This is a genomic window from Actinokineospora inagensis DSM 44258 (assembly GCF_000482865.1).
GTDB lineage: Bacteria > Actinomycetota > Actinomycetes > Mycobacteriales > Pseudonocardiaceae > Actinokineospora > Actinokineospora inagensis.
Window position 1 is genome coordinate 122,219 of sequence record NZ_KI519517.1, and the last position, 57,671, is coordinate 179,889.

Genomic DNA, 57,671 nt, shown 5'->3' on the forward strand with positions numbered 1-57,671 from the left:
TACTGGCCGACCTCTCCGCCCAGGCTGTCGAACTCACCACACTGATCGAAGAACTAGTCGACCTGTCGACGGGGGAGCGCTCACCCGAGGCAGAAGAGTTGGTCGACCTGAGCGATGTCGTCGGCCCAGCGGTGGAACGCGCCCGCGCCCGAGCCCCCCAGGTCAGCTACGCGACAGACTTCACCCCAGCACGAGTACACGCGCGCGTAGCGGCCTTGGAGCGGGCAGTCCTCAACCTGCTCGACAACGCCGCCAAATGGAGCCCCCCCGGCTCCACAGTGACAGCACGAATCACAGCGTCATCTGACGGCGCACGAATAGACGTAGACGACGAAGGCCCCGGAATCGCAGACGCCGACGTGCCACATGTATTCCAACGCTTCTACCGCTCCGACGAGGCCCGAGCCCTCCCCGGCTCGGGATTGGGCTTGGCAATCGTAGAACAAATCGCCACCCAACACGGCGGCACAGTATGGGCAGGCCGAGCAGAAACAGGCGGCGCCAGAGTAAGCATCCTCCTCCCCATCGCCCCCGCGCCCGACCCAAGCTGAGTACGGGACCCCACCACACCGCCCACATGGCGAAGCGCCGCAACACACACCGCCACCCGCGACGCGACTTGATAAGTGGGCGGGCGAGCGAGCTCGATGTGCTGGTGGGTACCGGGCATTGGGCGGTGGATTTCTTGTTGGCGGAGAAGTCGCGCTCGGCCCAGATCGACAACGCGCCACCCCGGCACCGCGCGCCCAAAAACCCACCCCTGATCGACGAAGCTCCACACTGGCACCGCGCGCCTCGGGACCCGCCGATACCAACCGCCCGTTGTGGTGAAGTTGTTTTGTTTGGGGGGAGCGGTGGCCTAAGCCGGCTGGCGGGTAAGGCCACGCTTTCCAGTGGCCCCGCCTTTTAGCCTTACCTGAGGCTGCCGCTAGGGGCCCCAAACAAAACAACTTCACCACAACGGGCACCCCAGCTTTCATCTGGCGCCCGGGGCCGGCGTCGCCGCCAGGCGACCAGGCCGAACCCCGAGGCGCAGCCGAGGCCCAGAGCTCCCTCACACCAAGATCAACCGAGAACAAAGCCCCCAAATACACAGCCTAAACGACCCCACCGACAAGAACACCCAGCCGACCAAGACCCATGATCAACCCGACGAAAGCCCCCGAATACACAGCCTAGCGACGACCACCGACAGCCCACGCGATCACGTCCGCGATCCATGATCAACCCGATGCGAAGCCCCAAATACACAGCCTAGACCGACCCACCGACACCCCCCACCAACCACCACGCACCCACCCCGCACCGGAACTCTCACGCTAGCCGAGCGGATCTCTCATCGAACCTTCATCCGCGTTCGGCACCGTAGGCAACGTGACAACGGACCTTGCCGAAACGATCCTGATCGGGATCGCCTGTGCGGTGGTCGCGAGTGCGTTCTTCGCGACGGGAGTGCTGCTGCAGCACCGGGTAGTGAGCGCGATGACCCCCGCGGGTGAGCTGGGTCGGTCCGCCCTGCGCAAAATGGTCCGGTCGCCGGGTTGGCTGGCCGGCGTAGGGTCCGGCGTCCTCGGCGGATGCCTGCATGTCGTCGCGCTGTCGTTCGCACCGGTGGCCATCGTCGAGCCGGTCGGCGTACTGGGACTCGTCTCGATCGTCGTAGTGGGTGCCCGCCTGCGCCGTGAGCACGTCGACGTGGGGACTCGCCGCGCCGTGTTGGCCGTGTGCGCCGGTGTAGGCGGTTTCGTCGTAGTCGCCGCCGGGGCGATCAGTTCGCAGCCGGTGGCGCAGACCGGTCAGGTGCAGTTCGTAGTGGCTTGTGCCGCCGTCGTCGGCTTCGTCGGATGGCAGCAGCGAAGCTGCCTGGCCACCAGCGCCGCCGCGGCCGTCGTGTCCGGCTTCGGCTCAACGGTCGTCCGCGCGGCGTCGCAGCACTGGCAGGAAGGCGGCGCGGTCGCGGTCGACCTGGGGTTGAGCGTCGAAGCCGCGGCCCTGCTGCTCACCGGCGGCTGGCTCATGCAACGGGCGTACGCGCGCGGCACGGCGGCCCTCGTCGTCGGCACGACAACCGTCCTCGGCCCCATCACGTCCGTCCTCGTCGGCCTGACCCTCTACGGCGAGGCAACCGGCCTGACCGGCGAGGACATCGCGGGCATGACGCTGCTGGCCCTGCTGGCCATCGCCGGTGTGCGGGTCCTCGCCCAGTCAATGCACCCCACCGAACCGGTGGTCGCGGTCGTACCCCCAGTTGAGCAGCACGCGCACGCCGCGTGACCAAAGAAAGGCACGAGATGACAACACCACCTGAGCCGGAGCAGTACCACCCGGCCAACCCCCTTGGCTCCGACGCGGGTGACCAGCAGGCCGAGCAGCCCCACGCCGGATACGACGGTTCGACCGAGCGCTTCGCGGAACAACCTCAAGCTGACCACGAGGCCCCGGCAGGCGAGTCCGATCAGCCCCAGGTCAGCCCCCAGGTCCAGGACAACCGGCCGTCCCGGCTGCGCCGCGTGGGCTCGGCCGCCGGTCGGGTCGCCCGGCATCGGGTGACGCTTCCGGTGGTTGCCCTGGTCGTCGGCGGTGCCATCGGCGCGGGTGTAACCGCGGTGGCTATGCATGAGGGGGACCACGCCGCTCCCGCCGTGAGCCAGACCGACCACCGGGGTGCGCCGAATGGTGAGCACGACCGGGGTGGGGGCGAGCGAGGTGGCAGGCCTGGGCACCGCTGAGTGACGCGGGTGCCCGCCGGACCCCCGGAACGTTACCCCGACGTTCCGGGGGTCTCCCGCAGGTGAGCGGTGACCGTCAGTCGTTCTCCACGGTGAAGTCCCAGATGGCCAGCACGTGCCCGGCCTGGCGCCAGTTGATCTGGGCGTGCCCCGTCTGGAACCGGCCGGTCAGCTTGAGGGTGGCCGGATGCCCCGGTGACGCCGTCACGTCGCCTGCGCCGGACGGGGTCAGCGCGACCGTGGCGCCGGTCTCGTCCTGGCAGAGCAGGTCGGCCATGGCCAGGTGCACGGTCCCGGCGGTCGGGGCGGCGGTCACCGTGATCTCACCGGTGATCGCCTCGTCCGGCCGTCCGGTGTGCGTGGTGGCGGTGTCGGCCGGGCCGGTCGTGGTGAGCAGCGCCTTGGCGTCACCAGCCAGTTCGACCTGGACCGGCGCGCCCATCGCCACCAACTGCGGGTGACCGGGGGAGGCGGTGACCGGCGCGGGAACGCCGGGCGCCGCACTGGCCACCGGGAACGCGCCGAGGCTGGCGACGACGTCGTCCGCCGACGGCTCGGGCGGGGTGGAGCAGCCCGTGAGGAGAACCGCGGTGAGCGCCAGGACGGCGCCCACCGCGGATCGGGAAGCAGACGGCATGGGGTTACTTCACCGTCTCGTACTTCGGCTGGACCGCCTCGTCCAACCCACCGGCGACCGCCGGGTACACCGCCCGCTGGTCACCGGCGACGACCGCCCGGTGCGCGCGGCCAGAGGCGTTGTTGTAGACGTCCTGGCCGAACGGGCGCAGACCGTCCGCTGCCGCGTAACCGAGGTGGCCCTTGCCGTCCGTGCCGCCCCGGCTGATCCCGAACAGGTCCTCCGTGCTGCGCAGCCACGAGTAGTGGTTGTACGGCTGGTCGGAGATCGACCCCGGCTGGATGAACCGGGAGATGAACACCGCGCCGGTGATGCCGCCACCGGGGGTGGTGTCCTGGCCGAACGCCTGGAAACCGGGCTGGGTGGTGTTCGGGCCGGGCAGCTCGTTGCAGCAGGCCACAATGGACTGCGCGGTGTCCGTCGCCGTGTTCAGCGTCGGGTCGGTGTTGCCCTGGTAGTCCGCGATGGAGTTCCCGTACATCTTGTACGGCGGGAAACCCTCGTCGAACAGGATCTGGATCTCACCGTCCTTTTGGAACGCGGGAGACGCCATGATCTCCGGGATGTACTTCTTGAGGAACAGGTCCGCGGCGAACAGCCCGCCCTGGTGGTTGTTCGGGTCACCGGAGAGGTTGTCGCCCTTGCAGGTCGCGTCGTGCGCGTCGCTGCAGTTGTTCGGGCTGATCCAGGAGAACTGCGGCGTGGTGGCCACGCTCTTGAGGTCCTCCTCCAGACCGGACAGCTTCGGGTGCCCCTGGCTCGCCGGGTAACCGGTCAGCGGGACGACCTTGCCGCAGTCGGCCGGGTTGTCGATCACCGAGTGGAACCACGCGACCGGGCTGTGCTTGGCCACGTACTGGTCCTGCGCGGTCGCGCCACCCGGGTCCGGGACGCCGCTGCCGCCCGGGTCGCCGGGAATGCCGCAGCGGTAGACGTCCTCGCGGCCGGGGGTGTTGCCCTCGTCCTGCAGGTACGTCTTCCACGACACGTGCGCCTGGTCGAGCTGGTTGAACAGCGTCGGCACCGACTGCGGGTACACGCACCCGGTCGACGCGTAGGTCTGCCCGTCCGCCGCCGGGAAGCCCGGCTGCACGTTCTTGTACTGCGGGCAGTCCGCCTGGTTGTCCGGCGCCGGGCTCTGGCCGGACACCAGCGAGATGTAGTTGCCCAGGCTGAAATGGCTCGTCCCGTAGTACTGCCGGAGGAGCAGTCCGTAACTGGGCAGCGTCTTCCACAGGTAGTCGTTCTGGTTCAACCCGGTGAACGTCGCCTCGTACGACTTGTTCTCCAGGATGAACGTCCACACGTGCCCGACCTTCGGCGGCTGGAACCCGCCCCGCGCACGCTCCGCCCCGGCCGACGCGGCACTCGCCGTGCCCACCGCCACCGCACCACACACCACCGCCACGAACAACCGGCGCCACCGCCGCGGTCTCACCACGCCAGACCTCCCTTTTCGCTCTACTCGCCAATCTGGCCGCCTGAATCTACGACCGGGATCGGGGTCCGCATTCCGAACTTCGGATGAACAAGCCTGCTGAACCGTGCGAACCGCTGATCGGGTGATTGTTTTCCACTCGACCGATCGACAATTCATGGGGTTTTGTTTGCCTTGGGCGCCGTAGATTTGGGTGTTGGTAAAGGGACCTTCTGCTATCGCCCGTTTCCGCGGAGCCGGTTGAGCAGGTCGTAGGTCTTCCCGACCATCGTGTCGAAGCGCCCGGGGGCGACGTTGACATAGCGCTCGCAGTCCGGCTGCCGGGTGAAGGAGAACAGGTAGCGGCCCCGCTCGGTGTCGTAGAACGTGCAGCAGTCGTCGCCGGTCGTGCGGTGGCCACCGAGACCGTCGCGCACGCCCGCGCAGATCTGGCCCGCACCCCGACGGGGCAGCCCGGCCACGTCCAGCACCCGCCGGACATCGCGGTGGGCGGGAGCGCCGTTGATGGCCGCCCGCAGGTCGGATTCCGGCACCGACAGGCTGGGGCCGGGGGCAGGCGGCGCGTCCGGGATCTCGGCGAGGAGGCCCTCGGCCAGGGCGTCCGGCCGGAGTGGGCGGAGCACGACCTGTCCGGAGGCGGGCACGTGGCATGCCAGCACCGCGTCCGGTCCGCCGGCCGCGACGTGCAGGTGGTAGCGACCGACCGCGGGTGACTCCACAGTGGACGTGAGCTCCAGCGCGCCTCGACCGAGCACGGTCATCGTGCGCAGGAACTCCTCGGTTGGTTTTCCCGCCCGCCACAGCCCGTGCTCCGCGAGCCGTAGGCGCACATCGTCGTTGTGGGCCTGGGTTTCCTCGGGGTTGCGCCAGATCGGGTCCGGGGACAGCCAGGCGGGTAACGCGACACCGGCCTCTTGCGCACCGACGAGCAAGCAGTCGGCGGCGAGCACAACCTCACGGTCCATCACCAGCACCGCGACTCCTCTCCGGGGCGCCGATGACCGGCGGCATCAACTTCGGCAACGGGCCGACCAGCGCGTTGTCCGGATCGGCTTCCTGCAGGTATTCCGGGGTCTCGTGCTCGGTGTCCTCGGCTCCGTCGCCCCGGCCGCCGTGGCCTGCGGCACCGACACCGCCCATGCCCGATCCACCCGGATGTCCGCTGCCACCCATCGGACCACTGGTGAGGCGGCCGCCCGCGCCGAGGCCACCCGGCGTGCCCGCGCCGACCCGGTTGCCGGTACCGGCGCCAATCTCTGGTCCCGTGCCGCTTCCCCTGCCCACGCCGGAGCCAGTTCCGGCTCCCGTGCGTGCCCCGTCCGGTCCGAATCCGCTGCCGGGCAGGGCACCGCCTTCGGGGTTGCCGCCCGGTCCACCGAGACCGGGGTTCGACCCACCGGGGCCGTATCCGCCGGGGCTGCTGTTGTAGTCGCCGCCTGATGGTGTGGACGGCAGATAACCCGCCGTCGTCGTGTAGTCCGGTGGCGTTGTGTTGCCGGGCGCTGTGGTGTTGCCGGGCAGAGTCGCGTTGTTCGGCAGAGTCGTGTTGTTGGGCGACGGTGGCCCGGAATTGTGCGCCGGCGTATTCGCCACCAGATGTCCCGCTCCGCCGGAAGGGGGCGCAACGGTGCCGGGTCTGTGGCCACCGCCTTGGCTCGAACCCCTGTATCCGGAATCGGCAGCCGAGTGGCCGGGAACTCGGCCACCGCCGGACGGGCTGTATGACCCTGGCCCGGTGCTGAGTCCCGGGGGTTGTCCGCCATCGGCGGGGACGGGGGGCTTGATGTCGCCCCCGGCGGGCGGAAGCGCCAACTCGCCGTACAGCGATGGCGTCGCCCAGCGTCCGGAATTGTCCGTGGATTGGCCGTGGTAGAGGGTGTAGGCGTCGATGACCTGCCGGGACTTCTGATTCCAGGCGTTGATCTCGGTGGACCGGTTGGACATGAAGGAGAGCGGTGTGCCGCTGACCCAGTCGTCCGCCGGTTTGTTTCCCAGGTGCCCCACCGCCGCGACCTTGTTCTGCAGGTCCTTGAACGAACTTCCCTGACCCGTGTACAGCCCTTGTGCCTGCGTCAGGTGATCACCACTGACTCGCGAGGCCTGGACCAGTGGGCTGGCGCCCGCGTACGCCTGTCCGGCCGCGTCGCCCTGCCAATGCTCGCCCATGGCGCCCTGTAATTGCAGCATTTCGTCGGCGATTTCGTGGTGCAGGGTGGAGGGCTCCGCCGACTTGTCGCCGCCCGCGTACATGCCGCTCGGGCCGGTGCCGCTGTTGATCAGTTGAATGATCTGCGGCGCGCTGTAAGCCATCACGCGCCGCCCTTCAACGTCGACACCGCGGCCTCCGCCGCCTTCGTCGAGATGGCGCACGGGTCCTGGTAGGACGGCGAAGATTTCTGGAGGTCGATGTTGACCGTGAAGACCTCGTCGTCGTGGACGCCGACGGCGATCTGGCACCCGCCGCTGTTGCGGAAGTCGGCGCTGCCAAAGAATGCCGCAGGATATCCACCGACGTTCGGGGATACCTCGAAGTAGCCGGACTTGTTGTCCTGGCCCTTGTACACCGTCGCCAAACCGCCGTTCGCGGGCACGAAACCGATGGCGACACTGTTGCTGTCGGCGTCGGTCCAGATGCACATCGGGGCGACGTTGCCGTTGATCTGGCGATTGGCGGTGAGATTGGCGACTTGAGCGGCCTGGGCTTGGCTCAGCACAGCGCACGGGTTCTGCTCGAACTTGGCCGTGTCCAACGGGTTCGGCACCGGCGGCGCGGTCAACGACATCTCCGCCGAGGTCGAAGGGCTCGGTGCGGGCACCGGCGTCAGTTGGCTGGTCGGCGTCGAACACGCCGACACCGCACTCAGCGCGGTCACCGCGCTGACGGCCGCAGCGAGACGCCTCATGGTCTCCGCCCGTGCTTGAGCAGCTTCGCGGCGGTCGTCTGTTCCTGTCTTTCGTACGTGTCGATTGCCGTCTTGAGCATTTTGGCGTATCCCAGGGCGTAGTCGTGCTGTTCTTTGGCGCTTGTGAGGTAAGCCTCGGCGTGCGCGTCCGCGGCCTGCTTCTGCCGGGTGCTGGCCTCGTCGTCGGCCGGCTTCTTCACGGCGCCCAGTTGAGCGCCGAGATTCAGGGCGTTCGACAACTTGTCGGCGATCGCTTGCCACCGGGGGAGGAACCTGCGCATGGTCTCGATGTCCATGACATACCCGCCACTGGCGGCGGCGGCATTGACCTCGGCGTCTTCCTGCTGACGTCGCTGGTACACCTTGACGCCGACGGAGTTCATACCCAGGTCGTACTGTTCGTCCTGGGCTCGCCGCTTCGCCTGCTCCTCGGGCGGGAGATACCCGCCCCGGCCCGCCACCGGCGTTGGCTCCGCTGGTTGCGCCATTCCTCAACCTCTCACCGTGTGACGCGTAATCACCCAATCGGATGACGCGCGTGGTCGCTGACGGGAATCACCCGAACCAAGGCAAAACCTCGGCTGACTGTAGTCGGTCAGTCACCCTGCGGCGTCCACTTTGGCGGAACTCCGACATTCCAACCCGGTATAGGCACGTGGCGGACAAGACATTGCCGGTTCGCCGTCGGCGGTTGCCGGCTATTTCGCCCATGCGTGGCGGAATCCCGCGTGGTTGGTCGATTTGACGTTGTCGCGGGCCTGCTCAGACCGGTTGGAGGTCGGTCTGCTGTTCGAGCATGAGCTTGCGGGCGATGCGGCGGACGGCGGAGCGGACCTGGTCGTCGACGGTGGCGGGGTCGCGGCCCGCGGACCAGTCGGTGAGTTGGTCGAGCAGCCAGGACGTCCAGGCGTCGAGGAGGGTGGCGGCTTCGGCGAGGCCGCGGGCGGTGAGTTCGAGGCGGTCGTCGGCGGTGCGGGCGAGGTGGCCCGCGGCGACGAGGTCGTCGTAGAAGGAGGTGAGGACGCCGTGCGGGATGCCCAGTTGGTCCTCGATGTCGTCCTGCCGGGTGGGGATGCCGAGGAGGTCGTCGCGCAGGTGCACGCCCATGATCCCCCACGCGGCGGGGACGTCGATGGGCAGGCCGGAGCGGGCGAGGACCTCGGCGGCGGCGTCCGGTTGGTGTCGCACCGACCGGCCGATCATGCTCTCCAGGTGGGCGTCGGGGTGCGGGTCGGCGGGCATGGCGAAGCCCTCGCCGGAACCGCGGGCGGCTTCCCGCGCGGTGCCGCGGATGGCGACCTGCGGCAGGGCGAGCGCGACCAGGAACCCGACGACGGCGACCGGCGCGGCGGCGAAGAAGACGGTGTGCAGCGCTTCGGCGTAGGCGTGCACGATCGGCGCTTTCGCGGCGGCAGGCAGGGCGTGCACGTCGGCGGGGTTGGCGATGGCCGAAGGCGAGACTTGTGCTTGGATCAGCGCTTGGGGCAGCAGGTTGCCGAGCTTGTTCGCGTACACGGTGCCCATGATCGACGCGCCGAACGAGCCGCCGAGTGTGCGGAAGAACGTGACGCCGGATGTCGCCGCGCCGAGATCCCGGTAGGCGGCGGTGTTCTGCACGATGATCGTCAAGACCTGCATGACCAGCCCGATGCCCGCGCCGAGCACAAACATGTAGACCGACTGCAGGAACACGGAAGTGCTCTCGTCCATTGTGGACAAAAGGTACAAACCCAGTGCGGTGACGGCGGTTCCGGCGATGGGGAACGGCCGGTACAGCCCGGTCGCGCTGACGACCTGACCGGAGGCCAGCGCGGTGACCAGCAGGCCGAGGACCATCGGCAGCGTGCGGATACCGGACATGGTCGCCGACGCGCCGCTGGTGTACTGCAGGTACGACGGCAGGAACGTGATCGCCCCGAGCATGGCGAACCCGACGATGAAGCTGAGCAGCGACGCGATGGCGAACACCCGGCCGCGGAACAGGCGCATCGGCAGGATCGGCTCCTCGGCGCGCAGTTCGACCAGCACGAAGATCGCGAGCGCCACGGCCGACCCGGCGAACAGCCCGATGATCGTCGGCGAGCCCCACGCGTACTCGGTGCCGCCCCAGGTGGTGGCCAGGGTCAGCCCGCTGGCGCCGAGCGCGACGAACAGCACGCCCAGGTAGTCGATCTTCGGCGCGGTCCGGTCGCCGCGCCCCGGGATCGCCCGCGCCGCCAGCACGATGACGATGAGCGCGATCGGGACGTTGACGTAGAACGCCCACCGCCAGGACAGGTGGTCGGTGAACAGACCGCCCAGCAACGGCCCGATCACCGTCGTCACACCGAACACCGCGCCCAACGCACCCTGGTACTTCCCGCGCTCGCGCAACGGGATCACGTCGGCGATCAGCGCGGTGGCCGTCACCGCGATGCCACCACCCCCGATGCCCTGCACGGCGCGCATCGCGATGAGCAACCCCATGTCATCGGCGAAACCGCAGAAGAACGACCCCGCGATGAACACGATGACGCTGAGCTGGAACATGGCCTTGCGGCCGAACAAATCGCCGAACTTGCCCGCCAGCACGGTGGCGATCGTCTCGGCGAGGATGTACGAGGTGACGACCCAGCTCATGTGCCCGGCCCCGCCCAGATCACCCACAATGGTGGGCAACGCGGTTGACACAATCGTCTGGTCCAGCGCGGACAGCAACATGCCGAGCAGGATGGTGCCGAAGACGACGTTCATCCGAGCCCGCGTCAACGCCGCGGGCGCCCTGTCCAACGTGGCATCGAGGACCGTGCTCATCGCACCCGCCAACCACTAGTAGGCATAGTCCCCCGACGATAGGTGCGCTCCCGCCCGACCGCACCCGCTGTCGCACCGTCGGGTCTGATGAGGACAGTGCTCCCGCCTTGTTGCAACCAAAGGCCGAAATCGTGCATACCTACCGAGCAGCCCCCATTTCCAGCCTACTGCTCACCCCCGACCCAACAACCCGCCCGCGCCCCCACCGGTGGACACCAACCCACGATGTGGACGAGCCATCCACATCTCCCCCCACTCAGGTCGCCAACACCCTGTAGACCAGCCATCCACAGGTCGCTGGTACCGCGCGCTGACACCATGTGGGCAAGATACGCACACCCGCCACCGAGCAGAGGTGGATGAGGTGTCCACACCCGCCCGCCGGCACGTGGTGACGCTTCATGGTGATGGGGTGTCCACACTTCCTGCTCGCGCGGGTGGCCGGGGCGTGTGGGTGAGGCGTCCACATGGTGCTGGCGCGTGGTGGCGCGACCTGTGGATTGGCAGTTCGCGACTTCCGCCGGCGCGGATGGTTGGGGGCGTGTGGGTGGGGTGTCCACATCTCTGCCGACATGTGATGACCCGGCCTGTGGATTGGGCTTTCCTGACTCTCGCTCTTGCGGGCCGGCCGGGAGTGGGTGGGGGAGGTGTCCACACTTCCTGTCAGTACGTGGTAGCGCGGCATGTGGATTGGGTGTTCGCGACTCGTGCTTGCGCGGGGTGGAGTGGGGTGTGTGGATGGGGTGTCCACACTTTCTGCCTGTGTGTGATTGGGCGGCTTGTGGATCGGGTGTGCACATGTACCGGCTGTTCGGCGGCTGGGGGGTTGTGCGTGGGGTGTCCACATCGCCTGGTTGCGTGTAGGGGTGGGGGTGAGGTGTCCACATCGGGGGAGGGGGTGGGCTGGGGAGGGGTGGGGGTGAGGTGTTCACATGCTGTGGGGGTATCCCCAGGTTGATTGCGGGGGTCTGGGGTGGGGTGGTGTGGGCGATAGGGTGGAAATGGGGGCTGCTCAGGGCGGTTTGATCTTGGCGACGGCTACCGGGAGGCGTTGGCCAGGTCGGGGGTGGGGGACGGGAGGTCGGTGCCCTCGACGTCCAGGGTGGGGAGCCAGTGCAGCCAGCGGGGGAGCCACCAGGCGCGGGCGCCGATCAGGGTGAGGGCGGCGGGGACCAAGACCATGCGGACCAGGAAGGCGTCGGCGGCGATGCCGATGGCGAGGGCGAAGGCGATCGACTTGATGGTGGCCTCGCCGCCGGGGACGAAGGCGGCGAACACGGTGAACATGATCAGGGCGGCGGCGACCACCACCGGTGCTGCCTGGCGGAAGCCGGTGGTGATGGCCGCCGCCGGGTCGGCGCCGCGGTGGTGGGCCTCGTGCATGCGGGACACCAGGAACACCTGGTAGTCCATGGCGAGGCCGAACAGGATGCCGATGACGATGATCGGGGTGAGGCTGATCAGCGGGCCGGTGGTCCGCAGGTTGACCGCCGTGCCCAGCCAGCCCCACTGGAACACGGCCACCGTGGCGCCGAGGGACGCGCCGATGGTCAGCAGGAAGCCGAGCACGCCGACCAGTGGGACCAGCAGCGACCGGAACACCAGGACCAGCAGCACCAGCGCCAGCCCGACCACCAGCACCAGGTACACCGGCAGCGCGGCGTCCAGCGTCACCGCCACGTCCACGCTCACCGCGGTCGTCCCGGTGACGTACGCGCCTTGGCCGCGCAGTTGGGCGCGCAGGTCGGTGACCAGGTGCTCGGTGTCCTCGCTGGTCGGGCCGGACTTGGGGATGACCGTCAGCAGGGCGGCGGTGCCGTGCTGGTTGGGGACGGGCTTGCTGACGTGGGCGATGTCCGGGCCCGCGATCGCCGCCCGCCCGGCCGTCTCGACGGCGTTCTGGCCCTCGAACAGGATCGTCAGCGGGCCGTTGAAGCCCTCACCGAACCCGTCCGCGAGCAGCCGTTGCGCTTTGTCGGCGGTGCTCCCGGCGGCCGGTGCCTGTACCAGCGTGGTCCGCATCGACGCGACCGGGATGGCGACCAGGCCGAGGCCGACGACGGTCAGCAGCAGCGCGACGACCCGGTGCCGGGTGACGCCGGTGATCCACCCGCGGTAGAAGCCGCGGTCACGGGGCTCCCCAGCGGCGGTCCGCTGCTTGCGCGGCAGGGCACGGCGTCCGATGAGGCTCAGCACCGCGGGCACCAACGTCAACGCGATCAGTACGGCCACGACGATGGTCGCGGCGGCGGCGATACCCATCTGGGTGAGGAACGGGATTCCGGCGACCGCTAGGCCCGCCAGGGCGATGACCACGGTGATGCCCGCGGTGAGCACGGCCGATCCGGCGGTGCCCACGGCGGTCGCGATGGCCGTGCCGGGGTCCGCGCCACGCCGCAGTTCCTGTCGGTACCGGTTGATGATGAACAGCGCGTAGTCGATGCCCACGGCCAGCCCGAGCATCGTGGCCAGGATCGGGGTGGTCGAGCTCAGCGACACGAAACCGGTGGTGATGGTGATGCCGAGGACCCCGATCCCGACGCCGACCGCGGCGGTCAGCAGGTTCATCCCGGCGGTGACCAGGGAACCGTAGGTCATGGCCAGGATCACCAGCGCGAGCACGACCCCCAGGGCCTCGACGACGCCGCCGACGTCCGGCGGTTTGTTGGCGATGTCGCCGCCGATCTCGACGGTCAGACCACCGGTCCGCGCCCGGTCGACGGCCGTGGTCAGCGCGTCTTTCTGCTCCGTGGTCACCGAGCCTGCGGGCACCGAGTAGGTGACCGTGCTGTACGCGGTGGTCTGCGTCGGGTTGACGGCCGGGGCCTTGGGGTCCAACGGGTTCGACGCGTTCGCCACGCCCGGCAGCTTGTTCAGTTCGGCCACCAGCGCGCCCACGGCCTGGACGTTCGGCGGGGCGGTCAGTTTCTGCCCCTCCGGCGCCTGCACCACCACGCGGGCGGTCGCGCCACCACCGCTGCCGAAGTCCGCCTTGATCTTGGCCAACGCGGTGGTGGACTCCTGGCCGGGGATGGCGAACTGGTTCGTGGTGTCCCCGGCCAGCGCGCCCGCGCCGATCCCGGTGCCCACCAGGACAACGAGCCAGAGCAGGACCACGACGAGCCTGCGGCGGTGGATGCCCGCGCCGAGCCGGTACAGCAACCGTGCCATGGGTCAGGCCTCCACCTGATCGGGGTGCTCGGGTGACCCGAGCGCGTCCAGGCAGGTGGCCACGATGTGCCGCCGCCACGTCGTCCGGTCGCCCTGGTGCGTGGCGACGAGGCTGAGCACGACCAGCGCGCCCAACATGCCGATCACCCGCGCCAGCCGCGCCGAGTCGCCCTGGTCGGGGGCCACGTCGAACATCTCGAACACGAAGGCCTCGCCGATGCCCGGCCCACCGGTCTTCGCCACGCCGAGGCTGGTGATGGAGCGGGACGCCAGCGCCACCAACCCGGGCCGGTCCAGCGCGAAGTCGGTGAGCAGTTCGACGGCCAGCCGGTCCCGGTCGCGGCCCGGCGGCAGCGGGGTGACCTGGTCGAGCAGGCGGCGGGTGTGTTCGCGGCCCATCGCGGTCGCGGCCTCGTGCAGCGTTTCCTTGCTGGGGAAGTGGTGCAGCAGGCCCGCCTTGGACAGCCCCACGGCGTCGGCGAGGGACTGCACCGACGTGTGCGCGAACCCGTGCTGGGCGAACAGGGCGGCGGCGCGGTCGAGGATCCACTCGTCCTGCCGGAACGCTCGGGTCATGCGGTCGACGCTACCGGGGACCGACCAGTTCGGTAGGTGCGCCAACCGGAACGGTTGGTGTCCTTGATCACGACAACGCGGTGGGTGACCTGGTGATCACCCACCGCGTCAGGGGTTTCGGGTTCGGGTGTGTTCGGGGTGGGGCGTTGAATGCGGTTGTCGTCGAGGCGCCGTTTGTTCCACGAGTAGGGGGCGGGCGAGGTGTCCACCGCGGGCTGGATGGGTTCGGATCGCCCGGCGCCGTTCGCCGCGCGGGGCTGGAGCGCGGTGCTCGCGGATTGCCGCTTGGTGCTCGTGCAGTGCTCGTGAGTTGCTACGCGGTGCTTGCGGGCTGCCGTGCGGTATTCGTGAGTTGCCGCGTGGTGTTCGCGGGTTGGTGTGTGGTGTTCGCGAGTCGGCGAGTGGTCAGGTGGCTGGGTTGGCCCAGGTGATCGGCATGTGTGCGGGGCCGCGGGTGGACAGGCCGGACTTCCACTCGATGCCGTCTTCCGTGCCCGCGAACCGAAGGCCGGGCAGTCGCCGGAACAGGGTGTCCAGGGCGACCTGGAGTTCCATTCGGGCCAGTGGGGCGCCCAGGCAGTGGTGCGGGCCGTGGCCGAAGCCGACGTGGGGGGCGCCCGCGCGGTCGACGTCGAGTCGTTCCGGGTTGGGGAAGATCGAGGCGTCCCGGTTGGCGGACGCCAGCGCGGGCAGGACCGGTTCGCCCGCCTTGACCAGGACGCCGCCGAGTTGGACGTCTTCCAGGGCGTACCGGGCGATGCCGCCGCCGATGCCGAGCGGTACGTACCGCATCAGCTCCTCCACGGCGCGGGGGACGAGTGACAGGTCGGCGCGGACCCGGTCGAGTTGGTCGGGGTGGGTGAGCAGGGTGTAGACGAAGTTCGGGATCTGCGACGCGGTCGTCTCGTGTCCGGCGACCAGCAGGCCCATGGACAGCGACACCAGTTCTTCCTCGGAGAGCCGGTCTTCCTCGTCGCGGGCGATCACCAGGGCGCCGATCAGGTCGTCGGTCGGGTGCTGCCTGCGTTGGGCGATGAGGCCCGCCATGTAGTCGGTGAGGCGGTCTATGTAGACGCGGGCCTGGTCGGGCGTGTACTTCGTGGTCGCCAGGAACGCGTCCGACCACACGCGGAAGTCCACCCGGTCCTCGTAGGGCACCCCGAGCAGTTCGCAGATGACGGTAACCGGCAGCGGTAGCGCGAACTCGTCGACGAGGTCGACAGGCCTACCGTGCTCGATCATCGCGTCGACCAGCCCGTTGGCGATGTCTTGGGCGCGCGGTCGTAGCTGCTCGACCCGCCGCACTGTGAAGGCCTTCATAACGAGGCGGCGCAGCCGGGTGTGGTCGGGCGGGTCCAGGCCCAAGATGCTGCCCGGTGGGGACGGGTGCGGCCGCATCCTCGGCTCGTCGCGGTCCTGGCCCGCGGCCCGGGAGAACCGCGGGTCGCCCAGCACGACCTTGATGTCCTCGTAGCGGCTCGCCACCCACGCCGGTTCGCCGTAGGGCAGGCGGACCCGGATCAGCGGCTGGTCGGTGCGCAGGGTCTCGAACAACGGCTCCGGGTCGAGGTGCCGCGGTTCGCTGAACGGGTACGCCCTGGGTTCGGTGGTCGTCATCACCACGCTCCACAACGCTCGGTAGTCAGACGGTCATCTTAAGTACACCGTAGCAGCGATGTGAGATGCTTGCCTTAGGTCAATCCGGTCATGGACGGGGCACCGCGATGGGCACATCGGTCAAACGGGACCAGGCTGGGACAACCCGCGCGCTGCTGCTGCGCACCGCCGAACGCCTCTTCGCCGAACGCGGCCTCGCGCAGGTCTCCAACCGGCAGATCGTCGAGGCTGCAGGCCAGGCCAACAACTCGGCGCTGACGTACCACGTCGGCACCCGCACCGACCTGATCCACGCCATCGCCCGCGACCACGGCGAGCCCATCGCCCACCGAACCCAGCGGATGGTGGAGGCGGCGCGCGGCTCCACCGACCCGCACACGCACGTCGCCAGCCTGGTCCTGCCCTACACCGAACACCTGGCGGACTTGGGCAACCCGAGTTGGTACGCCCGGTTCACCGCCCACATCGCCGCCGACCCCGCGTTCGCCGGTGGCGTGCTGGCCGACCCGCTGCTGGCGCCGTACTTCCGCGAGGGCCTGGACACATTGCACGCCTACGTGCCCGACCTACCGCACGAGGAAGCCGAACTACGCGGCCAGACAGTGCGGCTGGCGATCATCCACACCTGCGCCGCCCAGGAACGCGCCGCCGCCGAAACCGGCGTCCCCGCCGACTGGGCCCTCGTCGGCCGCTGGCTCACCGACGCCGTGACCGGTCTCCTGCTGGCCGCCAGCCGCTAGTGGTCATTCCTGGTCGGCCAGGGCGGCGAGCAGGGTGATCGCCGAACGTTCGTCGACCGGGTGGAAGAACGCCGTGTCGACGGCCTCGACGGCGGCGATCGCGGTGGGTGCCAAGGCGGTGCCGGTGTCGGTGATGTGGACGTGCTTGGCGCGGCCGTCCGCCGGGTCCGGGACCCGTTCGACCAGGCCCTTGCGTTCCAGGCCCGCGAGGACCTGGGACGCCATCTTGATGTCCACCCCGGCGAACCGGGCCAGGGTCAACTGGTTCGGCGACTCGCCCTGGCCGTTGAGCCACCACGCGCAGGCCAGCAGGACGAACTGGACGTGGGTGAGGTCCAGCGGGGCCAGCGCCGCCGCGACCTCCCGCTGCCAGCGCAGGGTGGCCCGCCAGAGCAGGAAACCGGGGCTGACGGCGGGCAACCGGTGATCAGTCATCGAGCCTCCGCGTGCGCGACCAGGGCCGCCATTGTCTCCGGGAAGTCCCCGGTGATCATCGGGCCCACCTCGGCGGCGCCGTCGCCGGTGATCTCCATCCGGTAGGTGACCTCGGTCTTGCCGTCGGCGGCGGCGAGGCGGTGGACGGTGCGCACGATCATGCCCGGCATGGTCGCCTCGTCCACGAACAGCCGGTCCGGCTCGACCTCGGCCAGCCGCAGGACGACCTCGCCGCCGTCGAGGGTGGTCATGGTGATCGTCGAGCCCGCCGCGAACGGGCCGTCGATCTCGGCCTTGCCGACATCGGTGTTCCAGGCCCGCCAGCCCGTGACGTCGGCCCAGGTGGCGAAGACCGCCGTGGCGGTGGCCGTCGTCGTCACCGTGTACTCGTAGCTCCACATGTCGTGCTCCCGTCGTCCGAACTAGTCTGCACGCAGTCTATCTACGCGCAGACTAATTTGCCAAGCCCCGCGACGTGCGCGCGCGGCACAGTGTCGGTCGCGCAGGGACATTGACCCCGGCGGCGGGCGAACTTACGGTGCTGGCTTCGTGTGCCGGAGGAAGGACGGACATGCCGCCCACAGTTCCGACGTTGGCCGACTGGCTGGCCTGGGACCCGGCCGAGCGGGACGCCCACCTGGCCGAGGCGGCCGCGCGCGCCGAGTGCTCCACGCACGGCGACTGGATCAGCCTCGCTCGCGGGACCGGTCACGGCGACGGCGAACTGGCGGGCATCCCGTTCTCCGTGAAGGACAACGTCGACGTCGCCGGATTCCCCACGACGGCCGGGAGTCCGCTGCTGGGGGAAGCTCCGGTCGAGGTCGACGCCACCGTGGTCGGCGTGTTGCGGGACGCGGGCGCGGTCGTGCTGGGCAAGACCAACCTGCACGAGCTGGCGTTCGGGATCACCAGCAACAACAAGGCGTTCGGGCCGGTGCGCAACCCCGCCGACCCCGGTCGGAGCGCGGGTGGGTCCAGCGGCGGCAGCGCGGCCGGGGTCGCGTTGGGCACCGTGCCGTTCGCGTTGGGGACCGACACGGGCGGGTCCGTGCTCATCCCGGCGGCGTTCTGCGGCGTGGTCGGGTTCCGGCCGTCGACCGGGCGCTACCCGGGGGACGGTGTGGTCAACCTGTCCAGCACCCGTGACACCACCGGCGTCAACGCGCACACCGCGGCGGATGTGCGGACCGTGGACCGGTTGATCACCGGGGAGCGCGGAGGTCCGGAGATCCCGTTGGCGGGGTTGCGGATTGGCCTGCCGCGCAAGCGCTTCGACGACCTGGAACCGGCCGTGGCGGCCGCGATCGCGGTTGCCACGGCCACTGTGGAGGGACTGGGGGTTCGGCTGGTCGACGTCGACCTCGGTGACGACATCGACGTCGCCGCGGGGGCGGGCAACGACCTCACCTGCTATGAAGCACCACGGCTGTTGGGCCGCCGGGTCAAGGCGCCGTTGGCGGACTGGCCGGACCGGATCGCCTCGCCGGACGTCCGCGCGTTGATCGACTCAATGCGGCTCAACCCGGTGTCCGCCGAGGCATACGAGTCGGCGCGGGCGGCCCGGTGGCGGTTGCGGCGCGCGTACCTGGAACTGTTCGATGAGGTCGATGTGGTGCTGTTCCCGACCTCGCCGGTGTCGCCGCCGCTGATCGGGCAGGACGACGTGATCACCCTCAACGGGCGGCTCACGCCGACCTTCCCGACCGTCACCCGCAACGTCAGCCCCGGCACGGTCGTCGGTCTACCGATGTTGTCGATCCCGGCGGGTGTGACCGGCACCGGACTGCCGGTCGGGTTGTGCCTGGAAGCCCCGCCCTTCGCCGATGTCCGGCTCCTCGGGGTGGGCGAGGCGATCCAGTCGGCGTTCGCCTAGAGCGCGCTGTCGAGCATCCCAGGGCCGAAGACCTCGTAGCGGACGCGCTCGTCCGGCACGCCTCGGCGGAGCAGGCCGGAACGCATGTCCCGCATGAACTCCACGGGGCCGCACAGGTAGGCGGTCACGTCGTGGGGGAGTGGGATGGCGTCCACGTCGAGCCTGCCGTCGGTGGCGGAGTAGCGGGTCAGCACCGTCGCGTCGGTCAGGCCGCTGGTGAGGTGCTCGACCTCCGCGCGCAGGGCGTGCCGGTCGGCGGATCGCTCGGCGTGCGCGACGACGACCGGTCGGGTTGGTTGAACGCGGGCGATGTGGTCGAGCATCGATGCGGCCGGGGTGATGCCGATGCCCGCGCTGACCAGCAGGACCGGACCGTCGCCCGCGTCGAGCGTGTTCTCGCCCGCGGGCGGGCCGACCAGGACGGGTGCGTCGGCAGGCAGGTCGTGCAGGAACCCGGACACGACACCGATCCGCCGAACGGTGATCCGCAGCGAACCGCGACCCGGCCCCTGCGACAGCGAGTACTGGCGCGGCCGGCGGCGACCGTCCGGGAGGTCGACGGCGACCGAGACGTATTGGCCGGGAAGGAAATCCGGCACGGAACCGCCGTCGTCGGGCACCAGGGTGAACGACACCGCGGCCACGGCCTCGACCTGGCGTTTGGCCACCCGCCACCGCCGCCACGACTGGGCCGGATCCACCCCGCCGAGCTGGTAGAGCCGGGCCTCGGCGGCGATCAACCGGCACGCCAGCAGCCAGTACACCTCGTCCCATGCCGCCGCGACCGCGGGAGTCACCGCGTCGCCCAGCACCTCGCCGACCGCGGCCATCAGGTGGCGGCCGACCACCGGGTACAGCTCGGCGCGGATTCCGAGCGACACGTGCTTGTGCGCGACCCGTTCGGCCACGGGGGTGAACGGCGCGCGCGGGTCGAGCAGGTGCTCGGCGAAGGCCACCACGGCGCTCGCGAGCGCCGCGCTCTGCCGTCCACCGGCCTGGTTGCTCTGGTTGAACACGTTCAGCAGTTCCGGGTGCGCGGCGAACAGCGCGGCGTAGAAGCGGTCGGTGATCTGGACGGCGTGTGCGCGAACCGCGGGCAACGTTGCGCGCACGACATCGGGGTGGGACAACATTGGGCGTCCTCCTGGTCGATTGCCCGTGGTGCCACCCCGATCAAACCGCCGGGTGGGCCGCCGGGGCTCGCGACAGTGATCAAGACCGCAGCCGTTCCCAGTTTGTCCACAGTGGACACGGTGTCGCGATTGCCCGGATCGGCTTTGTTGACCGCGGCATAACTCGTGGGTCGAGAAAGTGCTATTACCGCGGTGAGCTGCGGATACCGGCCGACTGGTCGGTGTGGCCCTTGCCGTGGCGCGGAACCCGCGGTTTAGCTAGTGGCTCGTCGGGCCACTAGGTGCCCACGCGGGGCGATCACCGCTGGTCCCAGCTCGCCCCGCGGCTGTTCACCCTGCGAACACAAGGAAACCGTGATGCGGAAACTGCTACTGATGGCCTGCTCGGCCGGGCTGGTCGCCGCGGCCGCCCTGGCGGGCGGTACGGCGGAGGCCGCCGCCCCCGCCGTGGCTGTCGCCCATGAGGTCCCCGGGCTGACCGGTGCCGCCGCCAAGGCCGCCGCCGGTCCCAGCGCCGACAAGTTCCTGCAACTGCGCCGCGAACAGGCGGGCAAGGCCGCCGCGCCGCGCATCGCCGCCCAGAAGCACACCTTCTGGGGGCCCGAGCCGCAGCTCAACAGCAACGCCGACGGCATGGTCGTCACCCAGAGCGTCACCCCGTCGCTGCGCATCTCCAACCGCAACGACGTCGTCTACGCGCCAACGATGAAACCGACCGGCCACTCGTGCATCGAGGTCGTCACCGCGTACGGCCTCGGCCAGGCGGCCCAGGTGTGGGCGTGGGACTGGTGCAAGTCGGTCTCGCCCGCCAAGGTCGTCCCGATCGACAGCTCGTTCCTGACCAACTACACCACCACGGTCAACGGCCACCCCGCCTACACCGTGCAAGAAGTCCGCACCAACGCGTCGGCCAACACCTGGACCGCGTCGCTGCGCAACGTCAAAACCGGCGCCTGGGACCCGCTGTTCACCCAGAGCGGCAGCGACCAGAGCACCCTCAACGAGGGCTGGGACATCTTCGAGATCTACGCCACCCACAACCCCTCAACCGGCAACGCCTACTACTGCGCCGACGCCCGCGGCGCCGTCTTCGAGTCCAGCTCCATCCAACTCCGCGTCAGCGGCGCGTGGACCGCAGCCACCCCGACCAACTCCCCGCTGCGCCCCACCGCCACCCCCCGCCCCGCCGACTACGACTGCACAACCCTGAAGTTCCAGGTCGTCACCGCGAACAGCAACTGGCGGGTGACGGTCTAGTCGATTTTCCGCTGAACCTCCAGCGGATGCCAGGGATGATGGAGAACCCGGCGCCCGTCCCCCCGACGGGCGCCGGTCCCACATCGGCCCTTTCCGCCGCCTCCGCACTGTGCGTCTCACGCGGACACGCTGCTCCAGCCCGCGACAAATCGCCCCAGCCGCCCACGCATCACTGAGCCGATTCCGGGAGACCTCCACAGGGCACAACGCCACCTGACAACGCAGGCCCCACCAGCCGCGCAACAGCCCAATTTCGCGCCGCACCTCTAGGACTCCCGGCCAGCCCCCACCCTTCCCGGGGGGCGTCCCCGAGGCCAGTCTACCGGCTCACGGCGTCGGTGGAAGGGGGGCGGGAAAGTTGGGGATGGCTGTGGGCTTTGTGGATAACTTGGGCTTGAGGGTGGGGGCCGGGTTTCGTGGCTGGGTGGGCGAGCAGGTCGCAGGGCCACGTGCGGGAGGGGAGTACGGGAGCGGTTGCGAGAACTGGGTGTGGGAGCCGGTCGCGGTTGGTGCTGGGAGGCCGGTTGTGGACGCTGGGTGCGGGGACCGGGCGGGAAGTGGCGGGAGCCCGGCTGTGAAGTCGGGTGGGGGTGCTGGCGGCGGGAGGTGGGTGGGTGTGCGGAGTCCGGCCGTGGGGGGCTGGGGGTAGGTGCTAGTCGCGGGAGGTGGTGGGTTGTAGTGAACCCGGCTGTGGGGAGCCAGTCGCGGGAGGTGGTGTGGGCCTGGTTGTGGGCTGAGTGTGGGTGCCGGTCACGGGAGGTGGTGTGTGGGGAGCCCGGCCGTGAAGGTGGGTGTGGGTGGCAGCGGCGGGAGGGGGGGGGGGTGGGGAGCGCCGGGGTGGGGGCTGAGTGTGGGTGCCGGTCACGGGAGGTGGTGTGTGGGGAGCCCGGCCGTGAAGGTGGGTGTGGGTGGCAGCGGCGGGAGGTGGTGGGTGTGGGGAGCTCGGTTGTGAGGGCTGAGTGTGGGTGCCACTCGCGGGAGATGGTGGATGTGGGGAGCCTGGTTGCGGAGGCGGGGTGTGGGTGCCAGCCGTGGGAGGTGGTGGGTGCGGGAGCTCGGTTGTGGGGGCTGGGTGCGGAAATGGGATGTGATTGCCTGAGCCGCGAGGGGGATACGGATTCGGTTGCCGGGCTGGAGTGCGGGAGCCGGCCGTACGGGAACTGGTGGCTCGGCCCAGGACAGGGTCGAGCCACCAGGTACGCGCGAGGGTGTTGAAGCCAGGCTCAGACGGTGGTTGTTGGCCGGCCACGGGGTTGGCTGGGCGACTGCCGCGTTAGAAGGCGTTGGTGCCGGTGAGGTTGGCGGACAGGGTCCAGAGGCGGGCGGCTTGAGTGGGGTCGGTGGCGTAGTCGTGGACGTCGGTGGGGTTGGCGATGTCGCAGTCGAGGCAGTAGACGCCGCCGTGGGTGGATAGGTGGGGGGTGGTGGCGGCCCACACCTGGGTGGCGGCGCCTTGTTGGGGGGATTTGAAGGTGAGGTTGGCGGGGGTGCCGTCGGGGTGGATCCAGCCTGCTTCGACCATTTCGGCCTGGGTCAGGTGGCGCTGGAGCGGGGTGAGGATGGGGCCGGGGTGGACGGCGAAGGCCCGGACACCGGCGGGCGCGGCGAGTGCGTCCAGGTGGACGGCGAAGAGGATGTTGGCGGTTTTGGCCTGGCCGTAGGCCTGCCACTTGTCGTACCCGGTGGTGAAGTGGATGTCGTCCCAGCGGATGGGGGAGCGGCGGTGGCCTGCGGAGGAGACGCTGATGACGCGGGCACCGCCGTCGGCGAGCAGTGGCCAGAGGCGGTTGGCCAGGGCGAAGTGTCCCAGGTGGTTGGTGGCGAACTGGGCTTCCCAGCCGGGGCCGACGCGGGTCTCGGGGCAGGCCATGATGCCCGCGTTGCCGATCAGGATGTCGATGGGGCGACCCGCGTCGAGCAGGCGGTCGGCGAAGGCGGCGACGGTGTCCAGGTCGGCCAGGTCCATGTGGTCGATCCGGACGCGGGGGAGGTCGGCGAGGGCGGTGGTGGCCTGGTCGGGCCTGCGCGCGGGGACGACCACCTCCGCGCCCGCGTCGACGAGGGCGCGGGTGGTTTCCAGGCCGAGCCCGGAGTAGCCGCCGGTGACGACGGCGAGTGAGCCGGTCAGGTCGATGCCCGCCAGCACCTCCTGGGCGGTGCTGTGCTCGTCGAACCCGGATCCGATCTTGTGCTGCGCGGTGCTCATGCCACCAGCCTAGGAACTGGAGCGCACTCCAGCGCAAGCCGGGACATCTGAATGCGGTCGACAACCCCATTCCGCGGGCGGCCGGGGAATTTACAGTTGATCATCCAGCAGTTCATGGGTCGCCAGTGCGAACCGGGAGTCGGGTATCCGGTGAATGGTATGGCGGCGCCGGTCACGGGAGCCGTTGGATTCGGTGCGGTCGAGATCTGAACGGCCAACAATGCGACGGCGGAGGCTCGGCGCGCGGCGCCAGTCGCCCGGAAGGTAGGGCGGACCAGTGGGCGACTGTGTGCTCGTTCCGTCGGTGGTCAGGTGGAAGCGCCAGCCATGTGCTCCAGGGCCTCGATCCGGAATGTTGGCCAGGTCTCGGCCTGCCCACGATGTCCCTGGCCGCGTTGCCGAAGCGACCAAGTACATCCAGTACGAGGCCGTTCCGGCGCCTTGCCAGGAACGCCGTGGACAGGCCGACACCCGGCTAACATTTCGGGTCGAACCACTAGGAACTGTGCTGCGGTCGATGCTGACAACCGCGTACCAGGTCGGTGACTGCGGCGGTGGTCTGCGCCAAGCGGGACCGCGATCCGGTGGTCGGCGTGCCCCGGGACCGCGGCCCCACTGTGCAGGCAGGCGAATTGGCTGGGATTCGCCATCCGCTCTGGAAAGCCGTCACAGCCGATACACCGAGACGTGCGATGCCGATTCGGCGGCGAATGGTGTTCCGGTCCAGTCGGCGTGGCGGGATTCCAGGGTGAAACCGGCCAGGCGGGCCATCAGGTCCATCTCGGCGGGCCAGATGTAGCGGTGCCTGCTCCGGTCGACCCGGCCTTCGCGGAAGTGGTGCGAGACCAGGTGTTGGGTGAGCACGTCGTAGGTGTCGATCCCGGTGTACTCCGGATCGTGTTGCCACACAACGGAGTCCTGGCCCGGTGGGAGTTTCCGCAGGTCCGGCACCCCCAGTTCGAGGACGAACCGGCCACCCGGGGTCAGGTGCCGCGCGGCGTTGCGGAAGCACTCGACCTGCTCGTCCTGCGTCTGCAGGTTCGAGATCGTGTTGAAAACCAGGTACACCAGGCTGAACTCGCCCGGCACCCGCGTGGTCGCCATGTCCCCCCGGACCACTGGCAGCCTGGCCTCGTCCACCTTCGTCCGCAACTGCCTGATCATCGGCCCGGACAGCTCGATCCCGGTGACGCAGACCCCTCGTCGCTCCGCCAACGCGATCCCCACCCGCCCGGTCCCGATCGCGAACTCCAGCGCCCGACCACCGGCCGCCAGCTCCGCCAACCGCTCGACCGTCGGCCCCAGCACCTCCGGCGCGAACATGCCCGCGTCGGAGGTGTCGTAGCGCTGAGCGGCATCCTCGTTCCAGATGTCCTCTTGTCGCATGCCCGCCACCATCCCGAGGGCGGCCCGGTCCTGTCCACCGGATTTCCGTCCGGCGGGTCTTCGGTGGGCGACCTAGCCTGATAACCACCACCGACGGACGGGAGTCGTGCCATGCCCCGGACCCACCGCAGGCGCACCACGGCGGTTCGGTCGTACTTCCGCTACCACCACGGCCCTTTCTCCCTCATCGCCATGGGGATCGGCGCGGTGCTACTGATCCTGGTCCTGGCCAATCTCTGAACTTTGTTGAGAACCGGTGACAGCACCGAGAAAGATTCGCCACGAGTGGTACGGGAAACGGATCGAACCACCTGGCCGATTGTATGACGTGCGGACCCGGACACCCTTCTGTTCCCGCGCCAATTCCACGCAGTTGGTGTCGCCCTCGTTGCTGGCTGAGCTTTTGGCCCATCGCCTGCCGTATCCGTCGACCTCGACGACAGTCGGGCTGTGGTTGGCCGTCATCGTGGACTCCCTTCATGACAGGGGAGTCGCGGCCGGGCACAGCGGTGCCGCCAACCGCCCCCCGACCGAATCACTGAAGGGAAGATTAGGTCCCCGGTGCGCACCTCAGCTAGGTCCGAGCGAGCTAACCACGATCGCTCGGTGGACAGAAGTACGACAACCGGGGGACAACTTCGGTCGGTGGTCGAGCTAGATCAGCGTTCCCCAGCCTTCCCAGTCGGTCAGCGGCACCGACATGTGCTCGAGTTGGGCGAACGCCTCGATGTACTCGTTAATGCGATTGGCGTCGCGTCGGATCAGCGTTTCCCGAATGGGGTTCTGGATGACGATCGTGGAATCCACCTGGTCGTCGTCGTAACCCACTGGCGTGTCGTAGATGGCGAACGAGCCCTGCATGGCCTGGTGGGTGCCGTGGGTGAACGGGATCACCGACATGGAGATGTTCGGTCGCTCGTTCATCTTGAGCAGGTGCTGGTACTGGGCCGCCATGATGTCGGGATCGGCAAGTCGCCGGTGCAGGACGGCTTCGTCGAACACGTACACGAACTCCTTGTTCGGGTCATCCAGAATCCGCTGGCGCCCCACCCGGATCTGCACCCATTCGTCGATCTCCGACTCCTCGGTGGTGTACTTCGAAATCACCCGCCGGGCGGCGTCGGCGGTCTGCAGCAGCCCTGGAATGACCTGACCCTGGAACTGGCGCAGCATGGTGGTCGCCTCTTCCAGTTCCATGATCTGCACCAGGGTGGGCGAGACGGTCTTGTTGATCTTGTCCCACCACCGGCCCTCGGTGCGCTTGCGGGCGAGTTCGAGCAACTCCTCGACGTACGCCTTGTCGCTGACCTCGTAGTGGTGCAGCAACGCACGCAGGTCCGTGATCGAGACGCCGACCGCGCCCTGTTCGATTCGTACGATTTTGGAGAGTGACCACTCCAGGGCATCGGCCACCTGGCGTTGTGACTGCCCCATGCGCACCCGCGCGTGCCGCAGTTCCAGGCGGAGCTTGCGCTGCTGGGGTGCCACTCCCGGGATATCGGCCACCTCGGTACCTCCCAAAACCTGCTTGAACGTGCCACACTGCTACATGTCTGAGAGCTCTACAGCCTACCGGTAGCAGCACTTAGCCTGGTTGAAAAGAGTTATATCGCAGCCTGACCGATCGCTCAGCCCGGGGTGCCCTGCGGGGTGGAGCTGCGCGGATCGAGACGGGGGTGGGGAAATGTGTGCTTCGCGCGACGTCCGCGCCACCTGGGAGCGATCCCGGAACGTCTTGGTGGTGGTCCGGACGCTGACGGATCTCAGTCGAATGGGTGACGTGCTGCCCGCGCTCGACGCCGACGCGCGGCTTGGCCTGCACTGGGTCGTCAACGAGGGTTCGCAGTTCGCCGACCAGTTGCACCGTAGGCTCGGTGAACTCGAAGTGCGGCTGTTGACCTGGGAGGAGGCCTGCCGCAGGCGGTTTGACCTGATCGTGGCGGCGCATTCGGACGGGGCGCTGGGGGAGTTGGACGGCCCGGTCGCCACGATGGCGCACGGCACCGGCTACAACCGCAAAGTCCTGTGGCGCACGGGCGATCCGGACGCTCCGGTGGGGATCTCCACCAACGAGTTGCGTCGGGACGGTCGGTCGGTGGCTGCGGCGATCGGGTTGTCGTGTGAGCACCAGATGGAGCAACTGTTCCGCTCCGATCCGGAGTCCGTGCCGCTGGCGTTCCAAATGGGGGACCCCACCTGGGACCGGATGTTGGCCAATCAGGGCAACGCCGCCGCGTTCCGCCGGGAGTTGGGTATCGCGCCCGACCAGACGCTCGTCGGTGTCAGTTCCACGTGGGGTCCACATTCCGCGTTCGGACGGGATTCCCTGCTCGTGGAACGGATTCTCGCTTGCCTTCCCCGGGATGAGTACCGGGTCGTGCTCGTCCTCCATCCCAATATCTGGACGTACCACGGGGGCTACTCGGTGCGCGGGGTCCTCGGTGACGCCATCGAGTCCGGGCTTGTCACGGTCTTGCCCACCTCGGACTGGCCTGCCGTGCTCATCGCGGTGGACGTGTTCATCGGCGACCACGGCTCGGTCAGTGTCTACGCGGCGGCGCTCGGGCGGCCGTTCCTGCTGACCGGTGTCGGGGAGAACGAACTCGTCAAAGGGTCGACGACGCTTGAATTCGTCCGCCAGGCAACAAAACTCGACCACACGCTCGACTTGCGCACCCAACTCCAAGCGGCCGCGACGGATGCGAACGTGGTACGGGCGGCGCGTTTGGCGATGGACAACACCGGCAAGTCGCTCCAGTTGTTGCAGGCCAAGTTCTACGAACTCCTCGGGCTGGGCCTGCCCGTCCGGATTCCGCACCCCAGGCGATATCGGCCGCTGCGGCTGGAACGCGACGACATCGGTCTCACCGCCGCCCACTGTCGCACCACGCTCACCGTCCAAGACGACTGCGAGGTAACCGTTGTCGTTGAGCGGTTTCCGGCTGTGCTCGCCGATCGCCGCGCCGACCCGACTGATGAGGCGGAGTACGTCCTGGTGGTGGACGAGCGGGAGACCGCCCAGGTGCTCAAGGAGAACGCCGAGGTTCGACTGTGCACTGTGGACAAAACGGAGACCGTGGCGTGGGACTGGATCGACCGGGTGGTCAGGGAATCGCCGTGCTTTCTCGCGGCGAGCGTGTGCGGTCCGGACATCTTCCTCGGTACTCGGGCGGGAGGTCGGTGGTGCGCGCGAGCGGCGGCGGCGATCGAGCCGGGGGTGGTCGCCGCCGCCGTGTACCGGTTGCTCGTCGAAGAGGGGTGCGCGCTGACAACGCCGGCCATCCACCTCGGCGAACGGCGGGTGCCGGTTCGGGTCAGCCGCCCGGCGAGCCACCTGGCGGACCCTTGACGGGGCGGCTGATCACCCGGTCATTCCGGGACGCCGGTCAGCCCGCGCAGGCGTCGGCGGAACTCGGCCGATTCGGGGGAGTCCGGTCCGACGATGGTGACCAGCCTGCGCAGCGCCTCGGCTTCCTTCACCGGTTGGCCGCGCTCGCGGGTGGTGGTGACCGCGCGCTCCAGGGCGGAGCGGGCGCGGTCGGGTTCGTCGAGTTGTTGGTAGGCGGCGCCGAGGATGATGTCGACCCGGGCCGTGGTCAGGTCGTCGCCGATGCCCTTGGCGAGGGTGGCGGCACGGTCGAGCAGGGTGATCGCGCGGTGCGGGTCGTGCGCGCGGACCAGGACGTCGGCCAGGTGGTAGAGCTGCAGGGCGACACCGCGGTCGTCGGCGACCTCTTCGTTGATGCGCAAGGACCGCTCGAATTCCACAATAGACTCTTGCCACTGCTCGCGGTCGCGGTGCAGCACACCGAGGGACTCGCGGACGACCGCGACCGCGCGCGGCTCGGCCGATCGGTGCGCCGCGGCCAGCGCCAGGTCCAATTGCTCGGCGGCCTGGTCGAACTGGCCCAGTTCCACGTGGGCGCGGGCGAGTTGGTTGCGCGTCCGGGTCTCGGCGACGTCGTCGCCGAGACGAACCGCGGCCCGCACGCCCATGACGTGCGCCTCGACCCAGTCGGCGTGGTGCTTGCGGTCGTGCCAGAACGGCCACAGGGCCTCGCAGAACGCCAGCACGACCCGGGCGTCGCCGCGGCGGTCGGCGGTGCGGACGCTTTCCAGCAGGTTCTGCCGTTCGAGTTCCCACCAGTCGACCGCCGTCGCGGCGGTGGTGAACTCGGGGCCGGTCCAGTCGGTGGTGACGAGTTCGGTGGAGCGCCAGCGGGCCGCGCCGACCACGGCCGTGTCGGCCGCCCGCGCGCCGGCCAGGTACCAGGCGGTGATCCGGTCCAGAATGGACTCCCGCTCGTCGGCGGGCTCGTCGTGGTCGGCCAGCGCCTGGGCGTGCAGCCGGACCAGGTCGTGGAACCGGAACCGCTCCGCCCGCAGCCCGTCGACCGGGGTGGTCTCGTCGACCGGGGTGGCCTCGACCAGGTTGGCCTCGAACAGGTGCTCCAGCGCGTCGGCCGTGTCCGGCACGGACAGCCCGGACACGGTGGCGGCGGCCGCCACGCTGAACTCCGGGCCGGGGTGCAGGCCGAGCCTGCGGTAGAGGGTCTGGAACCGGGGTTGCAGGTTCGCCACGGTGGCGTCGAAAACGGTGCGCACGGCATGACCTCCTACGGCCAACCTGCCGAGTCGGTGTTTGCGGTCGGACAGGTAGTCGCGCAGTCGCTGCGCGGTCCAGCGGGGTGCCTCGGCGAGTCGGGCGGCGGCGATGCGCAGGGCGAGCGGCAGGCCACCGCACAGGTCGATCAGGGCGGCGACGTCCTCGCGCGGCAGCGCGGCGCGGACCTGGTCGGGCAGGTCGTCGACGAGCATGTGGTAGCTCTCGTCGGCGTCGAGCGGGCGCAGCGCCAGCGTGCTCGCCCCGTCGACCACCAGGCCGCTGAGCTTGTGCTGACTGGTCACCAGCACGACGCTGCCCGCCGCGCCGGGGACGAACGGGCGCACCTGGGCGGCTTGGTCGGCGTTGTCGAGGACCACCAGCACCGGCGCGTCGGCGGTGCGCGAGCGGAACAACGCGGCCCGGCTGGCCAGGTCGGTCGGGATGAACTGCTCGTGCACGCCGAGCGCCCGCAGGAACCCGCCCAGCACGTCGGCGGTGGCCACCCCGCCGCGGCGGCGGTACGCGGACAGGTCGGCGAACAGTTGGCCGCCCGCGAACCGCGACCGGTTCAGCCACGCCCACTGCGTGCTGACCGTCGTCTTGCCAACACCGCTCATCCCGCTCACCACGAGCACCCGTGGCCGTTGCGCGCACGTGGGCGTGCCCGCCAACTCGTCCAGGTCGCTCAGTTCCCGGTCCCGGGCCAGCAGGTCGCGGATCGGTGCCGGGATCTGCCGCGGCACCGGGATCGGCATCCCGGCGGCGACGTGCAGGGTGAGCGACTCGATCCGCTCGGCCTGCACCAGGGTGCCCTGCACGGTCGGCGCGGCCGTGGTGACCGAGCGCCCGACGGCACGGCTGGAGCGGCGGTCCTCGCCCGGTGGTCCGAGCGGCTCGATGCTCATCTTTGATCCCCCGGACGGGTTCGGGTTCCTCCGGTGGAGAAACCGGTCTTGTCGTTCGATCTCTCGAAAGCCCAGACTACCGGCGGGTTTATTCGGGTCGTCCGGATCGGCTGACCACGTACTCGAAAGGGTACGCCCCTCGCGCGTTCACCACGATAGCCCGGCCGGGCCGAGGCGTGAATCTGCTGCCCGGGTGGTGCGCCCCGACTGTCCATGGACAAATGGTTGACCTCGGCGGGCGCGTCCGATCGGGCGGCCACTGCGCCAGTCCGGTATTGATCGATCCGGTCACGGTTGGTGACACCACTCGGTGTGACCAGCGGCTGTATCGGTTGAGCCACGCCGCCATCGGGGTGCCCGCCGCGGTCGGTCGGGGCAATCCGGGCGATCGGCAACGCGCATTCCCGGGGTCGGATTTCGGCGGTCCGCCGCGATTTCCCGGTTGGATTGCACTGTCCGGTGTGAGGTTGTTTTTCGTGTGACTGGTGGATATTCGCGGCCCACGTCGTCGAGTGGTGGCGGATGGCGGTGACCAGCGGACCGGCGGGATCACCGATGTCCGCTGGATGACGGTCGCCCATTCCGAAAGCCCGCCTGCCGCCGATTCGGCCGGAGGTGGAACGTCTACGTGCGTATAGCTGGCCCCCGGTCCGCCAGGGTGGTGCCCACGCCGAGTGCGCGCACTGCTCGGTGAGCAGACCTCCTGTGATCCGTGGACCGGATGTGTGCCGTCGTTCCCGGGCACGCTCCGTGATTCCGGCCCTGGGGCGGGCGGCGTCCCGGGCGGTGCGCGAGGATGCCGGTGGTCGGTGCCGGTCGAGTGGAAGGAAGCGTCGTGCCTCTCAACCACCCATCGCACGGTCGTGGGGGTCGCCGGGACGTGGCGGTCAACCCGTTGTTCACCCGGGAGCCGGTGCGGGTGCCGCGGGACCGGCTGCCGGACGACGGGCTGGACCCGGACACCGCCTACCAGGTGGTGCACGACGAGCTGATGTTGGACGGGAACTCGCGGCTGAACCTGGCCACGTTCGTGACCACCTGGATGGAGCCGCGGGCGCGCGAGCTGATGGCCGAGTGCGCCGACAAGAACATGATCGACAAGGACGAGTACCCGCGCACCGCCGAACTGGAGCAGCGCTGCGTGCGGATGCTCGCCGGGCTGTGGCACGCGGCGGACCCGGACCACGTCGTCGGCTGCTCGACGACCGGGTCGAGCGAGGCGTGCATGCTGGCCGGGCTCGCGCTCAAGCGGCGCTGGCAGCACCGGCGGCGGGCGGCCGGGCTGCCGGTCGACCGGCCGAACCTGGTCATGGGCGTGAACGTGCAGGTGTGCTGGGAGAAGTTCGCCAACTACTGGGACGTCGACGCCCGGCTGGTCCCGATGGACGGCGACCGGTTCCACCTCACCGGCGCCGAGGTCGCCCGGTACTGCGACGAGAACACCATCGGCGTCGTCGCCATCCTCGGCTCGACCTTCGACGGCAGCTACGAGCCGGTCGCCGAGATCAGCGCGGCACTGGACGAGGTCCAGCGCGAGCACGGCTGGGACATCCCGGTGCACGTCGACGGCGCGTCCGGGGCGATGATCGCGCCGTTCTGCGACCCCGACCTGGCCTGGGACTTCCGGCTGCCGCGGGTGGCGTCGATCAACACGTCCGGGCACAAGTACGGCCTGGTCTACCCCGGGGTCGGCTGGGTCGTCTGGCGCGACGTCGCGGCGTTGCCGGACGACCTGGTGTTCCGGGTCAACTACCTCGGCGGCGAGATGCCCACCTTCGCGTTGAACTTCTCCCGGCCGGGCGCCCAGGTCGTCGCCCAGTACTACAACTTCCTGCGCCTCGGCCACGACGGCTACCGGCGGGTCCAGCTCTACTGCCGCGAGGTCGCGACCAGCCTCGCCGCCCGCATCGCCGACCTGGGCGCGTTCCGGCTGATCACCGACGGCGGCGAACTGCCGGTGTTCGCCGTGACACTCGCCGACGGGGAAACCGGGTACTCCGTCTTCGACGTGTCGGCCGCGCTGCGCGAGCGGGGCTGGCTGGTGCCCGCGTACACGTTCCCGGCCAACCGGGAGGACCTGGCCGTGCTGCGGTTCGTGGTGCGCAACGGTTTCAGCCACGACCTCGCCGACCTGCTGATCGACGCGCTGAGCACGATCCTGCCCCGGCTGCGCGGCCAGGACAAACCCCAACACGGCCCCGAGTCCGCCGCCTTCTCCCACGGCGCGGACATCAACCGCCCCGGCTGAGTGGTGTCCGAAATGGACACACCGACGGGGCGGTGACCGACTGGACCGCCTCCCGCGTGGTGGACTGTCGTTGGACGGATCGTGCTGGAGGGGGTGCGGGGAGGTGGCTTGCCCCGCTGCCACTCGCGCCGAGTGCGCGGCCGCCGGGCTGCGGGGCCGTCGAGCGCACTCACCGGCTACCGGAAGCGGCTCCTGAAGAAACCCGCGATCCTAGTACGTCGTGTGCATCAGCCTGCGGACGTCGGTGAGGGTGTGGTGGGCGATGTCGCGGGCGCGGGCGTTGCCTGCCAGGAGGGTGTCGCGGAGGTGGGTGCGGTCGGCGATGAGGTCGGCGCGGCGGGTGCGGATGTCGCGGAAGTACTCGTTGACCGCCTCGGTGACCAGGCGTTTGAGGGCGCCGCTGCCGCCGTCGCCGATTTCGGCGGCCACGGCTTCCGGCTTGCGGCCCTGGCAGAGGGCGGCGAGCAGGACCAGGTTGGACACCTCGGGGCGGTTCGCCGGGTCGTAGGTGATGGTGCGGTCGGAGTCGGTCTTGGCGCGGGAGATCAGCTTGGCGGTCTCGTCGGCGGTGGCGCCGAGCGGGATGGAGTTGTTGCGGCTCTTGCTCATCTTGCCGCCGTCGGTGCCGAGCAGGATGGGGGCGTCGCTGAGCAGGGCGTCCGGCTCCGGGAAGTACGGCTTGTCCGGGCTGTACTTGCGGTTGAACCGGCGGGCCACCAGCCGGGTGACCTCCAGGTGCGGCAACTGGTCCTTGCCGACCGGCACCGCGGTGCCCTTGCAGAACAGGATGTCGGCGGCCTGGTGCACCGGGTAGGTGAACATCAACCCGGACATGGCCGACTGCCCGGACGCGGTCATCTCGTCCTTGACCGTCGGGTTGCGGCCGATCTCGGCGACGCTGAGCAGGCTCAGGAACGGCAGGAACAACTGGTTGAGCGCCTCCACCTGGGAGTGCGCGAAGATCGTCGCCCGGCTCGGGTCGATGCCGATCGCCAGGTAGTCCGCGACCAGCGAGTCGACGTCCTGGGGCAGCGAGTCCGGGCTGTCCCGGTCGGTGATCGTCTGGTAGTCGGCGACCAGCACGAACAGGTCGACGCCGAGGTCCTGCAGCCGGACCCGGTTCTGCAGCGTCCCGAAGTAGTGCCCCAGGTGCAGCGGCCCGGTCGGCCGGTCCCCGGTGAGCACCCGGTGCGCGCCGGGCTCGCGGTGCAGGGACTCCTCCAGGCGCGCGCTCCGCGCCTCCGCGTCGGCGTAAGAGGCGTCCGCGCCGCCGGTCGGCTCGCTGTCTGTCATGGCTGCAGAGTCTACGGGGACCGCGGTCGCGCCCCGCGCGAGGTGCGCACGGTCGGGAAACGCGACGAGGGTCCTGGGCGCACCCAGGACCCTCGTCGAACCGAACTCAGTCCGCCAGGTCGCCCTGGTGTTCCCGCCCGGTCGCGAAGTAGCGGTCCAGGTATTCCGGGGCGGGCAGCGCGCTGTCGCGCAGGAGGGAGAAGACCTCGGCGCCGGGGCCGAGTTCGGTGTCGCCGGTGGCGTAGGCCTGGGCGAGGCCGAGCCAGGTCACCCCGGTGTTCTCGGCGTACTCCCTGGCGTCGGTCTCCGCCTGGCCGATGGCGTCGGCCAGGTCGCGGGCCCGCCAGAGGGTGATCCGCTCCTCGAACGGGGTGCCGTCGGCCCCCGTCCACTGGAACACGCAGCGCACCGCGTACCACTCGTTCTCGTCGGCCGCCATCGGTCCGGTTTCTCCTGTCGGTTCAGCGCGAGTCGTGCTCGGACAAGGGTATTCACGCCGCTCAGAACAACGCGAACAAGCCCACCAGTCCGACGGCGAACTCGGCGACCGCCGAGACCACCGCCACGACGGCCACCACCGCGACGACCGCGACCACGACGACGGCCACCACTTCCAGGCCGGTCACCACGTCGTTGGCGAAGTTGTTCTTGTTGTTGTTGTCCCGCTTCTGGGCGTTGCGGTCACCCGCGTACTTCTGCGCCTGCTTGATCTTCTGCTGTGCGCTCTTGTACGCCTTCTTGTCGTACGGTTCCCCGGCGTTCTTGGCGTCGACCGCTGCCTGCTCGTCGTCGCTGAGCTCCGGACCGGACTGGTTGCCCGGTCGGTAGCCGCCGCCTCCCTTGCCCATGGCGTAGGTCTCGCACAGGCCAGTGGGGTCGGTGAAGGTGAGCGGGTTGTTCGACGCGTAGGTGTAAGCGGCGCCGGTAGCGTCCACCAGCGGGTCGACGGTGAGGAACTGCGTGGTCACCGGGTCGTAGTAGCGGGCCCGCAGGTAGCTGAACCCGGTCTCCGCGTCGGTGTAGCCGCCCGCGTACTGGATCGGGGTCTTCACCCCGGTGGAGGTCGCGGTCACCCTGCCGTTGGGGTCGTAGGCGTAGCTGCCCGCGACCGCGCCGGTCGAGTTGAGCAGCGCCCTCGTCGAGCCCTGCGCGTCGTGGAAGTACCACTGCGATCCCGTGCCGCTGATCTGCTCGACTGGCACCCCGCCCGGCCCGTAGACGTAGTCCGTGCTGCCGTCGCTGAGCAGGTTCGGAACGCCACTATCGTCCCAACTGAACGCGCTGGTGGTGCCCGCCGCGGACTTGGCGGTGCGCAGGCCCGAGCCGTCGTAGGCGTAGATCGCGGAGCCGCCCGGACCGGCGACCGAGGTCAGCCGGTCGGCCTGGTCGTAGCCGTAGGTGGTCTTCGCCGCGCCGGACGGGGTCATCGAGATCCGGTCGCCCTGGGCGTTGTACTGGTAGCTGGTCGACCCGGTGGGGGCGGCCGCACAGCCCGCCGTGCTGGTCGCACCGGGCAGGGCCCAGCAGATCTGCCCGGCGGCGTCGAACGCCTGACCGGACCCGGCCGTGGTGGTCGGGTTCGCCGCGGCGTCGTAGCCGTAGTTCGCCGTGGTCGACCCGGTCGTGGCCGACTTGAGCTGTTCGCGGGGGGTGTAGGTGTAGGTCTGCGCGCCGCCGGGGAGCCCGGTGGGCGTCATGGTCAGCTCTTGGCCCGCGTTGTCCCTGGTGTAGGTCATCGAGGCCAGGGTCGTGCTGCCCGCGGCGACCTTCAGCGCCGAGAGCCTGCCGGTCGGGTCGAAGGTGTTGGTGACGACGTCGCCGTTGGGGTAGGTCGTGGTGGTCAACTGGTTGGCCGGGTCGTAGCCGAAGCCGGTGGCCTTGCCGTTCCAGTCGGTCACCGAGGTGGGCCGGTCCGCGTTGTCGAACACCTGGGCCACCGACTTCGCGGTGCTGCCCGGGTAGCCGATCGACGTGCGGTTGCCGTTGTCGTCGTAGCCGTAGGTGATCACCGCGCCGGAGCCCTGCTGGTGCCGGGTGACCTCGCCGAACGCGTCGTAGGTCCAGGACGAGGTACCGGTGCCGTCGGCCATCGTGAGCCTGCGGCCGTCCTGGTCGTAGGTGTAGTGCACGGCGGGGGTCGTGCCGTCCGAGTAGGTCACGGAGGTCGGGTGGCCCGCCGGGTCGTTGCCGACTGTGGTCGTCCGGCCGCTCGCGTCGGTCGTGGTCACCAGCCGCCCGGCCGGGTCGAGGTGCGACCCGGAGGTGCGGTGGTCCGGATCGGTCCGGCTCGCCCGCCTGCCCTGCCCGTCGTAGCCGAAGGTGGTGCGGTTGCCCGCGCCGTCCACGGTGGCGGACGCGGTGCCGTCCGGGTTGTACTCGACCTTCTGGATGGTCCCGTCGGCCAGGGTCGACTGCGTGGCCCGGTCGTCGGCGTCGAACGCGGTCGTCGTGGTGCGGTTGTTGCCGTCGGTGGTGGAGGTCTGGTTGCCGTCGGCGTCGAACGCGGCCGAGGTCTGGTGGCCCAACGGGTCGGTCGTCGTGGTGACGTGGCCCCAGGCGTCGTAGCCGAAGGTGGTGCACCCGGTCGCGGGCGGGACGCAGGTCGCCGTGACGCCTGCCGCAGCGCCCTTCGCGTCCACTGTGGACTTGAGTCGGCCGGTGGCGGTGTCGTAGCCGTGCAGCGTGTGCCCGCCGATCCGGTCCGTTGTGGACACTACGTCGCCGAACCCGTCGTAGGTCGTCGTTGTCGTGGCGCCCCTCGGGTCGACGACGCGGCTGAGGTCGCCGGGGTGCGCGGCGTCGTCGTAGTAGGAGTTGATGGTGCGGGTCGGCGCCGGGCCGAAGTTCCCGGTGGACGACTCGACGACGTTGTTGGCCTTGGTCATCGTGCTCGACGTCGGGACCCGCTCACCGGCCGCGGCCGCCGGGATGTGCCCGGCCTGGTCGTACTGGTTGACCACGGCCACACCGGCCGGGTCGATCGACTCGACGAGGTTGCCCGCGTCGTCGTAGGCGTAGTTGGTGGTCAGGCCGAGCGGGTCCGACGCCGACGTGCGGTTGCCGTGGTCGTCGTAGGTGTAGGTCCAGAGACCGCCGTCCAGATCGGTCTGGCCGCTCACGCCGAGGGTGACCGGGTCGTAGGTGAAGCTCGACGTGCCCGCGTCCGGCGTGCCGTACCCCTTGGTCTCGGACACCAGCAGCCGGTTCTGGTACGTGTCCAGGGTTTTGTGGCCGGACGGGTCCGTCGTCAGTGTCTGCCCGGTGGACAGGCCGCCGTCGGGGCCGTAGCCGAACGTCGTCGCGCCGCCGTTGGGGTCGGTCTGCTGGGTGACCCGTTCGGCGGTGTCGTAGGTCATCGAGGTCACCGCGGTCGCGGGGCCGCCGAAGTTCTTCGGCGTGCGCATCGAGGCCATCAGGTGCTTGCCCGCGACGTAGGTGTACTTGGTGTGGTCGTCGTCGTTGACCACGGGTGTGCGCGTGGTGCCGACACCGAGGACGTCGGTCAGGTTGTCCTCGGCGTCGTAGCCGTAGGTCACCTGGCGGCCCGCGCCGTCCGCGAGCCCGGTGATGTGGGCGCCGGTCCAGGTCAGCGTGTACGCCCGCCCGCCGGGATCGGTGATCTTGGTCAGGTGACCAGACCCGTCGTAGGTCAGCGCCGTGCGGTACGGGGTGGACGCCTTGCTGCCCGCCAGGTCCGACTCGGCGGTCAGCCGCCCGGTGGCGACGTCGAAGGTGTAGCTGGTCGAGCCGCGTCGCGTGTAGACGTAAGTGGTGCCGGTCTTGACCAGGGTGGCGTCGAACCGCGGGATGGCGGGTGCGTAGACCCCGGAGCTGTTGGTGAACGCGACCTGCGAACCGTCCTCTTGGTGCACGGTGACGGCGCCGGTGCCCGCGTCGGTGGTCGCGCTGAGGTTGTAGGAGAAGTTCCAGCCCCACCCGAACGGACCGTTGACCGCCGAGGAGGCGTTGGGGCCGTTGGGGTCGGCGATGCTCTCGGCGTAGCTGCGGGTGAACTCCAGCGCCTTGCCGCGACCCGGCGTGGTCAGATCCGTGAAGGTGTCACCGAAGTACCCGGTGGACGTGTCGACCGGGTCGCCCGCGGTGCGGGTCCCGCAGGCGCAGTTGACCCACGCCGGGTTGGACCCCTTGGGCGCGTCCTGGATCCCCGGTGGCCCGCCGATCGGCTGGCCGGGGGTGCCGCCCTGCGGGACGAACGCGACGGCGTCGAAGGCGACGTCGAAGTCCGCGTAGCCGTAGCCGCCCTGGTTGGTGGAGCTGCCGTTGTTGTTCAGCGTGACGTTGCCGCCGTTCTGCATGGCGAACGTGCCGATGGTGACCCACTGCTCGGAGTTCCACGCCTGGTTGACCCGGATCCGCCACGGCGACACCCCGCCGCCGGGGTTGATGTTGTAGACCACGTTGGTCGCCTGCGCGCCGAGACCGGGCAGGTGCAGCTTGACCTTGTAGTACTGCAGCGACGGCAGGTTCGGCGTCCACACCCCGGTGTTGATCAGCGACGGGTTCGAGCCGTCCTCGGTGTGCGTGAACAGCACCCGACCGCCGAGACCGGTGCCGAGTTGGTGGGTGTCGACGGCGCCGATCGGGTCACCCGCGGCGTTGGTGCCGTAGGTGTAGGTGAACGTGCCGTTGCTGGTCCAGTTCGCCGCGCCGCAGCCCTGCAGGTTCAGCCGGTTCGGCTCGTCGTCGACGATGATCGACCCGCTGGGCACCTTGCTGGTGTCCTGGCTGCAGGTCGGCGGGTTGTCCGACGGGTTGGCCGGTTCGGTGCCGCCGGACACCGCGTAGGGGCTCGTCGCGCAGGTCGTCGCGCAGGACGGGATCCAGGTGACCGGGGCGTGCCACCAGCACTCGAAGTCGTTGAGCATGCAGTGGCTGGCGCCAGGGGTGGTCGGGTTCGTGGTGGTCGGGTCGCAGTGGTTGGCCGCGAGCGAGCACATGGCCGTGTACGGCGCGGGCTGCACCCAGGTCTGGCCGCCGTTGTAGGTCGGCTTCGCGTAGGCCTGGCTGCCGTAGCGCAGCAGCGGGCTCGCCGTCCACCCGAGCACGCGCTCCTGGTAGGGCCAGCTCGCCGGGTGCGCCGCGTCGGCGTAGGTGTCCTTCAGGTACGGGTCGCGGTTGGGCGGGTAGTCCAGGTTGCCGGGGTTGTTCGTCCAGCCGAGGCCCCAGGTGCCGTCCGGACCGGTGCAGGACGGACCGGGGGTGCAGCCGGTGCTGTTGCCGTTGGCCGCGTTCGGCTGGATGCCCGAGTTGTACGCCCAAGCCGCGAAGTACCAGTTCTCCAGGTACTTCGGGTCGCCGTTGTTGGCGATCACGCCCGCGCTGTAGAGCTGGTTCCAGGTGTTCTCCAGGATCTGCAGGCCCGCCGCGATGTTCTCCTGGTAGTCGACGGCGACCTTCCACTGGCCGTGCTCGGAGAGCGAGTGGTCGCCGATGTGCATGCCGTCGGTGACCTGGCCGATGCCGTAGCCGCAGTCGGACGCCGCGTAGTTGATGGAGACGATGTCGCCGCCCGCGCCGTAGTAGCTGGCGATCAACGGGTCGCCCGCGGTGCCCTTCGGCGCGTGCCAGGACGCCTGCGACCAGTTCGACTCCTGGGCCATGATGGCCTCGTAGATCGACCGCGGCACCGTGCTCGTCCCGCCCGCCGGGTGGCTCAGCGCGATCAGCGGGAAGTCGCTGTTCGGGGCGTAGGCGACCAGGCCGAGGTTGGCGAAGTTGGCCGGGCGGGTGTAGGCGCTGCCGGTGAGCAGCCCCTGCTCGGCCAGTTGCACCGCCCAGTTCACCTGCGCCGGGTTCGGCTGCATGACCTGCCGGTTCGCGGTCAGCGGCGGCACGGCGCACTTGGGGGTCTGCGCGGCGGTGAGGTTCGGTGCCGTGCCTGCCGCGGCGGCGTCGCCCTTGGGGCTCAACCGGTTCAGGTGCGGCGCCTGCTGGGCCTTGGGCGCCACCGAGTACGTCGGCACCTCGGTGTTCGCCTTCGCCGTGGTCGGTGGGATCACCGGGGTCCGCACGGTCGAGGTCTTGGTGGCCAGCACGACCGGGGCCGACTTCTGGCCGTCGGCGTCCGGGCCGAACAGCGCGTCACCGTCCAAAGAGGACGAATTGGCGCCGTGGGTGAGGTTCTTGGCGTAGACGGCGCTGACCCCCGCTGCCGCCAAGGCGTCGCCGGACGCCGGGGTGGCGTCGGCGAGGACGGCGTGTCCGCCACGGCCCTGGAACAACTGCACCCGGGACAGGTCGCCGCTGCCGAGCGTGCTCACGGCACCCGCGTGCTCGTGCGCGGCGGTCGCGATGCCGCTGCCCGGCTTGCTGTGCAGGAAGCTGACACCGCCGTCGGACGACGGACGCACCTGGTAGACGTCACCGGGCAGGGTCGCGATCGTGGTCGGGTTCCCCTTGCCGGGCAACGACATCAGCCGGTTGCCCGCGACACCGACGATCCCGGCACCGGTCGGCACGGCCGAGGTGACCTGCCCGGGAGCGGTGACCGACCCGGTGACCTTCCCGGTGGCGAGGTCGGCCGTCACCAGCCTGGTCGTGTTGTCGACCGCGGCGGTGAACACGGCGTCGTCGCCGGTGCCGCAGCCGGGGGAGTAGTACTTGAGGCCGACGCCACCCGCCAACGCGTGCACGGCTCCATCGGCCAGGTTCACCGAATAGGCGAACGCGCCGTGGTCCCGCGCGGCCTGAGTGTTCACCGCCGACGCGGGCAGAATCGCCAGGGCGGCGTACTTGCCGTCCCCGGAAAGGCACTGGTACCCGGTCCAGGACGAGTCGTCGAATCCCGCCGGGTGCAGCAGCGCGACTTCCCGCCAGGCGAAACCGGAACTCTCCCGACCCACCTCCACGTGGTAGCCGAGGGCGTCGCCCCAGCCGTCGACGGCCACATCCGCGGATTTCGCCGCGCCCGGCCCGAAATCACCCGGTGTGGGCGCGGTCGTCGGACTTGCCGGTGTTTGTGGCGCGGCATTGGCGGCCGACACCCCACCAACCGTGAGCGCGACCACGCCAACCGCGGCGGTCAAGAACCGGACGCCACGCCGCAAATCTCGCTGAACGGACTTTTTTCGCGCACGATCAAGTTTGCGCACTTCGGTGAACCTCCCCAGAACAGCCAACCGGCTGCAACCGGCGACGACCCGGCGATCCGGCGCCACCGAGAAAAACCTAACCCGCGCTCCCCGCTATCCCATCGTCCATTTGAGTGACATTTCCTCGAGGGCCGTTAAAACGCCATTCCGGCCGGTATAGCGGAATTAGCAAACCGTTCCCGATACGGCAACCGGAGACCGCCGAACCGCCGGTTTGATCATGTGAGTCGGACGATCGGGTCGCGGGCAACCGGGGTCCGGGCCACCTTGGCAGGCGCGGGTCGGGGCCGCGCCGGGCTACCACCGGCCCGGGGAACGCCTCGATGTACCGCTGGCCGTTGGCGAAACCCCGGCGCGCGTTCACCGGCAGCCGCAACAGCCACGAGAACGGCACCACGTCGACGGCGATCTGATGTCTCCTTGCGCGAGGCGATGACCTCGGGCGTTACCGGCTTGGTTAACACCAGCCGTTGCCGGACAACCAGTGCGCAGCGGGCGATGATCGCCACGCCCACGGGCCGCCGCCGTGGCTTCGCGCTCGATGGTGACTGCGCCCCTCAGAGCGTTCCGTGGGTGCGCCAGGGTCCGTCGGAGCCGGGCTCGGCGGCGGTGCGGCGTTGCTCGGCCCAGTGGTCTTGCCACTGCTTGACTCGCTCCTCATGGCCGGGCTCGGCGTCTTCGTCCCGGTGGGCCTGGTCGCTGGTCGCCTGGACGAACAGGTCGCCCGCGATCGCGGGTGCCTTGGGGGCCGAGGTGGTGAAGGTGTGGCCACCGAGCTTCACCTCCACCTCCCGCTCCATGTGGTCCTGGATCTTCTCCAGGGTGGGGTTGGTTGACCCGAACTTGTCCTGGTAGGCCTCCTTCTTGCCCTTGCCCAGGTCGTCGCCGAGTTCTTTCCGGTAGCTCTTGAGCCGGTCGCCCTGGTCGCCCAGCTTCGCCAGCTTGTCCGCCCGGTTGGCGCCGTTGGCGGCCTCTTTGACCGCCTTGGCCGACTTGCCCGTCTGGAGGGCGAGCGTCTTGTGGTAGGCGCGCGTCGCCTCCTTGAGCTTCTTGCTGCTGCCGATCATCGCCCCGCGGGACTGCTTGGCGTCCTTGGCCACCTTCTCCAACTTGGTGACCACTTTGGACACCTTCGCGGCGTTCTCGCCCGCCAGGGTCGCCCCCTCGGCGACCTCGTCGGCGATGAACGCGGCCTCGGAGCCGCCGAAGGTCACCGGGGCCAGTGCGCTCGCGGCGGCGAACTTGATGATCGCGTCCGAGCAGAACTGGGTGATCGCGTCCCGGATGGCGCCGCGCACCACACCGGCGACGTCGGCGGCGGCGGTCATGGCCGTGGCGGCGGACTTGGCGTGGTCGGCGCCGCCCGCGACGACCTTGGCGAAATTGTCGACCGAGGCCCGGTAGGCGGCGACCGCCGTGCCCTGGCAGCCGTCGAGCGCGGCCAAGGCGCCGCTGTACTTCTCGGCGGTCTGCTGGAGTTGTTCGGCGATGTCCGACCAGGTGTTGGCCATGGCGTTGACCGCGTCCGGATCGCCCGCCAGCAGGTCCAGACCTTCCTTGAGGAAGCTGATGTGCTCGATCAGCCAGCCCAGGACGCCGGAGAGCACGCTGCCCAGCGGGTCCATGGCGTAGCCGAGCAGGTCCATGCCGACGCCGAGCACGTCACCGGACAGGGCGCCCCAGTCGCCGGTGAAGCCGTCGTAGATCAGGTTGGCCGAGCTGCCGAACAGGCCGGACGCGTCCCACGCCTGCGTCGGGCTGGCCGTGTTCGACAGGAAACCGCTGGAGTCCTCGATGCCGCTGGCCGGGCTCTCCGGGGCGGTCATTCGGCACCGCCGCCGAGCTTGTCCGCCAGCGCCTGGAAGCCCTTGGCGGCCTGGGTGTCGGTGTCGGAGTACGCCTGCCGCATGTCCGCGAACCGGTTGGCCACGTCCTCACCGGCTGACTTGGCGGCGGCCACGTGGGCCTCGGCGCTGTCGGTCCAGGCCATGAGCACCTCGGCGAGGAACTGCCCCACGATGCCGAACGCCCGCACGTTGCCGACGTAGTCACTGGCCGCGGCCGAGGCTTCCGGGAGGGAGTCCATCAGGGCGCGGAGTTCGCGTTCGTGGGTTTCCAGGACCTTGAGGTCGATCTCGAATCCGCCGTCGGGCACGGCTAGTTCCCCTTTCGGAGCTGGTCCTGGTGGTCGAAGTCCTGCTCGTCGTCCTCGCGGGGGGACGATGGCCGGGGGCGCCGCTCCGGTTGCGGCGGCGGGACGTTCGACGTCGGGGGAGTGGGTGCCGGTTCCGGGGGGATCTCGACCTCCGGAATCTGGTCCCGGACGAAACGCATGGCGGCGGAGTTGGCTCCGACGAGCGGTTCCATGACGGCGGCGATTTGTCCGGTCGCGGCGGCCTGGGCGCGTTTCGCGGTGGCCAGGATGAGGGCGGCGAGCCGGTCGCGCGGCATTTCGTCGGCTTTCGCGCTGAATGTCAAGTTCTGCAGGGCGCCCGCGGCATTGACGGTCGTGGTGACGGTTCCGTCGGAGCTGGTTGCGGTGCCGGACAGGGCCGCGATCCTGGCTTTCGTCTCCTCGGCGCGGGCCAGGAGTTGGGCCGTGCGGCGCTCGTAGTCGCCGATCAGTTGCTGCGGGTTCGTCAACGCTCGTCTCCCTCGGGTGTGCCGCGGGACAAGGTAGCAATGCGCGAACCGGCGGGGATGGGAATCCGGGAAGGCAAAGGAATGCCCAAGAAATGGTGATGCGGGGTGGGGCGTGTGCCCCACCCCGCATCAACGGTGCCGGATGTTCAGTTGTGGTCTACCCGATCAACTGGTCTGCAGGGCGACGTCGTCGATCAGGAAGCTGGTCTGCAGGCTCTGGTCCTCGATGCCGGTGAACTTGATGCTCACCGACTGGCCCGCGAACTGGCCGACGTTGATCGTCCGCTGCTCGTACCCGCCATTGGCGTTGAGGTTCGAGTAGCCGGCGACGGTCTGACCGCCGACGGTGACGGTGAGCTTGTCGTAGGCGACAGCCTCGTTCTCGTCGGTGGTGACGTGCAGCCAGTAGGTCAGCGTGGAGTTGGAGCAGCCCGCCGGGATGGTGACGGTCTGCGCCGCGCTGTCGGTCCGGGTGCTGCCCCAGCCGTTCAGCCACGCCTTGTAGTTGCCGCTGCGCGGGGCCTCCTGCGCCGACGCGTCGATCACGCCGGAGGTGGTGGTCCACGGCGAGGTGCCGCTCTCGAAGCCGCCGTTGACGATCACGTTGGAACCGGAGCAGTTGCCCGGGTTCGTGTTGCCCACGGTGAGGCTGTAGGTGGCCGAGCGGGTCGCCGAGCCGACACCGGAGATCGTGATCGAGTAGTTGCCCGAGGCCACCGACGAGCCGACGTTGATGGTCGCGGTGGACGAGGAACCGGTCTGCACCGAGGACGGCGCGAACGACACGGTGACGCCCGAGGGGGCGCCGGTGGCCGACAGGGTCACGTTCTGCGCCGAGCCAGAGGTGGTCTGGGTCGACACGGTGGTCGTGGCCGAGGCGCCCGGCTGGACCGAACCCGAGGTCGGGTTCAGCGACACCGAGAAGTCGTTCGTCGGCGGCGGGGTGGAGCTGACCGCCAGCTTCCAGATCGTGTACGCCACACCGTCAGCGCTGCGGTCGAGCGCCGTCGCGTTGATGTTGCTGGTCGTGTCGCACGAGCTGTGGTAGCAGGAGTCGTACGCCGCGTTCGCGGTGCCGCCCCACTTCGTCGCCTGCGCCGAGGTCTTGCGCGCCGACGCGCCGGTGGCGTAGCCCGAGGACGCGATGCCCGCGTTCTGGAACGAGTAGTCGTCGGACCGGCCCGCGCCCTCGGTGTTCTCCTCCGGCGCCAGGTTCAGCGAGGTCCAGTACTCCTTCAGCGGCGCGGCCACGGTGGTGTTGATGTTGTTGATGAAGTAGCCACCGTTCTTCGACGCGACCATGTCGAAGTTGTAGTAACCCTTGATGGCCGTGCGCTGCGCCGAGGTCAACTGGTTGACGTAGTGCTTGGAGCCGTTGAGGCCCTGCTCCTCGTCGGTCCACCAGGCGAACCGGATGTGCTTGGCCATGCTCGGGTTCTTCGCGGCCAACTGGAGGGCGACCTCCAGCAGGGTGGCCGAACCGGAGCCGTTGTCGTTGATGCCCGGACCGGCGGAGACGCTGTCCAGGTGCGCGCCGAACATGTAGGTCGAGGTGGCGTCGCCACCCGGCCAGTCGGCGACCAGGTTGTTCGACACGTAGGTGCAGGTGGTGCAGCTCTGCTCGGCCACGGTGTACCCGGCGGCCTGCAGCTTGCCCTTCACATACGCGACGGAGGCGGTGTAGCCCGCGCTACCGGCGCGGCGGTTGCCGCCGTTCTGCGACGCGATGGTGTTGAGCTGGGTCAGGTGCGCCTGGACCGCGGCCGGGTCGATGTTCGGCGCGCCCGGGTCCGGGTCGCCGCCGCCACCGGTGACGGTCAGGTTGTAGGTCGCGGTGTGGCTGGTCGCCCCGGCACCAGTCACGGTGATGGTGTACGAGCCGTTGGCCACGGTCGAGCCGACGGAGACGGTCGCGGTGGACGAGGCACCGGACTGCACCGACGACGGGTTGAACGACACGGTCACGCCCGCGGGCTGGCCGGTCGCCGACAGCGTCACGTTCTGCGCCGAACCCGAGGTGGTCTGGGTGCTGACGGTGAACGAGCCGGAGCTGCCCTTGGCGATCGAGCCCGACGCCGGGTTGAGCGAGAGCGAGAACTCGTTGCCGCCCTGCGGGGTGCAGGACGTCGGCTCACCGGACTGCGCGGGCAGCGTGATGGCGTCCCACGCGGCCTTGGTGCGGTTGTAGAAGTTGCACGTCGGGTCGAGGTTCTTCGCTGCGGTCAGGGTGGCGATCCGGTACTTCTTGTAGGTCATGCCGCTGGTCTTGAGCAGCATGCCGCCGTAGAAGACCCGGCCCGCGTCCTTGATGCCGATGCCGGTGACCGAGGACGGCCCGCCGGAGCAGATCGGGCTGGTCGGCTTGCCGCCGCCGGGGTTGTTGCCCTCGGCGAGCAGGTAGAACCAGTGGTTGAGCGGGCCCGCCGCCGCGTGCACCTCGGTGTTGGGGATGGAGGCGCTGTAGCAGTTCGGGTTGTTGCCGACCTGCGAGGGGTTGTACATGTTCCGGATCGGACCGGAGCCCTGCAGGTTGATCGTCTCGCCGACCAGGTAGTCCGGGGTGTCCTTGGGGTTGTTGGCGTACGCCTCGGTCAACGCGCCGAAGATGTCACCGGTGCCCTCACCCAGGCCGGACTCCGAGGAGGTGCCGCCCGGGGTGTTCTGGTCCAGGCCGTGGCCGTACTCGTGGCCCACGACGTCCATTGAGGCGATCCACTTGTTGGCCGAGTTGTGGCCGATGGTGATGGTCGAGCCGTCCCAGTAGGCGTTGAGCTCGTTCAAGCCCACCTTCGCGGGCCAGCTACGGCCGGAACCGTTGTGGCCGTTGCGGCCCAGCCAGTCACGCAGCATGTTCGACTCCTGCTGCGCGGCGTACATCAGCTCACCGCAGCCGGTTTCCTTGCTCGACTCCGAACCGGTTCCCCAACTGTCGGAGGACTTCGAGAACACCGTCCCGGTGCTGTAGTCGGAGCACTGCAGGCCCGGTCGGTTCGGGTCGACGAGGCGGTAGCTGCCGCCGGAGTTCGTGGTGTCGATGGAGACGTTGCCGTTCCACTCACCGTTGACGGTGCCGTGCGCGGCGTCCTCGACCTTGTCCAGCACGGCGCCGGTGGTGGCGTCGACCCAGACGTTGAGGTGGCTCGGGCCGCCCTCCTTGCTCGTGCCGACCAGCACGTGCTCCCAGGCCAGCTTGGGGGAGTCGTCGACGACCTTGACGACCAGCCTGCTGGACTCGACCTTGCCGGTGCTCGCCTGCAGGCCCCGGGAGGTCTGCTCGGCGGCTGCCTTGGTGACCCGGGCGGTGGTGGACGGGACGGCCACCTTCGACGCCTTGGTCGCGGCCATGATCGCCTGGACCCGGCCCTGGCCGTCGGCGAGCACCGTCGCGTCGCCGCCGACCACGGGCAGGCCGCGGTAGCTGCGCTGGTAGCTGATCGAGTAGAGGTCGTTGAAGTACGGGGTGACCAGGTCCCGCGAGTAGGCCTCGTCCGGGCCCTTGGCCAGCGCGTCCGCGCCGCTGGCGGCGGCCCGGTCGGCGGCGGACACGGCCAGCGCCTGGCGGTCCTGCACCTGCGCTGCCTTGTTGTCCTGACTGGCGAACACCGGACTGACGGTCACCGCGACCGCGCCGCCGGCCAACACGGCCAGGGCTAGCCCGGCCGTGAGCGTTCTGCGCTTCATCGAATGCTCCTTGTGTGCAGGGTTGCGCACGGCACGACCGGCTCCCGCCTCGTGGGCTGGAACAGGTTCGACGGTGGAGCCGGACGGCACCGAGCGCAGCGAAGCATCCGGATTTGGTCAAGAGATCGTCAAGACCTCGTTCGCCGAACGGACTGTATTGTCAACTTCCGGCAAATCACTCGAAGTGCGGCAAACACGACAACCAGCGACAATGATCCGCGGTCAACTGGCAATTGGTAATTCGCGCTCGGTCCGCGAAAGCCGGTTCGCACCGTTCCCGATCACCGGATTTCCCCGTTCACAGCCGGTGCGGGCGCGAGGAATGTTCCCGGCGAACGCGCCGGTGGAACTCTCGTCGCCCGAACGACCGCCCTGCTGCCGGGCTCGTTCCGCGCGCGACCGGCGCGGGTGAACGATCACAGCGGGTCGCCTGGTAACGGCGTCCCGTTGTTGGTGGTGGAAGCGGCGCGCGACGGTAGACGGGCGGGCCGAGCCCCGTCCCGTTCGGGTTCGGCGCGCACCAGGTTCCTTCCCTGCAAGGAGAACTCTCGTGGATCGGACAACCCTCCGGCGGAGCCTCCCCGGCGTCGTCGCCGTGGCCGCGGCCGTCGCGACCGCGTTCGCCGCGCCCACCGCGGCGTCGGCGAGCACGGTCGACCAGGCCCAGCCGCACGGCCTCATCAAGACCGCGGACCACTACCAGGTGCAGGAGATCGCACCCGTGAGTGCCCCGCTCAACGCCACCGCGCTGGCGTCGAAGAAGCTGACCTACACCCAGCAGGTGCAGCAGCAGAACGAGTGGTGCTGGGCCGCGGACGGCTCCAGCATCGAGCAGTCGCTCGGCGGCACCGCGAGCCAGACGCAGTTCTGCGCCGCGGGCAAGGGCACCGGCGGTAGCTGCTACAACCAGGCCGCGCAGATCTCCGAGATCGTCCGCGGTTTCCAGGGCACCGGGTTCAGCGCCCAGAACGCCAACGGCGTGATCAGCTTCGCGTCGATCACCAACCAGATCAACGCGGGCATCCCCAACCTCACCGGCATCTACTGGACCTCCGGTGGCGGGCACGCCGAGGTGATCTACGGCTACGACTCGACCAACCAGACCCTGATGATCGGCGACCCCTGGCCGTCGTACCAGCGCTACCAGACCTGGGCGTACAACCAGTACCGCAGCAACGGCCAGTTCCGCTGGAACGACACCGTCGTGAACATCAAGAAGCGCTAGGAGTCGCTCGTGGCCTGCCGGAAGTCTTCCGTGTTCGGCGCGCTGGCCGCCGCCTGCGCGCTGCTGTTGACCGGTGGCACCGCCTCGGCGAGCGTCGCGGTGCCACCACCAACCCCCGCGGACTTCGCCGCCGCCATGACCGCCGCCAAGAGCGACTCGGCGCTCAGCTACGCGAAGACCAACTTCCGGCAGGCCCACGGCACCGACCCGGCCACCGTCACGGTCGCCGACCGCGGTGTCCCGGTCTACGTGCTCAACCCCGCGTTCGTCGCGGGCACCCAGGGCGCGCCGGCTGGCGTGCTGCAGTACATCGCCGTCACCGCCACCGCCAACACCGGCGAGACCGCCACCCTGCGCGCCGCCCCCGAGAGCCCCGGCACCTGGGCCGTTGGCAGTGTCTTCTCCGGCAACGACGAGGAGACCCTCAGCGCGAGACTGCGCCCCGACGCCGTCCTGCTGAGCGAGCCGCAGATCAACGGCTGGTACGAGCTGTCCTCGACCGGGGTGACGCTGCTGCAGGCGAGCCTCCCGCAGTCGCCGGTGAACCAGTTCCTGTCGCTGGCCGAATACCAGAAGCAGGTCAAGTCCCGCTACGGCGACAAGATGCCCGGCTCCACCTACGAGAAGGAACACGGCATCGGCTTCGCCCGCGGCGACGCGCCCCCGCCCGCCGCACCAGGTCTGTCCACAGTGGCCATCGTGTTCATCGTCATCGGCGGGGTCGTGGTGCTCGCCGTGGCGGGGGTGTTGGTGCTCCGCCGCCGCAGGCGGCCGGAGACTCCTTAGTGGACAGTTCGTCGGTGGGCGGTCACGGTCTGCGGCGTTTGCTTCCGCCGCGCTGAGCGGTCCGAGCCCGATTCGCAGCCCTCCGTCCGCCGGGCTCGGACCGCTTCGGCGGCTGCTGCCGTGATTCCCGCTGGGGTTGCTGCTGGGACTCTTGGGACCCCCGACTGCTGTTGACCGTCCGCCCCCGCACGATGCCGATGAACAACTCGATGTCGTCGTCCGCGCGGTCCTCCAGCCAGCACAGCGCCACCGGGGACTCCGGCACGCCGGTGATCGGTCGGTAGGTGAGGTCCCGCCGGTGGTACAACCGCGCCAGCGACTGCGGCACGACCACCACCCCCACCCCGGCCGCCACCAGTTCCAGCGCGTCCGGCGTCGTGGCGGGCCGCTCGATCGCGGGCTTCCCCGGTGGGGCCGCCCAGTCCAGCGCGTCGTCGAGCGGGTGGAACACGACGTCGTCGGCGATGTCGTCGGCTGTCACCTCGTCGGCCGCCGCGATCACGTGGTCCTTCGGCACCACGACGACACTCGTCTCGGTGTACAGCGGAATCGCGTGCAAACCCTCCCGGTCCACCGGCAACCGCACCAACGCCGCGTCAACCGCCCCATCCCGCACGGCCCGCTCCGCCCCCGCCGCGGCGACGGCCACCAGGTCGAGCGGCTTGGTGGACCGCTCGGCCCAGATCCGCGCCCACTTGGCGGGTGTGGCCCCCGGTACGTAGCCGAGGCGGAAGGGCTGGTCGGGGCCGGTCACCAGCGCAGATTACCGGGTGTACGCGGTCACCGAACGGGCGACCAGCCACCCGCGGGGACGGTGGCCTGCCCGCGCGGGGGCCGGACGGTCGTGGTTGCGCCGGAAGGCTTATCCCAGGCCGGTATAACGCGCACCGAACGTGATAACCGGATGGGATTGGTCTTGGATGTCCGACTGGGACACGATGGTGTGGCCGGGAACGCACGGGAAAGCGCCCGGTGGTCGCGCCCGGACTCGCGCAGGGGTCAGGTGGTCGCACAGCGCCGAGGTCCCACAACCCCGTGCGGTACGGGGCTGTGGGACGGAGGCTGAGCCGGACTGCTCAGGGCGGAAGAAGCCGTTCGCCGTTCAGAAGGTGGGGGTCAGGTGTCTGCCCTCGTTGGCCCACCAGCGCCGGAAGTAGTCGTTGCGGGCGCCGTGGCGGTGGTAGAGCGCGACCAGTTCGGCGCAGACCTCCTCGATGTGCGCGCCGATCAGGGTGTCCGGGCGGTAGACCACGCGCAGGCACTGGCGCAGCGGGCTGCCGACCAGGCCGCGCAGCCGCACCCGGTCCGGGATGTCCTGGCCGGTGACCAGGGCGGGCGCGACGGCGGCCCGGGTGGCGACGAGCTCCTGCGCGGTGGGGGTGAACAGGACCTCGTGCTGCTGGTCCATCGACACCCCGTGCCGGTGGCAGACCTGGCGCAGGTAGATGGGCCACTGGCTGTGCCCGGGTGGCTCGTCCACCCAGGGGAAGTCGGCGACCGACTCCAGCCGCACCGCGTGGTCGCTCCCGAGCGGGTGGTCCGGGGCGACCATGACCAGGACCGGCTCGTTGGGCACGATGACCTCGCTGTGCACGCCGTCGGTCAGCCGCGGCCCGAAACCGGGCCACTCGTAGACCATGGCCAGGTCGAGCGAGCCGTTGGCGACCATGTCGACGCTGGCCTGCGGGTCGGTCTCCTCGGTGAGCCGGACCCCGGGCACCCACTCCAGGCCCGCGAGCCAGCGGCTCAGCCCCAGGTGCAGGAACCCGCTGAACCCGCCGAGCCGCACCGGGGGCGCGGTGGCGAGTTGGGCCTGCGACTCGGCGCGCCGCCGGATGCCTTGCAGACCGCGCAACACCGCGCGGGCCTCGGCGAGCACGTTGTGGCCGAACGGGGTGGGGCTCGAACCCCGTTCGGCCCGGAAGAACAGTTGTCCGCCCAGGGTGTTCTCGATGCGCTGGAGCTGGCCGGTGAGTCCGGGCTGGGACAGCCCGAGCACCTTGGAGGCGCGGTTCAGACTGCCGGACTCGGCGATGGCCACGATCACGCGCAGGTGGCGGATCTCGACCTCCATGTTGTTGTCTCCGTCCGCGGGGCCGGGGGCGCCTCGCCCGTTTTCACAGTTGTCGCGACACGCCCGATTGGGAACGGGGGATTGTCCCGGGACACCGCCACTGGCGATTCACCCGAGTGGCGGGGGACGATTCTCCGTTCACATCAAGAAATAGCGGCAGGCCGGACCGCCGGACCATTGTAGGGCCGGCTGCACCGCGGCGGGTCTATCCCAGGTTTACATAGCGCGTCGCTATAACGCGGCGGAGTCGACGGCCCGGTATTGCGGCGGGGCAAATGTGAGCCTTGGGTCGGTTTGCACGAAACTTCCCATGAGCTGGTCGATCTGCGCGAGCACGTCGAGGTCGAGCGTGACCCCGGCGGCGCCCGCGTTCTCGCGCACCTGTTCCGGCCGCGACGCGCCCGCGATCACGGTGCCGACCAACGGGTTCTGCAGCACCCAGGCCAGCGCCAACTGCGCCATGGTGAGTCCGCAGTGCCTGGCGACCCCGTCGAGCGGTTCGACCCGGGTGAGCAGTTCCTGGTGCAGTACCGGCCACACCAGCGCGCGGGCCAGTTCTCCGCCCGCGGCGCGGGAGTCCGGCGGGAACACCCCGCCGATGTACCGGCCCGCCAGCACGCCTTGACCGAGCGCGACCGCGGCGAGTTGTCCGATTCCCAGCCGTTCACACGCCGGGATCACCTGCGATTCCGGTACCCGCCAGAGCATCGAGTACTGCGGTTGGTTGCCGACCAGCGGGACCCGGTGCTTCTCGGCGAGCCCGGCCGCCTGCTGGATCTGCTCCGCGGTCCACTCCGAGGTGGCCACGTAGTGCACCTTCCCCTGCCGCACCAGGTCCGAGAGCGCGACGAAGGTTTCCTCCAGCGGCGTCTGGTAGTCGTACCGCAGGAGGTGGTAGAGGTCGATGTGGTCGGTGCGCAGCCTGCGCAGCGATCCGTTCAACGACGCGAAGATGTTCTTGCGGCTGAGCCCGCCCTGGCTGGGGCCGTTCTCCTCCGGCCAGAACACACCGGTGCTGAGCACCACCTCGTCGCGCCGGGTGCCGACCAGGCCGCGGGCCAGCGACTCCTCGGCGGCGCCACGACCCCAGGCCGCGGCCGTGTTGAACAGCGTCACGCCTTCCTCGACGGCGGCGCGCACGCACGCCTCCGCCTGGTCACCGGACTCGTAGGTGAGCCAGTTGCCGAAGCCCACCTCGCTCACCACCAGCCCGCTGGCGCCCAGGTTGCGGTACCGCACGGCTCAGCCCCTCGCGCCCGGCTGCACGGTCTGGTGCATGTTCGCCTGCGCGCTGGCCGCCAGTGTCGGCAGGGTGGCCACCGTCTCGCGCACCCAGTCGTCCGGCGCGGCCGCTTTGCGCGCGTACGTGTCGCCCGCGCTCGGGTGCGGCAGAATGAGCAGCTTTTCCGCCCGCATGGCCGCGATCACCGATTCGGCCACTTCCTCCGGTTCGATCAGCGGTCCCATCGCGACCACCGCGGTCGCGGCCGGGTGTCCGGCGCGGACTCCGTCGACCAGGAACGGGGTGCGCACTCCCAACGGGCACAGGGCGCTGACCCGGATACCGCGGGAGCGGTAGGTGAAAGCGAGCCATTCGGCCAGCGCCACGGCGGCGTGCTTGGTCACCGAGTAGGGCGCGTCGCCGGGCAGGCTCAGCAATCCCGCGCTGGACGCGGTGATCACCAGGTAGCCGTCGCGGGCCTTGAGCATGGCCGGGAGCGCGGCCTGCGCGGCGTAGACGTGTTGCAGCACGTTGAGCTCGAACGAGCGCTGCCAGTGCGTGTCGTCGGCGTGCACGCCGGTGCCGAACGCCACGCCCGCGTTGGAACAGAACACGTCCAGGCCGCCGTACTCGCCCTTGGCCAGGGCGACCAGGCCGCGCAGGTCCGCCTTGGACGCCGCGTCCGCCTGCCGGGCGCAGGCCCGACCACCTGCCCGGTTGATTGACTCCGCGACCTCGGCGGCTGCCTCGCCGTCCAGGTCGGACACGACGATGCCGCGCGCGCCCGCGGCGGCGAACCGCCTGGCCATCGCGGCGCCCATTCCGTGTCCCGCGCCGGTGAGCACGGCGACGCGACCGGTCAGCTCCATGAGTTCTCCCTGCGTGCCAACGGTGAAGTGTTGCCAGAAATGTGAATGGCATCAGTGAATTCCTGCTGAGGCCGCCGACGCTAGCACGCACCGCGGTATCGAACCCGGTTTGCTGAAATCTCGCTCAAGGCGCACTCAAACCGATTATCCGAATGTAGCGAACCGGACGTTGCGCCGGGCATTGTCGCTGAGCCGCTGATGCGACGTTCACATTTGCCAGGAAATGGTGGCCGGAATTTTCTCGGGCACCGAACAAAGTGGTCGGAAGCGATGATGAGGAGGCGCGATGTCCCACGCGCAGGTCGGTGCCCGGTGGCGCGTGCTTGGCCTGGCCCCCTTCGACCTGCCGGACCCCCGGCTGGCCGCCGCGGTGAGCCGGGGTGGCGGACTGGGGGTGCTCGACCTCGGCGTGGACGCCGTCGCCCAGCTCACCCTGGTCGCCGGGCTGGCCGACCGGATCGGGGTCCGGGTGCGGGCGGGGTGCCCGCTCGGTCCGGCCGACCTGCCGGACCGGGTGGAGGTGGTGCTGCTCGGGCCGGACGCGCCGTGGTCGGTGCGGGAGGCGGCGGCGCACAAGCCGGTCCTGGTCGAGGTGACCGGGGCCGACCAGGCCACGGCGGCGCTCGCGGACGGGGCGCACGGGGTGGTCGCGGTCGGCACCGAGTCGGCGGGCCCGGTCGGTGACCTGAGCGCGTTCGTGCTGCTGCAGCGGTTGCTGCGCCTGGACGTGCCGGTGTGGGTGCGCGGCGGTATCGGCCCGCACACCGCGTTGGGCGCGGTGGCCGCGGGCGCCGCCGGGGTCGTGCTGGACAGCCAACTCGGCCTGTTCGGCGAGAGCGACCTGTCCCCGGAGCTGCGGCGGCGGTTGGCCGCCGCGGACGGCTCGGAGACCGAGGTGCGCGACGGTCGCCGGTACCTGCGCGGCACCGACCTGCCGCTCGGTGAGGACGCGCACCTGGCCGCCACCCTCGCCGGGCGCTACGACTCGGCCGAGGCGCTGGTCCGGGCGTTGACCCGGGACCTGGCCACCGCCGGGGTCGGCGTGGACCCCCGCGCGCAAGGTGCCCCGGTCCGCGCGACGCTGGGCGTCGAGCACGCGGTGTTCCAGGGCCCGATGACCCGGGTCAGCGACCTGCCGGGGTTCGCCGAGGCCGTGTCCGAGCAGGGCGCGATGCCGTTCATCGCGGTGGCCCTCGCCGGCGGCAAGCGCACCGAGGAGATGTTGCGCGCCACCGCCGAACTCCTCGGTGACCGGCCGTGGGGCGCGGGCATCCTCGGGTTCGTCAGCGAGGACCTGCGTGCCGCCCAGTTGGCCGCGATCCGCTCCGTGCGGCCGCGCAGCGTCCTCGTCGCGGGCGGTACTCCCGCCCAGGCCGCCGCCCTGGAGGCCGAGGGGATCACCGCGTACCTGCACGTCCCGTCGCCGACCCTGCTCGGCCAGTACCTGGACCAGGGCGCGCGCCGGTTCGTCTTCGAGGGCTCGGAGTGCGGCGGCCACATCGGCCCGCGGTCCAGCTTCTCGCTGTGGGAGGCGCAGTTGGGTGTGCTCGCCGCCCGCCGGGACGTGGCGGGCGTGGAGATCGTCTTCGCCGGTGGCGTGCACGACGACGTCTCGGCCGCCGCGGTCGCCGCGATGGCCGAGCCCGCCGCCCGCCGCGGTGTCGGCGTCGCGGTCCTGATGGGCACGGCGTACCTGTTCACCGAGGAGGCCGTGCGGCACGGCGCGATCACCGGCCGGTACCAGCGCGAGGTGGTGGCCGCCGACCGGACCGTCACCGTGCGCACCGCCCCCGGCCACGAGACCCGCTGCCTGCCCAGCCCGTTCGTCGACCACTTCGAGGCCGTCGCCGCCGACCTGACCGCGCGGAACGTGCCGTCGCGGGACCGCTGGCAGGAGTTGGAGGAGCTCAACGTCGGCCGGTTGCGCATCGCCAGCAAGGGCCTGCGCCGCGAGGGCGACCGGTTGGTCCCCGTCGACGAGGTCGGCCAGGTCGCCGAGGGCATGTACATGGTCGGCCAGGTCACCGTGCTGCGCGAGGACCTCACCGACATCGCCACCCTGCACCGCGCCGTCACCGACGACGCCGCCGCCTTGCTGCGGTCCAGACAGGCGCCGGAACCCGCGAAGGCCCGCGTCCAGGAACCGTGTGACGTCGCGATCGTCGGTATGGCCTGTGTGTTCCCCGGTTCCGACGACCTGGCCTCGTTCTGGTCCGGCGTGCTGCGCGGCCGCGACGAGGTGACCGAGGTGCCGCCGGACCGCTGGGACGCGGACACCTACTACCGCGACGGTGGCGGCGAACCCGGCACCACCCCGTCCAAATGGGGCGGTTTCCTCCCGGCCATCCCGTTCGACCCGATGTCCTTCGGCATCCCGCCCGCCTCGATGGGCGCCATCGATCCGGCGCAGTTGCTGTCGCTGGAGATCGCCCGCCGCGCGCTGGCCGACGCCGGTTACCTGGACCGGCCGTTCGACCGGGAGCGGGCGAGCGTGATCTTCGGCGCGGAGGCGGGCGGTGACCTGACCAACGCGACCGTGTTGCGCGCGCTGCTGCCGTCCTGGTTGGGCGAGTTGCCCGAGGAGTTCAACGACCTGCTGCCGCGGCTGACCGAGGACTCGTTCCCCGGCACGCTGACCAACGTCATCTCCGGCCGGATCGCCAACCGGCTGGACCTGGGTGGCGCGAACTACACCGTGGACGCGGCCTGCGGGTCGTCGCTGGCCGCGCTGGACCTGGCCTGCCGGGAACTGACCCACGGCGGCAGCGACCTGGTGCTGTGCGGCGCGGTCGACATGCACAACGGCATCAACGACTACCTGATGTTCACCTCCGCTGGCGCGCTCTCGCCCACCGGCCGGTGCAGGCCGTTCGACCGCGACGGCGACGGCATCGCCCTCGGTGAGGGGGTCGCGTGCGTGGTGCTCAAGCGCCTCGCCGACGCCGAACGCGACGGGGACCGGGTCTACGCCGTGGTCAAGGGCGTCGGCACCGCGAGCGACGGCCGTTCCCTCGGTCTCACCGCGCCCCGCCCCGAGGGCCAGCGGCGCGCGCTCGACCGGGCTTACGAGATCGCCGGGGTGTCGCCGACCACGGTCGGCCTGATCGAGGCACACGGCACCGGCACGGTCGTCGGCGACGGCACCGAGTTGACCACCCTGACCGGTTTCTTCTCCGACGCGGGCGCCGAACCGGCCTCCTGCGCGCTGGGTTCGGTCAAGAGCCAGATCGGGCACACCAAGTGCGCCGCCGGTCTCGCCGGGCTGATCAAGACCGCGCTGTCGCTGTGGTTCGGCGTCATCCCGCCCACGCTCAACCTGACCGAGCCGGTGGCGACCTGGGACCGGCGGACCAGCCCGTTCACCTTCAGCACCCGGCCGCGGCCGTGGCTGACGCCGCGGGACAAGCGGGTCGCCGGGGTGAGCGCGTTCGGGTTCGGCGGCACCAACTTCCACGCCGTGCTGACCACCGGGCCCGGCGCCCCGCTGGACCGGCACGCGCTGCGCGACTGGGACGCCGAGTTGTTCCTGCTGCACTCCACCGAGGCCGTCCAAGACCTGCTGGCCCTGACCATCGGCGAGGAGTTGCCGCTCGCCGAGTTGGCCGTGCGGGTCGCCGGGTGGCCGACCAAGGGACCGGTGGCGCACGCCGTCGTCGCCCGGGACCACACCGAGTTGGCGGGCGCGCTGCGGTCGGCGTTGGACGGCAGGCGGGACCGGGCGCTGTTCAGTGCCGAACCCCAAGCCGACCCCGGCAAGATCGCGTTCCTGTTCCCCGGCCAGGGCAGCCAGCGCACCGGGATGCTCGCCGACCTGTTCGTCGCCTTCCCGGACCTGCGCGCGCACCTGGACTCGCCCGCCGCCGCGCTCGCGTTCCCGCCCACCGCGTTCGACTCCGACGCCGAGGCCGAACAGGACGCCGCGCTGCGCGACACCCGCGCCGCGCAACCCGCGCTGGGCATCGCCGGGAGCGCCGTGGCGGACCTGCTCAACCGGGTCGGCGTGCGGCCGGACCTGTTGGGCGGGCACAGCTACGGCGAACTGGTCGCCCTCTCGGTCGCGGGCTCGTTCGACCGGGACACCCTGCTGCGGCTCAGCGTCCGCCGCGCCGAGGC

43 protein-coding genes (2 of these 43 running past the window's edge) are annotated in these 57,671 nt (G+C 70.0%); 14 read left to right on the top strand and 29 right to left on the bottom strand.

Annotated features, from left to right (window positions below; genetic code table 11):
* From H504_RS0128585 to H504_RS0128595, 3 genes are all read left to right on the top strand, one after another.
* On the top strand, positions 1-551 hold the end of the coding sequence (locus H504_RS0128585; RefSeq protein WP_026425591.1) for a HAMP domain-containing sensor histidine kinase. The gene continues 844 nt to the left of window position 1, outside the view; 551 of the gene's 1,395 nt are visible here — the last part of the coding sequence; the start codon falls outside the window, past its left edge; its stop codon occupies positions 549-551.
* Between the two features lie 823 nt (positions 552-1,374).
* A complete protein-coding gene (locus H504_RS0128590) occupies positions 1,375-2,274 on the top strand; it encodes a hypothetical protein (protein ID WP_026425592.1) in 900 nt (299 codons plus the stop codon).
* A gap of 17 nt (positions 2,275-2,291) precedes the next feature.
* On the top strand, positions 2,292-2,729 hold the full coding sequence (locus H504_RS0128595) for a hypothetical protein (RefSeq protein WP_157440688.1): 438 nt from the start codon (positions 2,292-2,294) through the stop codon (positions 2,727-2,729).
* 76 nt (positions 2,730-2,805) lie between these two features.
* Here H504_RS0128595 and H504_RS0128600 read toward each other — a convergent pair whose 3' ends face one another.
* The 5 genes from H504_RS0128600 to H504_RS0128620 all read right to left on the bottom strand — a co-directional run bounded on the left by H504_RS0128600 (position 2,806) and on the right by H504_RS0128620 (position 7,620).
* Positions 2,806-3,366: a hypothetical protein gene (locus H504_RS0128600; RefSeq protein ID WP_157440689.1), complete on the bottom strand. Its 561-nt coding sequence runs from the start codon at positions 3,364-3,366 to the stop codon at positions 2,806-2,808.
* A gap of 4 nt (positions 3,367-3,370) precedes the next feature.
* Complete coding sequence (locus tag H504_RS37475) at positions 3,371-4,807, bottom strand: alkaline phosphatase family protein (protein ID WP_051386350.1); 1,437 nt, start codon at positions 4,805-4,807, stop codon at positions 3,371-3,373.
* Positions 4,808-5,019: 212 nt separating this feature from the next.
* Positions 5,020-5,769: an ESX secretion-associated protein EspG gene (locus H504_RS0128610; protein WP_245614491.1), complete on the bottom strand. Its 750-nt coding sequence runs from the start codon at positions 5,767-5,769 to the stop codon at positions 5,020-5,022.
* On the bottom strand, positions 5,759-7,114 hold the full coding sequence (locus tag H504_RS37480) for a hypothetical protein (protein ID WP_051386351.1): 1,356 nt from the start codon (positions 7,112-7,114) through the stop codon (positions 5,759-5,761). Before H504_RS37480 ends, H504_RS0128610 begins: the two co-directional genes overlap by 11 nt.
* A complete protein-coding gene (locus H504_RS0128620) occupies positions 7,114-7,620 on the bottom strand; it encodes a DUF3558 domain-containing protein (protein WP_245614503.1) in 507 nt (168 codons plus the stop codon). Before H504_RS0128620 ends, H504_RS37480 begins: the two co-directional genes overlap by 1 nt.
* On the opposite strand from H504_RS0128620, the gene H504_RS43380 reads away from it, so the two are divergent.
* Entirely contained in the window at positions 7,547-7,726 is a 180-nt protein-coding gene (locus tag H504_RS43380) for a hypothetical protein (protein WP_245614505.1), read from the top strand. The genes H504_RS0128620 and H504_RS43380 overlap by 74 nt on opposite strands.
* Here H504_RS43380 and H504_RS37485 read toward each other — a convergent pair.
* The 5 genes from H504_RS37485 to H504_RS0128650 form a co-directional block, all read right to left on the bottom strand.
* On the bottom strand, positions 7,704-8,195 hold the full coding sequence (locus H504_RS37485; protein ID WP_051386352.1) for a PE domain-containing protein: 492 nt from the start codon (positions 8,193-8,195) through the stop codon (positions 7,704-7,706). The genes H504_RS43380 and H504_RS37485 overlap by 23 nt on opposite strands.
* Before the next feature lie 274 nt (positions 8,196-8,469).
* Complete coding sequence (locus tag H504_RS37490) at positions 8,470-10,500, bottom strand: MDR family MFS transporter (protein ID WP_035306603.1); 2,031 nt, start codon at positions 10,498-10,500, stop codon at positions 8,470-8,472.
* A gap of 1,038 nt (positions 10,501-11,538) precedes the next feature.
* Positions 11,539-13,671, bottom strand: a complete 2,133-nt coding sequence (locus tag H504_RS0128635; protein ID WP_026425597.1) for an MMPL family transporter — start codon at positions 13,669-13,671, stop codon at positions 11,539-11,541.
* 3 nt (positions 13,672-13,674) lie between these two features.
* Positions 13,675-14,247, bottom strand: coding sequence for a TetR/AcrR family transcriptional regulator (locus H504_RS0128640; RefSeq protein ID WP_026425598.1), 573 nt, complete (start codon positions 14,245-14,247; stop codon positions 13,675-13,677).
* 405 nt (positions 14,248-14,652) lie between these two features.
* Positions 14,653-15,864 carry a cytochrome P450 gene (locus H504_RS0128650; protein ID WP_026425600.1) on the bottom strand — a complete coding sequence of 404 codons (1,212 nt, stop codon included), beginning with the start codon at positions 15,862-15,864 and terminating at the stop codon, positions 14,653-14,655.
* Between the two features lie 107 nt (positions 15,865-15,971).
* On the opposite strand from H504_RS0128650, the gene H504_RS0128655 reads away from it, so the two are divergent.
* The gene (locus tag H504_RS0128655) at positions 15,972-16,604 is read left to right on the top strand and encodes a TetR/AcrR family transcriptional regulator (RefSeq protein ID WP_026425601.1); all 633 of its coding nucleotides are present in this window, start codon (positions 15,972-15,974) and stop codon (positions 16,602-16,604) included.
* Between the two features lie 3 nt (positions 16,605-16,607).
* On the opposite strand, the gene H504_RS0128660 is transcribed toward H504_RS0128655, so the two are convergent.
* Both H504_RS0128660 and H504_RS0128665 read right to left on the bottom strand, forming a co-directional pair.
* Positions 16,608-17,039 carry a MarR family winged helix-turn-helix transcriptional regulator gene (locus tag H504_RS0128660; RefSeq protein WP_026425602.1) on the bottom strand — a complete coding sequence of 144 codons (432 nt, stop codon included), beginning with the start codon at positions 17,037-17,039 and terminating at the stop codon, positions 16,608-16,610.
* Positions 17,036-17,440: an SRPBCC family protein gene (locus tag H504_RS0128665; RefSeq protein WP_026425603.1), complete on the bottom strand. Its 405-nt coding sequence runs from the start codon at positions 17,438-17,440 to the stop codon at positions 17,036-17,038. Before H504_RS0128665 ends, H504_RS0128660 begins: the two co-directional genes overlap by 4 nt.
* A gap of 170 nt (positions 17,441-17,610) precedes the next feature.
* Here H504_RS0128665 and H504_RS0128670 point away from each other — a divergent pair, with 170 nt between their 5' ends.
* A complete protein-coding gene (locus H504_RS0128670; protein WP_026425604.1) occupies positions 17,611-18,912 on the top strand; it encodes an amidase family protein in 1,302 nt (433 codons plus the stop codon).
* On the opposite strand, the gene H504_RS0128675 is transcribed toward H504_RS0128670, so the two are convergent.
* Positions 18,909-20,045, bottom strand: coding sequence for a globin domain-containing protein (locus tag H504_RS0128675; protein ID WP_026425605.1), 1,137 nt, complete (start codon positions 20,043-20,045; stop codon positions 18,909-18,911). The two genes, H504_RS0128670 and H504_RS0128675, sit on opposite strands and share 4 nt — an antisense overlap.
* Before the next feature lie 357 nt (positions 20,046-20,402).
* On the opposite strand from H504_RS0128675, the gene H504_RS0128680 reads away from it, so the two are divergent.
* Positions 20,403-21,302, top strand: a complete 900-nt coding sequence (locus tag H504_RS0128680; RefSeq protein WP_035306606.1) for a hypothetical protein — start codon at positions 20,403-20,405, stop codon at positions 21,300-21,302.
* A gap of 1,273 nt (positions 21,303-22,575) precedes the next feature.
* Here the strand turns inward: H504_RS0128680 and H504_RS0128685 are convergent.
* Together H504_RS0128685 and H504_RS0128690 are read right to left on the bottom strand one after the other, a co-directional pair.
* Positions 22,576-23,508, bottom strand: a complete 933-nt coding sequence (locus H504_RS0128685; RefSeq protein WP_026425607.1) for an SDR family NAD(P)-dependent oxidoreductase — start codon at positions 23,506-23,508, stop codon at positions 22,576-22,578.
* Positions 23,509-24,174: 666 nt separating this feature from the next.
* A complete protein-coding gene (locus H504_RS0128690; RefSeq protein ID WP_026425608.1) occupies positions 24,175-24,894 on the bottom strand; it encodes a class I SAM-dependent DNA methyltransferase in 720 nt (239 codons plus the stop codon).
* A 111-nt stretch (positions 24,895-25,005) separates the two neighbouring features.
* On the opposite strand from H504_RS0128690, the gene H504_RS43725 reads away from it, so the two are divergent.
* Positions 25,006-25,134, top strand: a complete 129-nt coding sequence (locus H504_RS43725; protein WP_281173675.1) for a hypothetical protein — start codon at positions 25,006-25,008, stop codon at positions 25,132-25,134.
* Here H504_RS43725 and H504_RS44130 read toward each other — a convergent pair.
* Both H504_RS44130 and H504_RS37495 read right to left on the bottom strand, forming a co-directional pair.
* Positions 25,105-25,359: a DUF397 domain-containing protein gene (locus H504_RS44130; protein WP_084468336.1), complete on the bottom strand. Its 255-nt coding sequence runs from the start codon at positions 25,357-25,359 to the stop codon at positions 25,105-25,107. The two genes, H504_RS43725 and H504_RS44130, sit on opposite strands and share 30 nt — an antisense overlap.
* A gap of 189 nt (positions 25,360-25,548) precedes the next feature.
* Positions 25,549-26,400 (bottom strand): helix-turn-helix domain-containing protein, encoded by an 852-nt coding sequence (locus H504_RS37495; protein WP_157440691.1) that lies wholly within the window; start codon positions 26,398-26,400, stop codon positions 25,549-25,551.
* A gap of 178 nt (positions 26,401-26,578) precedes the next feature.
* On the opposite strand from H504_RS37495, the gene H504_RS39100 reads away from it, so the two are divergent.
* Positions 26,579-28,243: a hypothetical protein gene (locus H504_RS39100; protein ID WP_157440692.1), complete on the top strand. Its 1,665-nt coding sequence runs from the start codon at positions 26,579-26,581 to the stop codon at positions 28,241-28,243.
* 20 nt (positions 28,244-28,263) lie between these two features.
* Here the strand turns inward: H504_RS39100 and H504_RS37505 are convergent, their stop codons facing one another.
* The gene (locus H504_RS37505) at positions 28,264-30,405 is read right to left on the bottom strand and encodes a tetratricopeptide repeat protein (protein ID WP_051386355.1); all 2,142 of its coding nucleotides are present in this window, start codon (positions 30,403-30,405) and stop codon (positions 28,264-28,266) included.
* Between the two features lie 835 nt (positions 30,406-31,240).
* Between H504_RS37505 and gad the strand changes: the two genes are divergently transcribed.
* Positions 31,241-32,653 carry a glutamate decarboxylase gene (gene gad / locus H504_RS0128720; protein ID WP_026425609.1) on the top strand — a complete coding sequence of 471 codons (1,413 nt, stop codon included), beginning with the start codon at positions 31,241-31,243 and terminating at the stop codon, positions 32,651-32,653.
* A 210-nt stretch (positions 32,654-32,863) separates the two neighbouring features.
* On the opposite strand, the gene trpS is transcribed toward gad, so the two are convergent.
* From trpS to H504_RS0128760, 7 genes are all read right to left on the bottom strand, one after another.
* Positions 32,864-33,946 (bottom strand): tryptophan--tRNA ligase, encoded by a 1,083-nt coding sequence (trpS, locus tag H504_RS0128725; RefSeq protein ID WP_026425610.1) that lies wholly within the window; start codon positions 33,944-33,946, stop codon positions 32,864-32,866.
* Between the two features lie 106 nt (positions 33,947-34,052).
* A complete protein-coding gene (locus H504_RS0128730; protein ID WP_026425611.1) occupies positions 34,053-34,385 on the bottom strand; it encodes a hypothetical protein in 333 nt (110 codons plus the stop codon).
* Positions 34,386-34,446: 61 nt separating this feature from the next.
* On the bottom strand, positions 34,447-40,992 hold the full coding sequence (locus H504_RS37510) for an RHS repeat-associated core domain-containing protein (protein ID WP_245614492.1): 6,546 nt from the start codon (positions 40,990-40,992) through the stop codon (positions 34,447-34,449).
* A gap of 623 nt (positions 40,993-41,615) precedes the next feature.
* On the bottom strand, positions 41,616-42,884 hold the full coding sequence (locus H504_RS39105; protein ID WP_051386356.1) for a hypothetical protein: 1,269 nt from the start codon (positions 42,882-42,884) through the stop codon (positions 41,616-41,618).
* A complete protein-coding gene (locus H504_RS0128750) occupies positions 42,881-43,213 on the bottom strand; it encodes a hypothetical protein (RefSeq protein WP_026425612.1) in 333 nt (110 codons plus the stop codon). Before H504_RS0128750 ends, H504_RS39105 begins: the two co-directional genes overlap by 4 nt.
* A gap of 2 nt (positions 43,214-43,215) precedes the next feature.
* The gene (locus H504_RS0128755) at positions 43,216-43,701 is read right to left on the bottom strand and encodes a YbaB/EbfC family nucleoid-associated protein (protein ID WP_051386357.1); all 486 of its coding nucleotides are present in this window, start codon (positions 43,699-43,701) and stop codon (positions 43,216-43,218) included.
* 165 nt (positions 43,702-43,866) lie between these two features.
* Positions 43,867-47,382 (bottom strand): M28 family peptidase, encoded by a 3,516-nt coding sequence (locus tag H504_RS0128760; RefSeq protein ID WP_026425614.1) that lies wholly within the window; start codon positions 47,380-47,382, stop codon positions 43,867-43,869.
* A 73-nt stretch (positions 47,383-47,455) separates the two neighbouring features.
* Between H504_RS0128760 and H504_RS41695 the strand changes: the two genes are divergently transcribed.
* From H504_RS41695 to H504_RS0128770, 3 genes are all read left to right on the top strand, one after another.
* On the top strand, positions 47,456-47,794 hold the full coding sequence (locus tag H504_RS41695) for a hypothetical protein (protein ID WP_157440694.1): 339 nt from the start codon (positions 47,456-47,458) through the stop codon (positions 47,792-47,794).
* 138 nt (positions 47,795-47,932) lie between these two features.
* A complete protein-coding gene (locus H504_RS0128765) occupies positions 47,933-48,607 on the top strand; it encodes a papain-like cysteine protease family protein (protein WP_026425615.1) in 675 nt (224 codons plus the stop codon).
* Positions 48,608-48,616: 9 nt separating this feature from the next.
* Entirely contained in the window at positions 48,617-49,393 is a 777-nt protein-coding gene (locus H504_RS0128770) for a hypothetical protein (protein WP_026425616.1), read from the top strand.
* Between the two features lie 22 nt (positions 49,394-49,415).
* Here the strand turns inward: H504_RS0128770 and H504_RS0128775 are convergent, their stop codons facing one another.
* The 4 genes from H504_RS0128775 to H504_RS37525 all read right to left on the bottom strand — a co-directional run bounded on the left by H504_RS0128775 (position 49,416) and on the right by H504_RS37525 (position 53,558).
* A complete protein-coding gene (locus tag H504_RS0128775; RefSeq protein WP_026425617.1) occupies positions 49,416-50,147 on the bottom strand; it encodes a LysR family transcriptional regulator substrate-binding protein in 732 nt (243 codons plus the stop codon).
* A gap of 348 nt (positions 50,148-50,495) precedes the next feature.
* The gene (locus H504_RS37520) at positions 50,496-51,467 is read right to left on the bottom strand and encodes a LysR family transcriptional regulator (protein ID WP_051386358.1); all 972 of its coding nucleotides are present in this window, start codon (positions 51,465-51,467) and stop codon (positions 50,496-50,498) included.
* 231 nt (positions 51,468-51,698) lie between these two features.
* On the bottom strand, positions 51,699-52,706 hold the full coding sequence (locus H504_RS0128785; RefSeq protein WP_026425618.1) for an aldo/keto reductase: 1,008 nt from the start codon (positions 52,704-52,706) through the stop codon (positions 51,699-51,701).
* A gap of 3 nt (positions 52,707-52,709) precedes the next feature.
* Positions 52,710-53,558, bottom strand: a complete 849-nt coding sequence (locus H504_RS37525) for an SDR family oxidoreductase (protein ID WP_051386359.1) — start codon at positions 53,556-53,558, stop codon at positions 52,710-52,712.
* A gap of 286 nt (positions 53,559-53,844) precedes the next feature.
* Here H504_RS37525 and H504_RS0128795 point away from each other — a divergent pair, with 286 nt between their 5' ends.
* A protein-coding gene (locus tag H504_RS0128795; RefSeq protein ID WP_026425619.1) for a type I polyketide synthase crosses the window boundary here: on the top strand, positions 53,845-57,671 show its 5' portion. The gene runs 2,758 nt beyond the window's last position; 3,827 of the gene's 6,585 nt are visible here — the first part of the coding sequence; its start codon is at positions 53,845-53,847; the stop codon falls past the right edge of the window.

Bases quoted from the DNA above. Each gene is read 5' to 3' on its own strand.
- H504_RS0128685 (WP_026425607.1), bottom strand. From the start codon at position 23,508: ATGAGCACCGCGCAGCACAAGATCGGATCCGGGTTCGACGAGCACAGC.
- H504_RS0128670 (WP_026425604.1), top strand. From the start codon at position 17,611: ATGCCGCCCACAGTTCCGACGTTGGCCGACTGGCTGGCCTGGGACCCG.
- H504_RS37505 (WP_051386355.1), bottom strand. From the start codon at position 30,405: ATGAGCATCGAGCCGCTCGGACCACCGGGCGAGGACCGCCGCTCCAGC.
- H504_RS39105 (WP_051386356.1), bottom strand. From the start codon at position 42,884: ATGACCGCCCCGGAGAGCCCGGCCAGCGGCATCGAGGACTCCAGCGGT.
- H504_RS0128635 (WP_026425597.1), bottom strand. From the start codon at position 13,671: ATGGCACGGTTGCTGTACCGGCTCGGCGCGGGCATCCACCGCCGCAGG.
- trpS (WP_026425610.1), bottom strand. From the start codon at position 33,946: ATGACAGACAGCGAGCCGACCGGCGGCGCGGACGCCTCTTACGCCGAC.
- H504_RS0128760 (WP_026425614.1), bottom strand. From the start codon at position 47,382: ATGAAGCGCAGAACGCTCACGGCCGGGCTAGCCCTGGCCGTGTTGGCC.
- H504_RS0128680 (WP_035306606.1), top strand. From the start codon at position 20,403: ATGCGGAAACTGCTACTGATGGCCTGCTCGGCCGGGCTGGTCGCCGCG.
- H504_RS0128665 (WP_026425603.1), bottom strand. From the start codon at position 17,440: ATGTGGAGCTACGAGTACACGGTGACGACGACGGCCACCGCCACGGCG.
- H504_RS37525 (WP_051386359.1), bottom strand. From the start codon at position 53,558: ATGGAGCTGACCGGTCGCGTCGCCGTGCTCACCGGCGCGGGACACGGA.
- H504_RS0128650 (WP_026425600.1), bottom strand. From the start codon at position 15,864: ATGACGACCACCGAACCCAGGGCGTACCCGTTCAGCGAACCGCGGCAC.
- H504_RS0128675 (WP_026425605.1), bottom strand. From the start codon at position 20,045: ATGTTGTCCCACCCCGATGTCGTGCGCGCAACGTTGCCCGCGGTTCGC.
- H504_RS0128640 (WP_026425598.1), bottom strand. From the start codon at position 14,247: ATGACCCGAGCGTTCCGGCAGGACGAGTGGATCCTCGACCGCGCCGCC.
- H504_RS39100 (WP_157440692.1), top strand. From the start codon at position 26,579: ATGTGTGCTTCGCGCGACGTCCGCGCCACCTGGGAGCGATCCCGGAAC.
- H504_RS0128655 (WP_026425601.1), top strand. From the start codon at position 15,972: ATGGGCACATCGGTCAAACGGGACCAGGCTGGGACAACCCGCGCGCTG.
- H504_RS0128660 (WP_026425602.1), bottom strand. From the start codon at position 17,039: ATGACTGATCACCGGTTGCCCGCCGTCAGCCCCGGTTTCCTGCTCTGG.
- H504_RS0128595 (WP_157440688.1), top strand. From the start codon at position 2,292: ATGACAACACCACCTGAGCCGGAGCAGTACCACCCGGCCAACCCCCTT.
- H504_RS0128600 (WP_157440689.1), bottom strand. From the start codon at position 3,366: ATGCCGTCTGCTTCCCGATCCGCGGTGGGCGCCGTCCTGGCGCTCACC.
- H504_RS0128610 (WP_245614491.1), bottom strand. From the start codon at position 5,769: ATGGACCGTGAGGTTGTGCTCGCCGCCGACTGCTTGCTCGTCGGTGCG.
- H504_RS37485 (WP_051386352.1), bottom strand. From the start codon at position 8,195: ATGGCGCAACCAGCGGAGCCAACGCCGGTGGCGGGCCGGGGCGGGTAT.
- H504_RS37490 (WP_035306603.1), bottom strand. From the start codon at position 10,500: ATGAGCACGGTCCTCGATGCCACGTTGGACAGGGCGCCCGCGGCGTTG.
- H504_RS37480 (WP_051386351.1), bottom strand. From the start codon at position 7,114: ATGGCTTACAGCGCGCCGCAGATCATTCAACTGATCAACAGCGGCACC.
- H504_RS44130 (WP_084468336.1), bottom strand. From the start codon at position 25,359: ATGACGGCCAACCACAGCCCGACTGTCGTCGAGGTCGACGGATACGGC.
- H504_RS37520 (WP_051386358.1), bottom strand. From the start codon at position 51,467: ATGGAGGTCGAGATCCGCCACCTGCGCGTGATCGTGGCCATCGCCGAG.
- H504_RS0128690 (WP_026425608.1), bottom strand. From the start codon at position 24,894: ATGCGACAAGAGGACATCTGGAACGAGGATGCCGCTCAGCGCTACGAC.
- H504_RS43725 (WP_281173675.1), top strand. From the start codon at position 25,006: ATGCCCCGGACCCACCGCAGGCGCACCACGGCGGTTCGGTCGTACTTC.
- H504_RS0128730 (WP_026425611.1), bottom strand. From the start codon at position 34,385: ATGGCGGCCGACGAGAACGAGTGGTACGCGGTGCGCTGCGTGTTCCAG.